This window comes from Bartonella sp. AD13SXNS, from assembly GCF_042196465.1.
Lineage (GTDB): Bacteria > Pseudomonadota > Alphaproteobacteria > Rhizobiales > Rhizobiaceae > Bartonella.
Window position 1 is genome coordinate 1 of sequence record NZ_JBHIQI010000002.1, and the last position, 57,671, is coordinate 57,671.

At 37.9% G+C, this 57,671-nt stretch carries 52 protein-coding genes and 2 pseudogenes (1 of these 54 running past the window's edge); 22 read left to right on the forward strand and 32 right to left on the reverse strand.

Features of this window, described 5'->3' with window-relative positions:
- Positions 1-4,503, reverse strand: a 4,503-nt coding sequence (locus ACFIMQ_RS02060) for a pertactin-like passenger domain-containing protein (protein WP_375703294.1), incomplete at its 3' end; no start/stop codon positions are given.
- 559 nt (positions 4,504-5,062) lie between these two features.
- Here ACFIMQ_RS02060 and ACFIMQ_RS02065 point away from each other — a divergent pair.
- Complete coding sequence (locus ACFIMQ_RS02065; protein ID WP_375616143.1) at positions 5,063-6,352, forward strand: MFS transporter; 1,290 nt, start codon at positions 5,063-5,065, stop codon at positions 6,350-6,352.
- Here ACFIMQ_RS02065 and ACFIMQ_RS02070 read toward each other — a convergent pair.
- Genes ACFIMQ_RS02070 through ACFIMQ_RS02080 form a run of 3 tightly spaced genes read right to left on the reverse strand, consistent with a single transcriptional unit; the run spans position 6,349 to position 7,224 of the window.
- Positions 6,349-6,612, reverse strand: a complete 264-nt coding sequence (locus ACFIMQ_RS02070) for a hypothetical protein (protein WP_375703381.1) — start codon at positions 6,610-6,612, stop codon at positions 6,349-6,351. The genes ACFIMQ_RS02065 and ACFIMQ_RS02070 overlap by 4 nt on opposite strands.
- Complete coding sequence (locus ACFIMQ_RS02075; RefSeq protein ID WP_375703295.1) at positions 6,602-6,778, reverse strand: hypothetical protein; 177 nt, start codon at positions 6,776-6,778, stop codon at positions 6,602-6,604. Before ACFIMQ_RS02075 ends, ACFIMQ_RS02070 begins: the two co-directional genes overlap by 11 nt.
- Positions 6,778-7,224: a DNA polymerase III subunit chi gene (locus tag ACFIMQ_RS02080; RefSeq protein ID WP_375703296.1), complete on the reverse strand. Its 447-nt coding sequence runs from the start codon at positions 7,222-7,224 to the stop codon at positions 6,778-6,780. Before ACFIMQ_RS02080 ends, ACFIMQ_RS02075 begins: the two co-directional genes overlap by 1 nt.
- 390 nt (positions 7,225-7,614) lie before the next feature.
- On the opposite strand from ACFIMQ_RS02080, the gene lptF reads away from it, so the two are divergent.
- The 6 genes from lptF to rsmA all read left to right on the forward strand — a co-directional run bounded on the left by lptF (position 7,615) and on the right by rsmA (position 15,156).
- Positions 7,615-8,805 (forward strand): LPS export ABC transporter permease LptF, encoded by a 1,191-nt coding sequence (gene lptF, locus ACFIMQ_RS02085; RefSeq protein WP_375703297.1) that lies wholly within the window; start codon positions 7,615-7,617, stop codon positions 8,803-8,805.
- Positions 8,802-9,893 (forward strand): LPS export ABC transporter permease LptG, encoded by a 1,092-nt coding sequence (gene lptG, locus ACFIMQ_RS02090; RefSeq protein ID WP_375616140.1) that lies wholly within the window; start codon positions 8,802-8,804, stop codon positions 9,891-9,893. The genes lptF and lptG overlap by 4 nt, the downstream gene beginning before the upstream one ends.
- Positions 9,894-12,263: an LPS-assembly protein LptD gene (locus tag ACFIMQ_RS02095; RefSeq protein ID WP_375703298.1), complete on the forward strand. Its 2,370-nt coding sequence runs from the start codon at positions 9,894-9,896 to the stop codon at positions 12,261-12,263. It abuts the gene before it with no gap.
- 102 nt (positions 12,264-12,365) lie between these two features.
- Positions 12,366-13,322 carry a SurA N-terminal domain-containing protein gene (locus ACFIMQ_RS02100; protein ID WP_375616138.1) on the forward strand — a complete coding sequence of 319 codons (957 nt, stop codon included), beginning with the start codon at positions 12,366-12,368 and terminating at the stop codon, positions 13,320-13,322.
- Positions 13,322-14,335, forward strand: coding sequence for a 4-hydroxythreonine-4-phosphate dehydrogenase PdxA (pdxA, locus tag ACFIMQ_RS02105; protein ID WP_375616137.1), 1,014 nt, complete (start codon positions 13,322-13,324; stop codon positions 14,333-14,335). Before ACFIMQ_RS02100 ends, pdxA begins: the two co-directional genes overlap by 1 nt.
- On the forward strand, positions 14,326-15,156 hold the full coding sequence (rsmA, locus tag ACFIMQ_RS02110; protein ID WP_375703299.1) for a 16S rRNA (adenine(1518)-N(6)/adenine(1519)-N(6))-dimethyltransferase RsmA: 831 nt from the start codon (positions 14,326-14,328) through the stop codon (positions 15,154-15,156). Before pdxA ends, rsmA begins: the two co-directional genes overlap by 10 nt.
- A 29-nt stretch (positions 15,157-15,185) precedes the next feature.
- On the opposite strand, the gene gmk is transcribed toward rsmA, so the two are convergent.
- The 7 genes from gmk to ACFIMQ_RS02145 form a co-directional block, all read right to left on the reverse strand.
- Positions 15,186-15,863 carry a guanylate kinase gene (gene gmk / locus ACFIMQ_RS02115; protein ID WP_375616135.1) on the reverse strand — a complete coding sequence of 226 codons (678 nt, stop codon included), beginning with the start codon at positions 15,861-15,863 and terminating at the stop codon, positions 15,186-15,188.
- Between the two features lie 291 nt (positions 15,864-16,154).
- Positions 16,155-17,264: an endolytic transglycosylase MltG gene (mltG, locus tag ACFIMQ_RS02120; protein ID WP_375703300.1), complete on the reverse strand. Its 1,110-nt coding sequence runs from the start codon at positions 17,262-17,264 to the stop codon at positions 16,155-16,157.
- Positions 17,265-17,360: 96 nt separating this feature from the next.
- Complete coding sequence (fabF, locus tag ACFIMQ_RS02125; RefSeq protein WP_375616133.1) at positions 17,361-18,623, reverse strand: beta-ketoacyl-ACP synthase II; 1,263 nt, start codon at positions 18,621-18,623, stop codon at positions 17,361-17,363.
- 101 nt (positions 18,624-18,724) lie between these two features.
- Positions 18,725-18,961 carry an acyl carrier protein gene (locus ACFIMQ_RS02130; RefSeq protein WP_183193698.1) on the reverse strand — a complete coding sequence of 79 codons (237 nt, stop codon included), beginning with the start codon at positions 18,959-18,961 and terminating at the stop codon, positions 18,725-18,727.
- A gap of 262 nt (positions 18,962-19,223) precedes the next feature.
- The gene (fabG, locus tag ACFIMQ_RS02135) at positions 19,224-19,961 is read right to left on the reverse strand and encodes a 3-oxoacyl-[acyl-carrier-protein] reductase (RefSeq protein WP_375616132.1); all 738 of its coding nucleotides are present in this window, start codon (positions 19,959-19,961) and stop codon (positions 19,224-19,226) included.
- A gap of 16 nt (positions 19,962-19,977) precedes the next feature.
- Positions 19,978-20,922, reverse strand: a complete 945-nt coding sequence (fabD, locus tag ACFIMQ_RS02140) for an ACP S-malonyltransferase (RefSeq protein ID WP_375616131.1) — start codon at positions 20,920-20,922, stop codon at positions 19,978-19,980.
- Positions 20,923-20,998: 76 nt separating this feature from the next.
- Positions 20,999-21,586: an undecaprenyl-diphosphatase gene (locus ACFIMQ_RS02145; RefSeq protein ID WP_375616130.1), complete on the reverse strand. Its 588-nt coding sequence runs from the start codon at positions 21,584-21,586 to the stop codon at positions 20,999-21,001.
- Between the two features lie 346 nt (positions 21,587-21,932).
- On the opposite strand from ACFIMQ_RS02145, the gene rpsF reads away from it, so the two are divergent.
- The 9 genes from rpsF (at position 21,933) to ACFIMQ_RS02190 (ending at position 30,850) form a co-directional block, all read left to right on the forward strand.
- The gene (gene rpsF / locus ACFIMQ_RS02150) at positions 21,933-22,340 is read left to right on the forward strand and encodes a 30S ribosomal protein S6 (protein WP_375606290.1); all 408 of its coding nucleotides are present in this window, start codon (positions 21,933-21,935) and stop codon (positions 22,338-22,340) included.
- Positions 22,340-22,588 carry a 30S ribosomal protein S18 gene (gene rpsR, locus ACFIMQ_RS02155; RefSeq protein ID WP_375607832.1) on the forward strand — a complete coding sequence of 83 codons (249 nt, stop codon included), beginning with the start codon at positions 22,340-22,342 and terminating at the stop codon, positions 22,586-22,588. Before rpsF ends, rpsR begins: the two co-directional genes overlap by 1 nt.
- Before the next feature lie 152 nt (positions 22,589-22,740).
- Positions 22,741-23,721 carry a hypothetical protein gene (locus ACFIMQ_RS02160; protein ID WP_375616129.1) on the forward strand — a complete coding sequence of 327 codons (981 nt, stop codon included), beginning with the start codon at positions 22,741-22,743 and terminating at the stop codon, positions 23,719-23,721.
- Between the two features lie 25 nt (positions 23,722-23,746).
- The gene (rplI, locus tag ACFIMQ_RS02165; RefSeq protein ID WP_375616128.1) at positions 23,747-24,343 is read left to right on the forward strand and encodes a 50S ribosomal protein L9; all 597 of its coding nucleotides are present in this window, start codon (positions 23,747-23,749) and stop codon (positions 24,341-24,343) included.
- 589 nt (positions 24,344-24,932) lie between these two features.
- Positions 24,933-26,423, forward strand: coding sequence for a replicative DNA helicase (locus tag ACFIMQ_RS02170; protein ID WP_375616127.1), 1,491 nt, complete (start codon positions 24,933-24,935; stop codon positions 26,421-26,423).
- 6 nt (positions 26,424-26,429) lie between these two features.
- Positions 26,430-27,845 (forward strand): DNA repair protein RadA, encoded by a 1,416-nt coding sequence (gene radA, locus ACFIMQ_RS02175; RefSeq protein WP_375703301.1) that lies wholly within the window; start codon positions 26,430-26,432, stop codon positions 27,843-27,845.
- A gap of 102 nt (positions 27,846-27,947) precedes the next feature.
- A complete protein-coding gene (locus ACFIMQ_RS02180; protein ID WP_375703302.1) occupies positions 27,948-28,529 on the forward strand; it encodes a CvpA family protein in 582 nt (193 codons plus the stop codon).
- 78 nt (positions 28,530-28,607) lie between these two features.
- Entirely contained in the window at positions 28,608-30,098 is a 1,491-nt protein-coding gene (purF, locus tag ACFIMQ_RS02185; RefSeq protein ID WP_375703382.1) for an amidophosphoribosyltransferase, read from the forward strand.
- Between the two features lie 2 nt (positions 30,099-30,100).
- A complete protein-coding gene (locus tag ACFIMQ_RS02190) occupies positions 30,101-30,850 on the forward strand; it encodes an SDR family NAD(P)-dependent oxidoreductase (RefSeq protein WP_375616168.1) in 750 nt (249 codons plus the stop codon).
- 65 nt (positions 30,851-30,915) lie between these two features.
- On the opposite strand, the gene pssA is transcribed toward ACFIMQ_RS02190, so the two are convergent.
- The 5 genes from pssA to cysS form a co-directional block, all read right to left on the reverse strand.
- The gene (gene pssA / locus ACFIMQ_RS02195) at positions 30,916-31,755 is read right to left on the reverse strand and encodes a CDP-diacylglycerol--serine O-phosphatidyltransferase (protein ID WP_375616124.1); all 840 of its coding nucleotides are present in this window, start codon (positions 31,753-31,755) and stop codon (positions 30,916-30,918) included.
- An 8-nt stretch (positions 31,756-31,763) separates the two neighbouring features.
- Positions 31,764-32,462 (reverse strand): phosphatidylserine decarboxylase, encoded by a 699-nt coding sequence (locus tag ACFIMQ_RS02200; RefSeq protein ID WP_375616123.1) that lies wholly within the window; start codon positions 32,460-32,462, stop codon positions 31,764-31,766.
- Positions 32,463-32,579: 117 nt separating this feature from the next.
- Positions 32,580-34,463 (reverse strand): ABCB family ABC transporter ATP-binding protein/permease, encoded by a 1,884-nt coding sequence (locus tag ACFIMQ_RS02205; RefSeq protein WP_375616122.1) that lies wholly within the window; start codon positions 34,461-34,463, stop codon positions 32,580-32,582.
- A 116-nt stretch (positions 34,464-34,579) separates the two neighbouring features.
- Positions 34,580-35,251 (reverse strand): DUF421 domain-containing protein, encoded by a 672-nt coding sequence (locus ACFIMQ_RS02210; protein WP_375606471.1) that lies wholly within the window; start codon positions 35,249-35,251, stop codon positions 34,580-34,582.
- A 40-nt stretch (positions 35,252-35,291) separates the two neighbouring features.
- A complete protein-coding gene (gene cysS, locus ACFIMQ_RS02215) occupies positions 35,292-36,800 on the reverse strand; it encodes a cysteine--tRNA ligase (protein WP_375703303.1) in 1,509 nt (502 codons plus the stop codon).
- Between the two features lie 495 nt (positions 36,801-37,295).
- On the opposite strand from cysS, the gene ACFIMQ_RS02220 reads away from it, so the two are divergent.
- Positions 37,296-37,664 (forward strand): TIGR02301 family protein, encoded by a 369-nt coding sequence (locus ACFIMQ_RS02220; RefSeq protein WP_375703304.1) that lies wholly within the window; start codon positions 37,296-37,298, stop codon positions 37,662-37,664.
- 407 nt (positions 37,665-38,071) lie between these two features.
- Here the strand turns inward: ACFIMQ_RS02220 and ACFIMQ_RS02225 are convergent, their stop codons facing one another.
- Complete coding sequence (locus tag ACFIMQ_RS02225; protein WP_375703305.1) at positions 38,072-39,400, reverse strand: dihydroorotase; 1,329 nt, start codon at positions 39,398-39,400, stop codon at positions 38,072-38,074.
- A 64-nt stretch (positions 39,401-39,464) separates the two neighbouring features.
- Here ACFIMQ_RS02225 and ACFIMQ_RS02230 point away from each other — a divergent pair, with 64 nt between their 5' ends.
- From ACFIMQ_RS02230 to ACFIMQ_RS02240, 3 genes and pseudogenes are all read left to right on the forward strand, one after another.
- The gene (locus ACFIMQ_RS02230; protein ID WP_375616118.1) at positions 39,465-40,337 is read left to right on the forward strand and encodes a YgfZ/GcvT domain-containing protein; all 873 of its coding nucleotides are present in this window, start codon (positions 39,465-39,467) and stop codon (positions 40,335-40,337) included.
- Positions 40,330-40,947: a YfbR-like 5'-deoxynucleotidase gene (locus tag ACFIMQ_RS02235; RefSeq protein ID WP_375616117.1), complete on the forward strand. Its 618-nt coding sequence runs from the start codon at positions 40,330-40,332 to the stop codon at positions 40,945-40,947. Before ACFIMQ_RS02230 ends, ACFIMQ_RS02235 begins: the two co-directional genes overlap by 8 nt.
- A 144-nt stretch (positions 40,948-41,091) precedes the next feature.
- Positions 41,092-41,425 (forward strand): annotated as a pseudogene (locus ACFIMQ_RS02240) (Arm DNA-binding domain-containing protein); the annotation flags it as partial.
- Positions 41,426-41,473: 48 nt separating this feature from the next.
- On the opposite strand, the gene panB reads toward ACFIMQ_RS02240, so the two are convergent.
- The 11 genes from panB to rpoZ form a co-directional block, all read right to left on the reverse strand.
- A complete protein-coding gene (gene panB / locus ACFIMQ_RS02245) occupies positions 41,474-42,289 on the reverse strand; it encodes a 3-methyl-2-oxobutanoate hydroxymethyltransferase (RefSeq protein ID WP_375616116.1) in 816 nt (271 codons plus the stop codon).
- The gene (gene panC / locus ACFIMQ_RS02250; protein WP_375616115.1) at positions 42,286-43,146 is read right to left on the reverse strand and encodes a pantoate--beta-alanine ligase; all 861 of its coding nucleotides are present in this window, start codon (positions 43,144-43,146) and stop codon (positions 42,286-42,288) included. Before panC ends, panB begins: the two co-directional genes overlap by 4 nt.
- Positions 43,147-43,189: 43 nt before the next feature.
- A complete protein-coding gene (gene recO / locus ACFIMQ_RS02255; RefSeq protein WP_375616114.1) occupies positions 43,190-43,921 on the reverse strand; it encodes a DNA repair protein RecO in 732 nt (243 codons plus the stop codon).
- A 25-nt stretch (positions 43,922-43,946) separates the two neighbouring features.
- Positions 43,947-44,852 (reverse strand): GTPase Era, encoded by a 906-nt coding sequence (gene era / locus ACFIMQ_RS02260; RefSeq protein ID WP_375703306.1) that lies wholly within the window; start codon positions 44,850-44,852, stop codon positions 43,947-43,949.
- Positions 44,845-45,552 carry a ribonuclease III gene (gene rnc / locus ACFIMQ_RS02265; RefSeq protein WP_375616112.1) on the reverse strand — a complete coding sequence of 236 codons (708 nt, stop codon included), beginning with the start codon at positions 45,550-45,552 and terminating at the stop codon, positions 44,845-44,847. Before rnc ends, era begins: the two co-directional genes overlap by 8 nt.
- Positions 45,533-46,345, reverse strand: a complete 813-nt coding sequence (gene lepB / locus ACFIMQ_RS02270) for a signal peptidase I (protein ID WP_375616111.1) — start codon at positions 46,343-46,345, stop codon at positions 45,533-45,535. Before lepB ends, rnc begins: the two co-directional genes overlap by 20 nt.
- Positions 46,346-46,424: 79 nt before the next feature.
- Complete coding sequence (acpS, locus tag ACFIMQ_RS02275) at positions 46,425-46,826, reverse strand: holo-ACP synthase (protein WP_375616110.1); 402 nt, start codon at positions 46,824-46,826, stop codon at positions 46,425-46,427.
- Between the two features lie 37 nt (positions 46,827-46,863).
- On the reverse strand, positions 46,864-47,439 hold the full coding sequence (locus ACFIMQ_RS02280; protein WP_375703307.1) for a DUF2062 domain-containing protein: 576 nt from the start codon (positions 47,437-47,439) through the stop codon (positions 46,864-46,866).
- A 93-nt stretch (positions 47,440-47,532) separates the two neighbouring features.
- Complete coding sequence (pyrE, locus tag ACFIMQ_RS02285; RefSeq protein ID WP_375616167.1) at positions 47,533-48,111, reverse strand: orotate phosphoribosyltransferase; 579 nt, start codon at positions 48,109-48,111, stop codon at positions 47,533-47,535.
- 16 nt (positions 48,112-48,127) lie between these two features.
- Positions 48,128-50,353 (reverse strand): RelA/SpoT family protein, encoded by a 2,226-nt coding sequence (locus ACFIMQ_RS02290; protein ID WP_375616108.1) that lies wholly within the window; start codon positions 50,351-50,353, stop codon positions 48,128-48,130.
- 130 nt (positions 50,354-50,483) lie between these two features.
- A complete protein-coding gene (gene rpoZ, locus ACFIMQ_RS02295) occupies positions 50,484-50,882 on the reverse strand; it encodes a DNA-directed RNA polymerase subunit omega (RefSeq protein WP_375607725.1) in 399 nt (132 codons plus the stop codon).
- A 572-nt stretch (positions 50,883-51,454) separates the two neighbouring features.
- On the opposite strand from rpoZ, the gene ACFIMQ_RS02300 reads away from it, so the two are divergent.
- The gene (locus ACFIMQ_RS02300; RefSeq protein ID WP_375703383.1) at positions 51,455-52,123 is read left to right on the forward strand and encodes a uracil-DNA glycosylase; all 669 of its coding nucleotides are present in this window, start codon (positions 51,455-51,457) and stop codon (positions 52,121-52,123) included.
- 48 nt (positions 52,124-52,171) lie between these two features.
- On the opposite strand, the gene smpB is transcribed toward ACFIMQ_RS02300, so the two are convergent.
- On the reverse strand, positions 52,172-52,648 hold the full coding sequence (smpB, locus tag ACFIMQ_RS02305; protein WP_375703308.1) for an SsrA-binding protein SmpB: 477 nt from the start codon (positions 52,646-52,648) through the stop codon (positions 52,172-52,174).
- A gap of 18 nt (positions 52,649-52,666) precedes the next feature.
- Positions 52,667-53,551: a 4-hydroxy-tetrahydrodipicolinate synthase gene (gene dapA, locus ACFIMQ_RS02310; protein WP_375703309.1), complete on the reverse strand. Its 885-nt coding sequence runs from the start codon at positions 53,549-53,551 to the stop codon at positions 52,667-52,669.
- Positions 53,552-53,802: 251 nt separating this feature from the next.
- On the opposite strand from dapA, the gene ACFIMQ_RS02315 reads away from it, so the two are divergent.
- Entirely contained in the window at positions 53,803-55,896 is a 2,094-nt protein-coding gene (locus ACFIMQ_RS02315; RefSeq protein ID WP_375703310.1) for a lytic transglycosylase domain-containing protein, read from the forward strand.
- A gap of 722 nt (positions 55,897-56,618) precedes the next feature.
- On the opposite strand, the pseudogene ACFIMQ_RS02320 reads toward ACFIMQ_RS02315, so the two are convergent.
- Positions 56,619-56,843 (reverse strand): annotated as a pseudogene (locus ACFIMQ_RS02320) (Arm DNA-binding domain-containing protein); the annotation flags it as partial.
- A gap of 524 nt (positions 56,844-57,367) precedes the next feature.
- Positions 57,368-57,671: the final stretch of an energy transducer TonB gene (locus ACFIMQ_RS02325; RefSeq protein ID WP_375616104.1), read on the reverse strand. The gene runs 482 nt beyond the window's last position; 304 of the gene's 786 nt are visible here — the last part of the coding sequence; the start codon falls outside the window, past its right edge — the gene reads right to left on this strand; its stop codon occupies positions 57,368-57,370.

Consider the following 57,671-nt stretch of genomic DNA (forward strand, 5'->3'; position numbering starts at 1 on the left):
CTGATCAGCTAAAGATGGTGAAGATGTTGAAACAGCAGCTTGTTGCTTTTCATCAGAAAGAGGATGAGGAACTGATGGAGGAGCACCTTCAATCATTTGACTTCCCAGAGGTGAAACAATTGGAGAAACAGAAGCTGAAGATTTTTGACTCAAGTTTCTGTGGTTTTCTCTTGGACGTGGCAATCTAATAGCATGCGCTTGTGGTGTTATAATCGTTGAAAGAGAAGAAACCTGTTGTTTTTGACTTAAATGCTGCGGAATTCTGCTTCTGCGTGGCGCATTATCCATGTAAACTGCAGTCAAATACCAAATTTTTCCCTCTTCATTCTCAATATTTTTGTGTTTTAAGCCATAAGTATAAGTTCCCCCATCAACCATTATAGTTTTTGCACCAGAAAAACTTTGTAGAGTAAAAGATGCGCCGCCACTTTGATCAAAAATTAAATCAAGTCTTGCTGAAGAAGGATCAACAATTTCAATACCAGAATCTACGACACTTATTGTGTGAAAACCACTCCCATTCTCAATAAAGAGGTAATCACCTTTTTCTTCTGCAAGACTAACATTAAAGTCAAAATGTAGACTCCCTGCTAGATTATCAATATAAAGCTGAGAGTAATATAAATCATCTTCAAAAGAGGTAAAAATAACTTTTCCTACACCGCTTAACTGCTGAATTCGTGTACTTTTGTCGTCAAACCCACAAGCAACAGAGTATAATTGAGCGTCTTCTCCATTTAATTCAATGTTTTCTACTATAGTTTGTTGACCATTATCTCCAGCATAAAGATGGAGTCCCCCCAAATCCTGAACTTTTATTTCTCCTCCTAATATTGCACCAGGAGAAACCCATGAATTGGCATTACCTTCAATCGTTAGATTCTTCACAACTCCACCCGCATAGATTTCTTGAACACCACCAGTGCGTAAAATGACTGTATTTGCTTCACCTCCTGCTAAAACACGCTGCATACCCTCTGAAAAGACTTCAGTATTTATGGCTAAACCGCCGGCTTTTTCTGCAAAGTTATCATCATCAGGAAACCATTTAGCAAGAGTTTGTATTCCTCCACTCATCACTTTTGTTCCCACAGCCATCCCATCATCGTATACGTTCTGCTGTCCCAGTGTGTCACCTTGACCATAAATTGTAGTATCATAAACACTGCTCCCAACAATCCCACCGTTCACGTACCCATCTCCGAAAACAAGCTGCTCCCCACCATAAATTTCAGCTCTCAATGCAGATCCTCCTCCCTCCACTTTTTGTTTTCCACCCTCGTAAATAATCGTAGATTCTGAAATCCCTTGTTCCCCTATAATCTCAGCACCACCATTTTCAATTGTCGTATTCTTACTGAAACCACCAGCTTGAACATAAAGTCTTCCTGATCCCTGAATTGTATTATTAATAGACTTCTTAAGAACACCTTGCTCTCCATCATCAGAGACATAAACTACATTATTATCACCGAGCAAAGAGCTTTGTAGAATTCCTCCTCCTTCGCCAATGCTGTAAGCAATTACATCAGAGATACTAAAATCTTTTGACAATATCATATTTTCTTCTTTTTCAGGAAGCTTATCTATAGGTGACTCCGCATGAGGAGAAGGAATTACAGGAGCAGAAGTTGTTTGTGACGCAGCCAAAGACCAAGTCTTTCCCCCATTATCATCTTTTGTCTTTAAGCCATACATGTAGGCTCCACCATCAATCGTACTCGTCTCTGCACCAGAAAAATCTGTCAGAGTAAAATGCGTATTTCCGCTTTGATCATGAATTAAATCAAGCTCCAAAACTAAATTCTGATCTTCTAGAAGAGAATTGGTAATTTCAACACCAGAATCGATAACGCTTATGGTGTGATTACCTGATCCTTTTTTGATCAGAAGATAATCACCGCGCTGTTCTGCAAAATTAGTATGCAACTTAAAATGTAAACTCCCTGAAAGATCTTTGATCTCAAGTTTAGAGTAATGTGGATTAAACACGGTAGAAGTAAAAATAACACTGCCATCACCACTCAGGTTCTCAATCAAAGAGCTTTCACCATCCATCTTGGAAGAAATCGCGTACAATTTTGTATCTCTGCCATTTAACACAATTTTTTCTACTTCAGTACGAGATTGCTCTGCACCAGCATAAAGATAAATTCGTCCAAAATCATTAACCGTTGTCTTTCCTTCCAATGTTGCGCCACCATGTAACCACGATTGTGCTTGATCCTTAATGGTTAAATCTTTTACATAACCTCCTAAATCTATTGCCTGAAAAGCAGTCCCTTCTAAAAGAACGCCAATCGCGATTCCTCCCGCTAAAACGTGTTGCTGTCCACCAGAAAAGACCTTCGTATCAAATGCAAAACTACTATAATGGTCTAAATCTTCTTCCACATAAAGATTTTGTACCCCTCCTTCCATGATCTGTGTGTTAAAAACCTCTCCATCATCATACACATTCTGATATCCTCGCACTCCATTCTCACCAGAAACGACAGTGTCATAGGCGCTACTCCTTACCATCTCCCCTTTGATATCAGACTTTCCTGAAACAAACTGCTCACCACCGTAAATTTTAGCCCCTTCAACTTTTCCCCCATCTTTAACCTTTTGTTTTCCCCCTTTCTTAACTGTACTATCCTGTGAAAGACCCTGTGTTCTAACAAGCTCAGTGCCGCCTCTTTGAATTGTTGTATACAAGCTAAAACCACCGTGATAAACGGAGATCTTTCCACCGTCTTTAACTGTATTACTAATCGAAGTTTCTCCAGTGCTTTCAACTTTCTCAACGTTACTATCAAAGCTAGGATCAGCAATCGTAACAATCATCCCCTTTTCAATTGTGCGTTCTGTGAGATCCTTCGATAATGAAGCTATAGCAAATGGTTGCAAGCTAAAATCAGAAAATAAAGAGGTATTTGTCTCATCAAGAGCATAATTCGCATCTAAATACCAAATTTTACCAGCCCCCTTATTGTTTCTATGTTTCAAACTATACCGATAGGTTCCGGCATCAATAGCTTTGATTTTTTCACCAAAAGTGTTTGCCAGAATAAAATGAGCATTTCCACTGCGATCAGAAATTAAATTAAGCCTTTTGTGGGAAGGGGGGGTGACCTCCCCCCCAGAATCAATAATACTTACTGTATGAGAACCTAAACCACTTTCTTTAATGACAAGATAATCACTAAGATGCTTGGCAAAGTTGACATTAAAATCAAAATGTAAAGAACCTGATAGATCATCAATATTAAGCTGAGAATAATGCTTATTAGTCCCTAAAAACGTAAAAATAACTCTGCCACTTCCAGTTAAATTCTGGATATTAACCTGAGATTTTTTGCCATTATCTTCAACAGCAATAATGTATAGCTTGGTATCTTCTCCATTTAAATTAAGACTTTCTACTTCCGTAACAGCTTCACCATTCCCAGTATAAAGATAGAGGTTGCTAAAATCATTAACATTTGTATCCTTATCTAATATTGCACCAGCAAAAGCCCATGACCTTGCTTGATGATTAATGGTTAGATTATCCACGTATCCAGAATCATATATATTCTGAATAGCTCTATCGTATAAAGTGACTTCACTCGCATTCCCTCCTGCAAAGATATTCTGCATACCATTTTTAAAAAGTTCGGTACTCAGTGCAAAAGCCCCTTCATTAATTGTAAAATCTTCATCTTCTGTATCGGCTGTATCAGCATCTTCTGAGAAGCTATTATGAAAATTCTCTTTACCATCAAGATTCTGGACACCACCTTTCATAATCTTTGTGTCAACAGCCATCCCCCCACTATAGACACTTTGTATTCCTAACATTCCATCTGCCGCATAAATTTCAGTGCTATAAGCACTACTTTCCTTATCTTTACGCGACAAACCATCCCCAAGGATCCCCTTACCAAAAATAATCTGCTCACCACCATAGATTTTAGCTCCCTCAGCATTTGCACCACTCTCAACAATTTGTTTACCCCCTTTTTTAACAGTGGCATATTCCGAACTGCTCAGATTTTGGACAAATTCAATACCACCACTCTCAATTGTCGTATCCCTGCTAACACTTGCTGCATCAATGTAGAGTTTTCCACCTTCTTGAACCGTATTATTGATGGAATATCCGGCATCTTCATAGTTAAAGCTATTTATTTCAAAACCTTCAGAGTCACGTTTAGTAATATAGACAATAGCACCATCGCTTATTATTGAATTTGTGAGAACTTCAAAGAATAGGTTTTCTAATTCCTTCCTTTCCTCTTCTGAAGACTTACTTCCTTCTACTGTCTGTTTATTCTCTATCCTTTTTGATCCCCCTTTTTTTTCTTCTACCCCCCTCACTTTTGATAACGATGTTCTTGTCTCTTCTAGATGTTCACTGATATCTACTGGTGTTAATAACTTTTCTTTTGGTGTCGCTACTCCATCTGCACTCGCAATCTTGACAAAAAAAACACTGGTCATTAATGCACAAAAACTTAATTTCAATTTGCGTTGCATTATTCACACTCCATCATTCCAAATTAAATCCCCCATTTAGAAAAAAGTGCACAGACCAAAACAACACAGTGTTGCTCACCCTCATGTCTTTTAAGATAACGAAGCATTCGATGAATTAAGCTCTGACAGATCAAATATACACCATGTGTTTTAAAATATATGCACAACCAAAAGATTTAATTCGTTTTTAGATACGCTTAAAAAGTGTTATAATTACATCTATGAAAATATTTTTGAGACAATAAACACTGATCTACCAATAAGGCTGATCCCTCAAGAGATAAAAACAGCATTAAACTTTAAAGGAAACAGCAATATGAATGAGAACAGCGTTTATGGCTACGTATTTCCATCTTCTACAGAATTTAAAGCAATGCCTTTATGCTATTCAATTTATATAATTTATAGAACACTTCATTCATGCTCATCAGTCTATACTCATTGTTCTAATATAGAGGAAACGTCATAATATTGACTCGACACTGATTTGAAATTTTTATAACTATAGTTAGTTAATTCGTCATTTGATTTGTCATACACTGAAAGGGACATTCTATTCATGTCTACAAACTTAGAAATGCAAGATAAAAACAACAGAAATTCCCCTCGTCGCATTTTGTTTGCAAGCCTTATTGGCCCAACAGTTGAATTCTTTGATTTCTATGTCTTTGGCACTGCCGCAGCTCTCATATTTCCTCATGTGTTTTTTCCAACACAAAATGATCAGGTTGCCATTTTACAATCTTTCCTGATCTTTGGAGCAGCCTTTTTTGCTCGCCCCTTTGGATCAGTTGTTTTTGGACATTTTGGAGATAAAATTGGAAGAAAAGCAACACTTATCGCTTCTCTTCTCACCATGGGACTTTCAACAGTCATTATTGGTTTTCTTCCTACTTATGAAATGGCTGGGTGGTTTGCCCCTTTCCTGTTAACCTTATGCCGTATTGGACAGGGAATGGGATTAGGAGGAGAATGGGGAGGCGCTGTTTTGCTCGCAACAGAAAATGCCCCTCCAGAAAAGCGCGGCTGGTATGCGATGTTCCCCCAATTGGGCGTTTCAATCGGTTTGTTTTTATCTATTGCTGTTTATTTGGGTCTGCTGCATTTCCTTGATCGCGCTGAACTTTTAGCTTGGGGATGGCGCATTCCTTTTATTGCTTCAGTTGTTTTTATGATTATAGGATTATGGGTTCGTCTTTCAATCAATGAAACTGTGCAATTCAAAAAAACTCTTGAAAGTAAAGAACATGTCAAAGTGCCTATCATAGATGTCTTTTTAAAATGTCCACGAATCCTATTTCTTGGAATATTTTCTGGTATGGCAACTTTTGTTTTATTTTACTTGGTCACGACATATTTGTTAAGCTATTCAACAAACCATTTGCAATTGCCATTTCATCAAGCTCTTCAAGTCGAAATTATCGGTGCTGTTTTCTGTGGAATTTTTACTGTCATCACTGGGAAACTCGCTGATCGTATTAGACGTAGAACTTTGATGATTTGGATTACAATCATCACCGGTATGTATTCTTTCGCAATTCCTTATTTCTTAAATTCTGGAGTTATGGGAGTCCTTGCAATGTCTGTCATTGGCTTATCTCTCATGGGAATGATATACAGTCCTCTTGGTGCTGTTTTGGCTTCACCATACCCAACAGCAATTCGTTATACTGGTTCTTCTATCACTTTCAATTTATCTGCTATTGTAGGAGCATCTCTTGCACCTTATATTGCAGAATATCTGGTACAACATTTCGATACGTCTTATCTCGGCTACTATTTGCTTTTTGCTTCTTTTATTTCACTGATTTGCTTCGTCGGATTTACAGAGGATGAAATATCCAACTAAAATATAATAACGAAGAATAAAATAAAAACTGGCAGCGAAAATGCTGCCAGTTTCATTTTTAAAGGCATGGGTTGAGGTATCTTCCACCACAATATTCCCGCAAACAATGCACTCAAAAAGAAAAATAAAAAATCCGCAACATTGCTTATATAAGCAACAGTAAATATTTCTGATAAGATATGCGTTGTCCCCAACCACGAAACGCAAAAAAAAGCCAACATCACACCCCATAAAACAAGCAAAATTCGATCAATCATCATCATAGCGTTTCATTTTTTTAATTATAGTCCATATATTTAGCATGCCTAAAAGAAAAACCACAATAAAAACCCAACGCCCTCCCCCTGATCCTTGCGCAATAAAAAGTGCTGGATTTACTATTCCTACCACTCCTATAAAAATCAGAACAACAGATACGAAACGCATTAAATTTGTTTTTCCCAACGATGATCTTCAGTCTGTTGCCAATACGTTAAATTATGATTTTCCATTTTATATTTTTTCCACTGTGCACGAACGAGATTCAACTGCTCCTCACTTTCACCATCAAATATCACGACAAGCCGTTGATAAGCATCAATATCCGAACAAATAGCGCCCTCTATGAGAAAACGAATCTTTGAATCATTCGGATTTTCTTGTCCTGTCGTAAGAAATACAGGCTGAAAGTTTGAATATTGATCACACTCAGTTCCATGTCCAATAAATGATTCATCTGCATAAACCCATAAATGTGTATCCATAAAATCGCGTTGTTCTTTACTCACACATTGTATTGTTACTTTTCCAAAACGAGCCAATGCACGCTCCACAAGCGTCGGCAAAATATCTTTCAGCGTTGACTGCGTCAAATGATAGAATAAAATGTCCAACCTCTTAAGCCCTCATCATTCTTTATAAAAAAGCTAACGTCTTTAAAAAACTTCTATGTCCCTAATACAAAGGAAACGGTTCAAGATATAAACCTGTTTTTCGATTAAGACGCATTATCTTTTTGCACATGTTTTTAAAAGACAAAAAATTGTTATTTACACATTAATAAGAAAGTTTTTAAGCTATCTCCTAGATTCTAGGTAGACTATAGTTGAAAATAAAATATAATATATGGAAAAATAGAGAAAACTTAATAGACGATTTTATATTATTTATTTGGTAAAAATGTGCAGTTCATGGAAGGTTTTTTTTAATTTTATTACATTTTAACCGAAAGCAGTGTAAAATATTTACTATCGAATTAAAGACTGAGGGTGTTCTCCAAGTTTATGCGTATTATTGAGTTCTACATCCTGAAACGTGTCTTTGTTTTATTTAGCTCTGTCATGATTGCAGCAGTGGGTGTTAGTTGGACAGTACAAATTCTTACACGAATAAACTTTCTTACAACAAGTAAACAAACACTCCTCACAGTCTTACAATTTTCACTCTCATTGGTTCCTTCTGTTGTTTTTCTGGTTATTCCATTTGCATTAGTAATCGCAATTACAACTATCCTTTCAGCAATGAATCAAGACTCTGAACTTGCTGTTATCAATGCCTCTGGTTTTCCTAAAAGTACTGTTTGGAAACCTATTCTTCTTCTTGCTATTGTTGCATCCTGTATCTCCTTTTCTATAGCCAATTTTGTTGTTCCTCAAGCACGTCTTCAGATGCGACAAATGCTAGCAAGTGCCCATTTTGATCTTATTAGTCTTTTCATCAGTGAAGGGAGCTTTCAAAAACTTGCTAATAACCTTTACATAGAAATTGGCGAACGGAATCCAAACGGAACCTTTGAACGTCTTTTCATTGCCGACCAGCGTGATCCTAAGACTGACCTTTTTTATTATGCAACAAAAGCATCAATTGTAAGCAATCAAAATGGTCGTTTTTTAATCCTCAATAACGGTGAAATAGAAAGAGTCAATCATCAAAATAACAGCGTTTCAATCGTTCAATTTAGCTCATATACCTTTAGCCTAGGGGAGTTTATCCCCAGTGATAAAACACCTACTCTTTATCCAAAAGATCGGTCTCTTTCTTATTTACAAAACCCTGACCCAAAAGATCCCTACTATCAACGAAAACCGCTCCAATATAGAGCTGAGTTTCACCGCAGACTAACACAATGGCTCTACCCAATCGTTTTTTCACTTATTGCATTAGCAGCGGCAGGAAATGTATGCTCACATCGACAAGCACGTCTTTACGCAAATTTCTCGGCCATTGCCCTTTCTTTGGTGGTATATTGGATAGGATATTTTTTCGCCGAAAAAGCAAAGAATGATCCTGCATACGTTCCGCTCCTTTATATTACACCCATAGGAATAAGTATATTTGTCTTTTTTATGCTTTTAACGAATCATAAAATTGGACTTCCCACAAAAGTTAATGAGATACTTCAAATCGTTTTTCAAAAAGTAATGAATAAATTTGAACATCCACAATCTCAAGATTCCTCGGATAAAATATCATGATTGGGTGGACACTTGGACGATATTTTTTTATACGTTACCTTAAAATAACTTGTTATTTCTGGGGGAGCATTTTTGTTCTTGCTCTTTTAATCGATTTTACAGAAAATTCCGGTAAGCTATCCTCCCTTCCGCATTATACAGCAAAAAATGCATTTCTTCTCTCTGTTTTACGTATCCCTTTTATCATGCAACAACTTATCCCTTTTATTGCACTCTTTTCTGCGATGGCAACGCTTATCTCGCTTAACAAAAAACTTGAACTTGTGGTAACTCGTTCAATCGGTGTTTCTGCATGGCAATTTCTTATGCCAGCTTGTTTGGGAGCTTTGCTTTTGGGATTATTTTCAATTCTTCTCATTAATCCACTTGCAGCATGGGGATTTTCTCAATCAGAAAAAATGATAACTGAATGGCGCAATAATAATATACTAACACCTCTTCATAATACACGTATTCACTGGTTAACCCAGCGTACAAATTTAGGCAGAACAACCATTGGTGCTAAATTTATCACTGATCAAGGACTTTCTCTTCTCGATGCAACCTTTGTACAATACAATGACAACGCAACTATAAAAAATTGGATTAACGCCCCAAAAGCAACATTAACCAATGGCGCTTGGCTATTAACAAATGGAACAATCTATAAAATAGGACATCCACCTGAAAAATTTACCGTATTGCAAATAAAAACCAATCTAAAACCTGAATTTTTGACGGAACGTTTAGTGAATCCTGCGACTATTTCATTTTACCAATTGCCCCAAAAAATTATGATTGCACGTTCATTTGGCTATTCTGCTCATAATTTTGATATGTATTTACAATCTTTGATCGCATTACCAGCATTGCTTGTGGCAATGACTCTCATTGCAGCAACTGTATCTTTAAATTTTACACGTTTTGGGCAATCTAGAACGTTGATTCTTGGTGGTGTCATAGCTGGGTTTATGCTTTATGTTATTTCCGTACTCATTCAGGCTTTTGGTAATGCTGGATATATTCCACCAGTTATCGCAGCTTGGACACCTGTTGTTATTGCTTTATTCTTGGGAATCTCTTTTTTACTTCATAAAGAGGATAGCTAAGTGAAAGCATTAACAGGTAAGAAAATCATTTTAACAAAATTAAGTGCTCTCGCTTTTAAAAGTGTTATGGGGATTATTTTAGGGGGAACTCTGGTTTATTATGCGCACGCTCAAAGCCTTATGTCCCCCTCTCAAAGTCGCATTCAAAATCCGGAAAGTCCTCTTTTGCTCTCTGCGGATGAACTCATCTACAATCGTGATGAAAACACTGTTTCTGCACAAGGGAACGTCCAAATCGAATATGATGGCAATAAAGTTACCGCTCAAAAAATCATTTACAATCAAAAAACAGGACGGCTTATAGCACAAGGGAATGTTGAAATTACTCAAAAAGATGGTAATAAAATTTATTCCAATCAAATTGATATGACCAAAGATCTTGGCCAGGGTTTTGTAAACGCCTTACGTATTGATACAGCCAATAATGTTCACTTTGCAGCCCAAAATGCTACACGTAAAAACAATCAAATAACAGTTTTTGAAAATGCAACTTATACAGCCTGTGAACCTTGCTCTTACAAACCAGATAGAGACGTCCTGTGGAAAATTAAAGCAAGAAAGATCATATGGAATAATAGCGTCAAAAAAATTCGGTTTGAAAATAGCAGTTTTGAAATTTTGGGCGTACCGATTATAAAATTTCCAAATTTTGAACTTTATGATCCAACGGTCAGACGTGCTAGCGGTCTGCTTACTCCTCATTTTTTTTATACCAATGATCTCGGCATGGGGATAAAGAATTCTTATTTCTGGAATCTCGCTCCTCATTACGATTTCACACTTTCTTCTACGGTTTATACCCAACAAGGGCTTTTAACCGAAGGGGAATGGCGTCAACGTTTTAAAACGGGCCGTTATAACATTCGCTTTGCTTATATATATCAAATGAAACCGCATAAATTTGATAATGATACAATTGATGCACAGTATAAAAATCGTTATATGCTGGCAACAAAAGGGGACTTTCGTATTAATTCACACTGGACTTATGGATGGGACGTTCTTGCACAATCAGATCGGCATTTTAGTCGTGCTTATAAACTTGAAAACTATAACAATCCTACACAACTTTCTCAGATCTATCTGAATGGTCTTGCAGGAAAAAACCATTTTGATATGCGTTTTTATCATTTTAAAGTTCAAGATTCGTTATTGAATGATTATCATTATGAACGTCACTCTCGGCAAGCATGGGTTCTACCACGCATCGATTATACTTTCACACCAGATGAACCCGTTTATAATGGAGAACTGACCTTCCATAGTAATATGCAATCAATTTATCGTCGTCATGCTGACTTCAATTCACCCGACCAGAACGGAAATCCTCTCAACATAGTAAGACTTTCTGGTATGGCTGGAAATAGTTTGCGTTTCACAAACGAGCTTCAGTGGAAAAAGCGCTTCAACACACACAATGGACTCATCTTAACCCCTCTTCTCTCTCTACGGGCTGATATCATTACAACCAATGTACGTGAAAATCATGATTCTTCTATAAAAAACACTGTGTTATCCGAAGTTCGTGGTTCAGCAATTCGTGGCATGGCAACAGCAGGGTTAGAACTACGCTATCCTTTCCTCATTACAGCTGATCATTCTAAACATATTATAGAACCAACCGCACAAATTTTTATACGCAATAATGAACAATATATCGGACAAATTCCTAACGAAGATGCTCAAAGCTTTGTATTTGATGCAACCACTCTCTTTCAACGGGATAAATTTTCTGGTTATGATCGTGTAGAAGGTGGCACAAGAGCCAATATAGGTCTAAGATACTCTGGAAGCTTTAATGACAATTGGTCTCTTTATGGTCTCATTGGACAATCCTTTCATCTGGCAGGAAAGAATTCTTTTGCAGAAAAAGACTTTGTTAATGTAGGCACTCATTCTAGCTTAGAGGCAAAACGTTCAGACTATGTTGCAATGTTTGGTGCGACTCATAAAAGTGGTTTTTCCTTAGAAACGCGTGGGCGCTTTGACAAAAAAACAGGAAAAATCCGCCGTAGTGAAATCGAAGCATCACAAAAATGGCAAAATTTTTGGACTTCTATAGAATATGCTTATATCGCAAGCCAACCATCTTATGAATATCCAAAAGAGCGCCAAGAAATTTCTTTTCAAACAGGACTTAAATTGGCAGATTATTGGTCCATTAATAGCAACGCCGGTTATGATTTAGTATCTGGTACATTTATAAAGCGAGGAATTAGCTTGAGTTATATGGATGAATGTTTCGGGCTAACATTTGGTTATCAACAGGTAACAGATCCAGGGAGAAAAACACCCTTGCAAAACTTCAATTTTTCTTTTTCACTGCGTACAATTGCAGATATCGGAAAAAAGATAGATTCAAATTTATAAAGAGAATGTATAAGTACTTTAACTTATCATTGTTTTTATGAAAGAAAACGTATATTTTAAGTTGTTGATGAGAATTAATAAACAATGCGAAAGCTTATTTATATGAATAAATTGAAAAAGCGTATTCTTGCTTTATTTTGTACTGCGTCTTTGAGCGCAAGCAGCCTGCTAATAAATGAATTTTTGATTCCAACGGTCTTTGCGCAGACTGCTATTGTTGTTACAGTTAATGGAAACCCCATCACAAATTATGACATACAAAGGCGCCTTGCTTTTCTGAGATTGCAACAAAAGCAAGGCAATTTGGTGGCACAAGCTAAAAAAGAGCTTATCGACGAAAAGCTGAAAGATATTGAAATAAAACGCCGCAATGTTGAAGTAAGCAATGATGAAGTTGATAAAGCTTTTGAAAATTTTGCAACACAAAATAATATGACTATTGATCAGCTCAACCAGATTCTGATCCAAAGTGATATCACTGTGCAACACTTTAAAGATTACATCCGTGGACAAATAGGATGGGGACGTCTTATTAACGCACGCTATCAATCTGAAACTGGTATGATTACTGAACAAGAAGCTGTACGCAGAATATTAAAAAATGGTGGTGTAAAACCTTCAACCAACGAATATACATTACAGAGAATTGTTTTTGTTATTCCTGCACATCGTCGTTCAGAAATCTTTGAAAGACGTCAAAGAGAAGCAAGCAATTTTCGCGCACATTTCCGTGGATGTGCAAATGCTCACAATCAAGCAAAAGGTATTTTAGACGTTACTATCCGTCACTTAGGAAAGTTTCTGGAGCCCCAACTCCCCAGTGCATGGGAACAAGCTATTCTTGCAACACCTGCTGGAAAAATGACAAAATTACAAGAAACATCCGATGGAATCGAAGCAATTGCTGTCTGCAAAATAAAGAGAGTTTCTGATGATTATGTCGCACGGCTGATCTTTGCTCTTCAAGATAGTAAAAAAAGAAGCCCGCAAAAACTTGAGGAATTAAGCGAGAAATATTTAGAAGAATTGCGGCGAGTGGCGCGTATTCAAAATTCATAATGGCTATTCTTGTTGTTAGCGGTGGTGATCCTGCCGGAATTGGTCCTGAAATAGCGCTAAAAGCATGGAATTTGCGTGTTAAGCGCCAAGTTCCGCCTTTTGTGCTTCTCGCTGATCCAGATGTGATTCGTTCGCGCGCTCGTTTTTTACAGATTGATGCTGAAATGGAATCTGTTTTAATCAGTAATCCCGTAAAAAACTTTCAAAACGCTCTTCCTATCATACCGTTAAAAAACAAACAAAGTAATCAATTAGGTATACCTTCATCGAATAATGCTGCTGGAATCATTGAAGCGATTAAACGCAGTGTTCAATTGATTCAAAGTGGCCATGCATGTGCACTGATCACTTGTCCTATTGCAAAAAAAAATCTTTATGATGCCGGTTTTCAATTTCCAGGTCATACAGAATTTTTAGCCGATTTGGCATATAAAGCTTTTCATAAATGTTATCATCCCGTTATGATGTTAGCAGGACCTCGATTAAAAACGGTACCAATTACTGTTCATATTCCATTCAAAGATGTTCCTTCACAGCTTACCCGTGATTTAATTATTCAAACGGTACTTACTACTGAATATGACTTAAAAACACGGTTTAAAATAACGTCACCCCGACTAGCTGTTGCTGGTCTTAATCCTCATGCTGGAGAAGAAGGAGCAATGGGAAAAGAAGATATTGAAGTTATCACTCCTGCTATTGAATATCTTAAAAAGAAAGGTCTCGATATTGCAGGCCCGCTGCCTGCCGACACAATGTTCCATGAATGCGCAAGAAAAGCATATGACGTTGCCATTTGTATGTATCATGATCAAGCCCTTATCCCTGTCAAAACATTAGACTTTGATACCACTGTTAATGTTACATTAGGTTTACCTTTTATTCGTACGTCTCCAGATCATGGGACTGCTTTTGACATTGCTGATAAAGGGATAGCCTCTCCCGAAAGCTTTATTGCTGCTCTTAAACTTGCAAATCAACTTGCAAAAAATAGTTTGAACCCATGCCAATAGATAATCTTCCTCCTCTGCGTGAGGTTATTGATATATATGGATTACAAGCACATAAATCTTTGGGGCAAAATTTCCTTTTTGATCTTAATTTAACCTCTAAAATTGCTCATCAAGCAGGAAATATAGAAGGAAAACCTGTTATTGAAATTGGGCCTGGTCCTGGAGGTCTCACACGTGCCTTGCTGGCAAAGGGTGCCATTGTAATAGCAATAGAACGTGATGAACGTTGTATACCGGCTCTCATAGAAATAGAAAAACACTATCCTCAAAAATTAAAACTTATTTGTAATGATGCACTGAAGCAAGATTTCTCAAAACTCTTTGAAACAAGCCTAGAAAAACCACGCATTATTGCAAACCTTCCCTATAATATTGGGACACAACTCTTATTAAATTGGCTTTTGTCTGAACCATGGCCTCCTTTTTATGAGTCAATGACATTGATGTTCCAACGTGAAGTTGCCAAACGGATTACGGCTCAACCTCAATCTGCTCACTATGGACGCCTTAGTGTCTTAGCTGGTTGGCGTACCGTTGCTAAAATTGCTTTTGATGTTCCTCCTCAAGCCTTTATACCAGCGCCCAAAGTAACCTCTTCCGTTGTTCATATTATTCCGCGCCCCCGACCTCTTGCCTGCTCTGCACAAAAACTAAGCCTCGTTACAAAAACTGCTTTTGGACAAAGACGAAAAATGCTTCGTCAAAATCTCAAAACACTTGGAGGTGAAGAGCTGTTAGAAAAAGCTGGAATTGATGGAAGACGCCGTGCTGAAACACTCTCTGTTTCTGAATTTGTAACTTTAGCGCATCTAGTGCTCTAAAAAATGCACTTTTTGTTTTGCATTCTTTTTTAAGAAAGGCATTTATCGATCTTTTCAGCAATAAGCCCATCAACAAAAGAGGCAAGATAAGAACAGCGCTCGCGTTTTGTGGTTTCAGCTAAATAAATCGACTTAATAAAAGATAAAGATTGATCTAAATCTTCGTTAATCACAACATAATCATAAGAATGCCAATGCTTCAATTCCGTTCGTGCATTTTCCAATCGTAAATTGATGATATCTTGACTATCTTCGGCTCGACGATGTAAACGCGAAACAAGCTCTTTCATTGATGGTGGAAGAATAAAAACAGATACAGTGTCTCCTAGCATTTTTTTTTGCAGCTGCTTGGTACCCTGATAATCAATATCAAATAGCATATCACGGCCGGTATTCAATGCTTTTTCAACAGTTTCACGTAAAGTGCCATAATAATTCCCGTGAACTTCTGCCCATTCAATCAATTCATCTCTATCACGCTTATATTCAAACTCTTCCTTTGAAATAAAGTGATAATGGAGTCCATCCACTTCACTGGGACGCCTCTTCCTTGTAGTTACACTTACGGAAAGCTCTAATTGTCCATCTTTTAGAAGTAATCGAGAAATTGTTGATTTACCAGCGCCTGAAGGTGAAGAGAGAATAAATAAAAAACCGCGGCGTTGATTTGTTTTTATGGCACTGAATTTACTTTCAAAGGCTGTCATCACACCACTCTACTTTGTTCATAAATTTTTCTTCAAAATTCAAATAATACATTACCTCAATGTTTCTCCCAACCAATGGTATTTGCTTTAGCAGATAGACCTCAATCTTATCCTGTTCTTCCATTAAAATAATTTATTAGCAGTATATTTACTTCTTTCTTAAATATTTTTATCCATATGCTAACCTCTCTTGTAGCATACAAGAAAATGATTTTTATAATTCTTATAAAAAATTTTACTATACTTTGGATTTTCATTTTACGATGCAAACAGATACATTATCATTATAAATTAATTTCTCGCCTTAAATTCTCGCCACTTACGAACATTCATATTATGTTCCTCTAAGGTTCGAGAAAAAACATGCCCACCTGAACCATCAGCAACAAAATAAAGTGCATCACTGCTTGGTGGATGTGCCACCGCTTTCAAAGAATCTCGACCTGGATTTGCAATAGCTGTTGGAGGCAAACCATTAATTTTATAAGTATTATAGGGTGTTTCCTTCTCAAGATCTGAACGATAAATTGCACGACCGGATGGTTTTCCTTTTCCTCCAAAGAGACCATAAATTACTGTTGGATCAGATTGAAGACGCATATGCTTTGTAAGGCGATTATAAAATACTGCAGCAACCATTGGTCTTTCTGCTGCAATTCCCGTTTCTTTCTCAACAATTGAGGCTAATATAACAAATTCATCAATCGATTTAATGGGTAAATCAGGTGAACGCGTAGCCCATATAGCATGAATTAATTTTGTCTGTCCTTCACGCAATCTGTTTACAATCTCTTTACGCGTTGTCCCCCGAATAAAGCGAACAGTATCCGTCATTAAATAGCCCTCTGGAGGCAAATTTTTTGGAAGGTCTCCAATCAAAATTTCATTCGCAGCTAATCGATCGAAAACTTGCTGAACCGTTAAACCTTCTGGTACGGTAAATGCATACTCAATGGATTTTCCTTTCACAAGAATATCCATAATATCCTGCATCGAAGCATGTGCCGGAATTAAATATTCTCCAGCCTTCAGGTGCGTTGTTTTTTGGTGATAACCGACCCCATAAACAAAAATATCCGATGATCGAATGAAACCACGTTTTTCTAACATTGAAGCAATTTCACGAATTCCTGTGCCCGGATGGATAAGAATGACTTGTTCTTCCTCAATTTTTCCCTTTTCTTCAAAAATACTTTTTCCAATATAAAGAGGAATACTTATGCCAAAAAGTATAACCACAATCAGCATGAGAAAAAAATGGCCGAGAACAACCAATGGATTACGTACGATAGATGATTTCTTTCGCTTTTTATGTGCTAACATGTCATGACTATCTGCTAAATGATTCGAAAAGGAATCACTTATGTCCTTTAGTGATTTTTCATTTTTCACGTCGGACATAAACCCTCAATAGCGATTAAATACAATATTATTACTTCTCATTCACCTTATAATAAAGTAAAAAACTCAGAATAAGAAATTAAATGAAAATACTTATTACCCTCTAAAACGTCGCATTACCAAAGATGCATTTGTTCCACCGAATCCAAAAGAATTGGAAAGAACCGTGTCAATCTTTCGTTCACGCGGTTTGTATGGGACAAGATCAATTTTCGTTTCAATCGATGGATTGTCAAGATTAAGTGTCGCTGGAGCTATATTATCTCGGATGGCTAAAACACAAAAAATAGCTTCAGCAGCACCGGCAGCACCAAGTAAATGCCCGATAGATGACTTCGTTGATGACATAGAAATTTGTGATGCATAATTCCCTAAAACACGTTCAACAGCTGCTAGCTCTATGGAATCTGCCATCGTTGATGTACCATGAGCATTAATATAATCAAGTTCATTCACATTCACTTGTGCACGCTTAAGAGCAGCCATCATACTACGCTGCGCACCTTCACCACTTTCTGAAGGCGCTGTAATGTGGTAAGCATCACCGGATAAACCATAGCCAATAACCTCAGCATAAATACGTGCCCCTCGTTTTTTTGCATGTTCTAGCTCCTCTAAAACAACAACCGCCGCACCTTCCCCCATCACAAAACCATCACGATCTGCATCATAAGGACGTGACGCTCGTTCAGGATCATCATTGCGACAAGTAGAAAGAGCTCTACAAGCAGAAAAACCTGCAAGGGATATCCGATTTATCGGAGATTCTGCTCCCCCTGCGACCATGACATCCGCATCACCGAACATAATCAAACGTGCTGCATCACCAATCGCATGGGCTCCTGTCGAACAAGCCGTTACAACCGAATGATTAGGACCACGTAAACCATATTGAATAGACACATAACCAGAAGCAAGATTAATCAAACGACCCGGAATAAAAAAAGGAGAAAGACGACGGGGACCTTTATCACGAAGCGTATAACCAGCTTCAACAATGCCCTCAATTCCCCCTATCCCCGAACCAATTAATACACCTGTACAAATCTGATCTTCATCACTCTTAGGAAACCATTCGGCATCCGTAAGCGCTTGGTTAGCAGCAGCCATTGCATAAACAATAAATGCATCAACCTTACGTTGCTCTTTAGGTTCCATATACAAATCAGCATTATAGGACCCCTCTTTTCCATCCCCTAAGGGGATACGCGCCGCAATCTGGCATGGCAAATCTGACACATCAAATTCAGTGATACGTCGAACACCACTTCTTCCTTCAAGAAGCCGTTTCCAACTATATTCAACATTACCGGCTAATGGAGATACCAATCCTAAACCAGTAACAACAACACGTCTCATAACTTCTAACCTTGCACTAAACTTCACCTCTTAAAGCTCTTTTTTCAAAAGAGCTTCGAAGAACACAGGCAAAAGCAATTTACGCCTTTGCCCTTTAGTCATCATGCAGAAGCTTTATCAATGAACTTGACTGCATCACCAACAGTGAAAATCGTTTCCGCAACTTCATCTGGGATTTCTACACCAAACTCTTCTTCAAAAGCCATAACGAGTTCAACCGTATCAAGGCTATCAGCCCCTAAATCATCGATAAAGCTTGCATTTTCTACGACTTTATCAGCATTAACCCCAAGATGTTCCACAATAATTTTCTTAACGCGCTCTACTGTATCACTCATGTTGAAATCCTCGAATTTATATTTTCCTATAATTTGGTTAACTATATCGGCTCATCTAATCAAGCAATAGATGCATTACTTTAAAAGATTTTAGCAATAATTTAAAACATCCTGTGGATATCCCCTACAAAATGAACCAATCTGACATTCCGACATCAATTGATCAACGACCATTTTAAAGAAATAGATATATCTTTCCATTTCAATCGCTACTATCTAAAATAATATAGCTTATAAATCAATGTGGAATACAAGAAAATACTTAAATCATTGCCATTCCACCATTGATATGGAGTGTTTGACCTGTCATATAGGCCGCTTCATCGCTCGCTAAATAAATAGCTGCAGCGGCTATTTCTTGTCCACTCCCCATACGCTTCATTGGAATCGCAGCCATGATATGTTCTTTTTGCTTTTCGTTAAGCTTATCTGTCATTGCAGATTTAATAAATCCTGGAGCAATACAATTGACAGTGATGTTTCGTGAAGCAATTTCTTGTGCTAATGCTTTAGTAAAACCTATCAAGCCTGCTTTTGCAGCACAATAATTTGTTTGTCCAGGATTTCCCACAACACCAACAATAGATGTGATGTTAATAATCCTGCCATAACGGCGACGCATCATAGAATGTGTTAATTCACGCGTCAAAAGAGAAGCAGCTGTTAGGTTAACTTCTAAAACATTATCCCAGTCTTTATCTTGCATACGCACAAAAAGACCATCTCTGGTGATTCCCGCATTGTTAACCAAAATATCGACACCATTCATTTCTCTTTCTGCAACTTCAGCCAACTGTTTAATCGATTGGCGTTCAGAAAGATTAGCGGGAAAGACAAAAACATTCTGTCCTAATTCTGCCGCCACTTCTCTAAGCTTCTCTTCACGTGTTCCATGAAGTCCAACAATGGCTCCTTGTGCATGGAAGCAACGTGCTATGGCCTCACCAATTCCTCCTGATGCCCCCGTTACAAGAGCCTTACGTCCTGTTAATTTAAACATTTTTAACTCCTACAGATTAAACGCCAAGCATTCCTAGCGCTGATTCTATTTCATCAACTGTTCCAATTGTTACCCCCTTTATATTTCTGTTAATACGACGCGTTAAACCTGTTAATACTTTTCCAGAACCAACTTCAAAAAGCGTATCAATCCCATTAGCAGCAATCCATTCTATTGTTTCACGCCATCGCACCCTCCCAGTCACTTGTTCAACAAGAAGAGTAGCAATACGTTCTGGATCACTTTCTGGGGCAACAGAAACATTGGCAATCAAGGGAACAATAGGGGGCATTTTGTTAACAGTCAAAAGCGCTTTCTTCATGGCATCAGCCGCAGGCTGCATTAAAGACGAATGAAAAGGTGCAGAAACCGGAAGAAGAAGTGCACGTTTTGCACCTTTTGTTGATGCAATCTTTACCGCTGTCTCAATTGCTTTTGCTTGACCTGAAATAACAATTTGCCCACCACCATTATCATTGGCAATCTGGCATAGCCCTTCTCCAGAAACATTCTGGCAAATTTCTTCCACAACTTGCTCTTCCAAACCGATAAGTGCTGCCATAGAACCTTCACCAACCGCAACAGCAGCCTGCATGGCATTGCCACGAATACGCAAAAGCCTTGCCGTATCTGTGAGACTAAACGTACCAACAGCACAAAGCGCTGAATATTCGCCTAAAGAATGACCGGCAACAAACTTTACTTTTTTTTCTATATGAAGCCCTAATTGTTCCATTACACGAATGACAGCTATGGATACAGCCATTAATGCTGGTTGTGCATTTGCTGTTAAGGTTAAAACATCTGCTGGTCCTTCAAAAATGATCTCTGATAATTTCTCACCCAGCGCATCATCAACTTCCTCGAAAACCATCCGCGCCGCAACAAATTGCTCTGTAAGCGCTTTCCCCATACCAACGATTTGGCTCCCCTGCCCTGGAAAAATAAAAGCTGCACCCATTAATCAACTCCTAAATTGTGCAATTAAATTATTTTCTTTTGACCTTATTCATCTGCACAAATCAAGACAAAGTCCTTTATTTAGAACGAATATCTCTCTTAAAATTATATTTTAAGGGCGGAATTTGATATAAAAACTTAGGAAAATAGGGTGCTATAAACTGAATAACACTCAAACTTATAAGACTTCCTAAAACTATACCTGCTAAAATATCAAAAGGATAATGTACACCCACAAAGATGCGCGCCCAACAGATTAAGAATAAAAACACCACAGCAAATCTAAAAGCCACTTTGTATCGGTAAAAATAAAAGTTAGCTGTATAAGATGCAATGGTCAAGGCATGATTACTAGGAAAAGAAGCTGTTGCACGATGTTGAATCAAGGGTGTTGTCAGCCCTACAACGAATGGGCGTGGATGAAAGTAAAAAAGAGAAATAAGATAGCCTATGAAAAGAGAAGTACAAATGCTCATGCAAATGCTTAGCACGACACATCGTTCCCTTTCTCTACCACAAAACCACAACGCAAAAAGATGAATAGGAATGATGTAAATTAAAAACTTTGCACAAAAAATACTAAACAAAACTAAAATCGACCAAGATTGATGATTGCCAACAAACATTTCAAAGAGTGAAACATCAATCTGGTTTAAAAAGTCCATTTTTCTCTCCTTATTTTTATAGTGTTACAGAACTATCTCTTTGTAGAAGAGGGAAATATATTGAAAATATATCAAGATTTAATAAATCAATTTTTTTATGTGCGTAAACTTGCTATTTTTAAAGATAACCTGTAGATATGGAGTGTTCGTTGCCGGACCTTTAGCTGGAGGTTGAACGGAGGGCTGTGAAATCAGTAGGAAATACAATGTTTCCGACCTCCCGTGTCTCTGCTCTGAGATGTCTCGAATTGTAAACGCGTCCTTTCTTCTTTGGATTTCCAAAAAAGACAAGTCGCAGAGGCTTTGCGCTAAAACCGGTGAAATTTAATTGAAGAAAGGCAAAACAATGGCTCTTTATGAACATATGTTCCTTGCCCGACAAGACATTGCACCGCAACAAGTTGATGAACTTTTGAGTCTCTACAAAGGTGTCATTGAAGCGCAGGGTGGAAAAGTTGGGCGTGTAGAAAATTGGGGACTTCGTCCTCTTGCTTACCGTATTCGAAAAAACCGTAAGGCTTATTATGTATTGGTTAATATTGATGCACCAGCTACAGCAATTGCTGAAATGGAGCGTCAGATGCGCATCAATGAGGATGTTTTGCGTTACATGACCATTCGTGTAGAAAAACATGAAAAAGAAAAATCTGCTATGCTCTCACATCTTGATCGCAATAGCCACATTGGTCATGATGAGGAGCGTTCTCGTTCCCCGCGTCGTCAACGTGAAAATGCTATAGAAGGGGTAGAATGATGACTGATACTAATCAAAACTCTGCACGTCGCCCCTTTCATCGCCGTCGCAAAACATGTCCTTTTTCAGGAATTAATGCACCAAAAATTGATTATAAAGATATCAAATTGTTACAACGTTATATCTCTGAACGTGGAAAAATTGTTCCTTCACGGATTACAGCTGTTAGTCAAAAAAGACAGCGTGAATTAGCTAACGCTATCAAACGCGCTCGTTTTTTGGGCTTGCTTCCATATGTTATAAAGTAAACTATCAATACATTCTAGCAACTGGAGAATCTCTCCGGTTGCTCTTCTTGTATGATTTAGAAAAATGGCTTATTGTGTATTAGATTGAGCTGTAAAATATCAAAGTTGGGGTATTGATATACCTCTAACTGCAGAAAGCAGGACAGCAATAAATGAAAAAAAATCGTACTTATAAGATATTAACCGGCGTTTTGGCGGGATTATTTGCTGTTGTTGTAGGAATGTCCATCATCAGCGTTGCAAATATCGCGCCCTCTTTTTCTCTTTTTCTTGGCTGCTTTCTCTCATTGCCAATTTTTATTGTTGCGTTCGGTCAAGGAACATTTGCCAGCTTTGTTGCCTTAATAAGTGCTACTGTTGTTCTTGTCGTAACCGCTGATATCTATATTGCTCTTGGTCTTATGTTGTTATCTTTTCTTCCTGCTGTTTATGCCTCTTGGCTTCTTGGACTTGCACGACCAGCGCAAAAAGAAAACACACTGATATGGTACCCATTATCATCCGTTATTTTTCATTTAACCAACTTTATTGCTCTGATAGTAACCTTCATTGGACTCTATGTAAAATCCCGTCCAGACACCCCTCTCATTGCAAAAACAATCACTGAAAATATCGTACAAACCCTACAACAATCGCAGTCATTAAAAGAAGTTAATATCCTTACTGTTAGTGATTTTTTAATGGCGCATGCTGCAACCTTAGCAGCTATCGCTCTGACAGTTTATAGTTTGATTTTTCTCATTGGTAATCTTTATTTTTCAATGATAATAGCCCAATATATGAAGTGGCTGAAAAGACCTCGCGATGATTGGAGCAAAATGCTTCGCCTTCCAATTTCTGGAATTGTCATTTTCATTGTTGTTTCCATCGCGTCAATGGTTGAATTAAGCACTTCTCTTAATTTGGGTACACGTGTCTTTAGCTCTGCTTATACTGTCATTATATCAATTAGCGGTCTAGCATATCTTCACAATATTACAAAAGGGGTAAACGGTCGTATTATTATACTTTCTCTTGTTTATATTGCTATTTTAACTGTTGTTTTTTCTCCACCTATTTCTTTCATGATGCTTTTGATGGGTATTTGGGCTGCTATTCAATACAACATTCAATCACGTAAAAAACTTCATTAAATTTATTTGTTCGAAAGGAAAAACTATGGATATTATTCTACTTGAGCGCATTCCTCGTCTTGGTCAGATGGGTGATATTGTCTCAGTGAAAGATGGTTATGCACGTAATTTTCTCTTGCCTCAAGGGAAAGCTTTACGCGCAAATGAAGCCAATAAAAAACATTTTGAGATACAACGTGCACAACTTGAAGCACGTAATCTTGAACGCAAAAGCGAAGCGCAAAAAATTGCTGAAAAACTTGATGGACAATCATTCATTGTTGTTCGTTCTGCTGGTGAAACAGGACAACTTTATGGTTCTGTGTCAACACGTGATATTGCTGAAATCATAACAGATGAAGGCTTTTCTATTGGAAGAAATCAAATAGAACTTAATCATCCAATAAAAATGATCGGTCTTCACACTATCACTCTTAGCTTACATCCAGAGGTTCAAATTTCTGTGATTATTAACGTTGCGCGTTCCACCAGTGAAGCACAACGCCAAGCAGAAGGTGAAACTCTCACTTCGGCTAAAGAAATATATAATATTCAAGAAGAATTATTAGAAGAAAGTCAGGAAGAATTATTGGCAGAGGAAATTAATGACAACGATATAAATAATCCTCATCAAGAAGCTTAATTACTATTTTTGCTCTCTGTTTTGTGTTTTTATTCCATTTAATATTGATCATAAAATACTCACTTCTTAAAACTGAGTATTTTATGACTGTTATACATAAAGAATCTAATTTTTATGAAAAAATTATAGGCATGTTATATAAAGACATTGCATGCTAGAAATGATTATATCAATCAGAGTAAATGCTCCTTATTTTCCAATATAGAAGCAAAAATGATTTAAAGTTCTACCCTTAAGGATAAAATTTACATGAGTGGTAAGTTGATTATATCCTTACATTATCTGAAATAATTTCAATTATAGAAAAGTCATTCTACTTACACCTATATTGGAGTTTTAAGATTACGTAGCTTAAAAATACTTAAATTGAGAATATCAAAACGACCACTTAAAGAATCACATATTAAAAATTAAAACATAAGAAATAGATATTACTCATGCACTCATGATAAATGAGCCATTCAAAGGGAGTTTCAAAAATTATATGCTTTTAACTTAAAATGAAGATTTGTAGCTCTATTCTTTTACTATACGGCTTTCAATTTATCGCCTAAAGTAGCTAAACTTGGAATTTTAGTGGAAAAATATTATGGAAGAAACTAGTGTTGTTAATGTCAGCTCTTCAAAAAAAGAAGATTCCCCTTCTTTTCGACAACTTCCGCATAATATTGAAGCTGAACAAGCATTGCTTGGTGCCATCTTTATCAACAATGATTCTCTTGACCGCGTTTCAGATTTTCTAAAACCAGAACATTTTTTTGAACCATTGCATCAAAAAATTTATCATGTTTTATCTCACCTTATTAAAACAGGAAAACTTGTAGATCCAGTTACAATCAAGCCCTATATTCAAATGGAAGAAAAAATTGGAGATATTACCGTATACCAATATGTTGTTCGCTTAGCCACTGAGGCAGTCACTATTATTAACGCTGAAGATTATGGACGCGTCATTTACGATCTTTTTATCCGCCGGTCTTTGATTAACCTTGGAACTCAAGTTGTCAATACAGCCTTTGATGCTCCTGTAGAACTTACGCCTACCCAACAAATTGAAACTGTTGAAAATCAGTTATTTGAGCTAGCAGAAAAAGGGAAATATGGAGGTGGATTTGAAAATTTTAATGAGGCTATTAAAAAAGCACTCGATATGGCAAGTGCTGCAAAAAAGCGCTCTTCACAATTATCAGGGATAGCCACCCATATTAAAACACTTGATGAAAAAATGGGAGGATTACAACCATCCGACTTAATTATCCTTGCGGGCCGACCTGGTATGGGTAAAACCTCACTGGCTACCAATATTGCCTTTAATATTGCCAATGCTTATAATCATAATGGCAATATCCAAGAAAATGAAGGCGGCATTGTAGGATTCTTCTCACTTGAAATGTCCTCTGAACAGCTTGCAACACGTATTATTTCTGAACAAACAGAAGTCTCTTCTTCTGATATTCGACGTGGTAATATTTCAGATGAACAATTTTCAAAAATTATTCGTGCGGTGAACCAGCTCCAAAAGGCACCGCTTTATATCGATCAAACTGGGGGAATATCAATTACGCAATTAGCTGCCCGTGCACGGCGTCTCAAGCGGCAACATGGTTTGGATATTTTAATTATCGATTATATCCAACTCATGACAAGTAAATCAAAACGTTCATCTGAAAACCGTGTTCAAGAGATTACAGAAATTACGACAGGACTCAAAGCCTTAGCTAAAGAATTGAATATTCCTATTATTGCTCTGTCACAACTTTCACGCCAAGTCGAAAATAGAACAGATAAACGTCCACAACTTTCAGATTTACGTGAATCTGGTTCTATTGAGCAAGATGCCGATATCGTTCTGTTTGTCTATCGTGAAGAATATTATTTCAAAAATGAAGAGCCCAAATTAGGCACTTTGGAACATCAAAAATGGCAAGATGAAATGGATAAAATTATGGGAAAAGCTGATGTTATTGTTGCAAAACAACGTCATGGACCAACAGGAATCGTGTCTCTTGCCTTTCAATCTGACTTCACACGCTTTAGTGATTTGGCTGATAGCAATTATCTTCCAGAGCAAATTGGCTAAACCACCATGGCACGCAACCGTATTCAATTTATCTGTCAAAATTGCGGAACCATCCATTCTCGTTGGGCAGGGAAATGTAGCGCCTGTGGGGAATGGAATTCTCTTGTTGAAGAAAATATAAATGGCGGCATAGGAAGTGGTCCTAAGCAGAATACGCGTAAAGGACGCATCGTTTCCCTTACATCTCTTTCTGGAGATATCCAAGATGCTCCACGTATTCATTCTGGTATTGCAGAACTTGATCGTGTTACCGGTGGGGGCTTTGTCCGTGGATCAGCACTCCTTGTTGGTGGTGATCCAGGTATTGGAAAATCAACATTACTAACACAAACAGCTGCTGCTTTATCCCGCAAAGGACATCATGTCATCTATGTCTCAGGTGAAGAGGCTATTGCGCAAATTTGTCTGCGTGCACAGAGGCTTGGAGCGAACAATACAGAAGTAAAACTTGCCGCTGAAACCAATGTAGAAGATATTCTGGCAACCTTAAGCGAACATAAAAACCTTGATATGGTGATTATCGATTCGATTCAAACTCTATGGTCAGATACAGCAGATTCAGCACCTGGCACTGTCACACAAGTGCGTATTGGCGCTCAAGCAATGATCCGCTTTGCCAAGAAAACAGGAGCTGCTGTTGTTCTTGTTGGTCATGTTACAAAAGATGGGCAAATTGCTGGTCCTCGAGTCGTTGAACATATGGTTGATGGCGTTCTCTATTTTGAGGGTGAAGGTGGACATCATTATCGCATTCTTAGAACTGTAAAAAATCGCTTCGGGCCAACAGATGAAATTGGTGTCTTTGAAATGTCTGATAAAGGATTACGCGAAGTGATAAATCCATCCGAATTGTTCTTAGGAGAACGTAATGAAAAAGCACCAGGCGCTGCTGTTTTCGCCGGCATGGAAGGAACACGCCCGATACTCGTAGAAATTCAAGCGCTTGTTGCTCCTTCTTCCCTTGGGACACCAAGACGTGCAGTTGTCGGATGGGATGGAAATCGTCTTTCTATGATTCTTGCCGTTTTAGAAGCCCATTGTGGCATTCGTTTTGGACAGCATGATGTCTATCTGAACGTGGCAGGTGGATATCGCATATCAGAACCCGCTGCTGATTTAGCTGTAGCCGCCGCTTTGGTATCCTCTCTTGCCAATATTCCTTTGCCAACAAATTATGTATATTTCGGTGAAGTCAGTCTTTCAGGAGCTACCCGCGCTGTTGCACATTTAGCACAACGCATCAATGAAGCAAAAAAACTTGGCTTTCAGGGAGCATTTCATCCCACAACAACAACCGAAATGATGAAGTCGCTCAATTTTCAACAAAAAACTTTCTCCGACCTGCCCGAACTTGTTGCCGCCCTTACCGCAAGTAAAAACGGTCTGAACCACAGGCAAAGTAATATAGAAAAAAATATATAAAATACAAAATATCCTTGCTATAAGAACAAAAAATTGCATAACAAAAAATATATTTGCATACTGACTTAAAAGAACACAACTTTATTTATAAGGAACAAACAAATGATCATAACAATCCTTGATGGAATTGTCGTAATAATCATCCTGTTGTCCGCTTTTCTTGCTATGCTTCGAGGATTTTCACGTGAAGTGTTATCGTTGATTTCTTGGGCAGTTGCAGCTGTTACGACACTTTTTTTATACAAGCCTGTCTTACCTTTCTTTGAACAATATCTCTCTAATAAAATGATTGCATTGGTCACAACATTGATCACAATTTTTATTATTGTTCTTATTATTACGTCAATTATTACAATGAAAATCTCCGATTTTATTATTGATAGTCGAATTGGTATCCTTGACCGTGCTATTGGTTTTATTTTTGGAGCACTTCGTGGTTTACTTATCATGGTTATCGGTATGTTGCTGATTAATGCACTGATTAAACCCGAGCACCAAGCGAACTGGTTAAAAAATGCGAAAACAAGACCTATTTTAGATTCACTAGGACAAAAAGTTTGGGAAATACTCCCAAAAGATATTGGATCTATTCTCGAAAAGGCAGAAAATTTATTTAAAGACAGGGATAAATATATGCATGAGAAACAATCTCATGAAAAGATGATTTTTAAAAATAAAGAATAGCTTTTCATGAAGAAAGAAAACTAAATGATGTAAAATGTGATATTAATGATTCCTCTATATCACAGCTGAAAGAATATGATGATAAAAAGCGATATTTCCTGTCAGGAATTTTCATTAGACGATGATACTCTTCATGAAGAATGTGGGGTTTTTGGTATTCTTGGGCATGAAGATGCCGCAACATTAACAGCTCTTGGACTCCACGCACTTCAGCATCGTGGGCAAGAAGCAGCTGGGATTGTTTCTTACCATAATAAAATGTTTCATCAAGAAAAGCATTTAGGTCTTATTGGTGATCACTATACAAACCCTGCAACACTTGCACGTTTACCAGGAAATCGCGCTATTGGACATACCCGTTATTCAACAACTGGAGAAGTAGCATTACGCAATGTTCAACCGCTTTTTGCTGAATTAAAAGCGGGAGGTATTGCTATTGCTCATAATGGTAACCTTACCAATGGTCTTACATTGCGCCGTGAACTCATCGCTTCTGGTGCCATCTGTCAATCAACATCAGATTCAGAAGTTTTTCTCCATCTTATTGCCCGCTCACGTTATGAATCATCCTCTGATCGTTTTGTTGATGCGATTCGGCAAGTAGAAGGTGGCTATGCTATGTTAGCGCTCACACGTACAAAGCTTATCGCTGCACGCGATCCAACAGGAATTAGACCCCTCGTGATGGGGGAACTTGATGGTAAGCCTATCTTTTGTTCTGAAACTTGTGCACTGGATATTATTGGAGCAAAATATGTCCGTGATGTTAAAAATGGTGAAATTATCATATGTGAAATACAAAAAAATGGCGAAATTACTAAAAAAATTATAAAACCAGAAAATACAAAACCAGAAAAACTTTGCTTGTTTGAATATGTTTATTTTGCCCGTCCTGACTCAATCGTTGGAGGGCGTAGTGTTTACACAACACGCAAAAATATGGGGATTCGTTTAGCACAGGAAGCTCCTTGTAAGGGTGATGTTGTGGTCCCTGTTCCTGATGGAGGAACACCCGCTGCAATCGGCTATGCACAAGAAATTGGAATTCCCTTTGAGCTTGGTATTATTCGTAATCATTATGTTGGCCGTACTTTTATCGAACCAACACAACAAATTCGCGCTTTTGGCGTCAAGTTAAAGCATTCTGCAAACCGTCCTGTTATTGAGGGAAAACGCGTTATTTTGGTTGATGACTCTATTGTCCGTGGAACAACGTCCCTCAAAATTGTGCGAATGCTCCGCGATGCCGGAGCAAAAGAAGTGCATATGCGCGTTTCTAGTCCTATGATTTTCTATCCGGATTTTTATGGCATTGATACACCTAAAGTTGAAAGTCTTTTAGCAAATCAATATCCAGATTTAAAATCTATGTGTGATTTTATTGGAGCAGATTCATTAGAATTTCTTTCAACGGATGGATTGTATCTTGCTGTAGCAGGGGAAAAACGAAATAACACTGATCCACAATTTACTGATCATTATTTTACTGGATATTACCCTACTCATCTGGTTGATCAAGAAAACCTCTCCAAAATTCATCAATCATCTGTTCTTAAAACAAAAGATTAATGATAGCAAAATATGACTTTAGTCTCCATGGGCGTGTTGCACTTGTTACGGGTGCCTCAAGAGGGATTGGCTATTATTTGGCACTTGAGCTTGCTGCACGCGGCGCTCATATTATTGCTCTTGCACGAACAGTCAGTGGACTTACTGAATTGGATAATCAAATCCGAGAAAAAGGTGCCCATGCAACCCTTGTTCCACTTGACTTGCATCATATGGAAAACATCGATGCTCTTGCTATCTCAATTGCCAAACGCTGGAAAAAACTCGATATTATCGTTGCTAATGCAGGAATCCTTGGAACACTTTCACCAATAGCGCATATAGAAAATACGGTATTTGAAGATGTTTTTCAAATAAACCTTATCAGCCAATGGCGCTTAATGAAAGCCGTTGAGCCTTTATTACGTGAATCTGATGCTGGACGAGCCATCCTATTATCCTCAAGCGTTGCACACGTTGCACGCCCTTTCTGGGGAGCTTATGCCGCTTCTAAAGCTGCTTTAGAGATGATTGCCCGCTGTTGGGCAGAAGAACTTAAACAAACTCCTATTAAGATTAATTGTGTCAACCCTGGTGCCACACGAACTGCCATGCGCGCTGAAGCTATGCCTGGTGAAGATCCACAAACCCTTCCTTCACCACAAGAGGTTGCAAAAAAAATAATCCATTTGCTGTCGCCTGATTTAAAGGAAACTGGAAAACTCTTTAATGTCCGTAAAAATCGGTTTGTAGATTATCATATACCTGATTGATCACATCTGAGAGGTAAATAGTTTGGATCTCTCTTTTCTTTGCTACTCAAAAAAAATGTAACATTTTATGATTCTTGGATAGCTTTAGCGTCAGCCTCTTTCTCTTCTAAAGCCGCGCGTTTATTATAAGCAACAAAACTACAGGGGAGAAAGATCATATAGCTAATAGCCGTAATCAATAAAGTTTTCCACGTGTAAGTTGCAAGAAAACCGACATAAATAACAATGACCAACATGCACGGTATAACGATATCACGCCTTAAATTTTGATCAATTGTTTTTGCATTCCATACCGGTAAACGACTAATCAAAAGAAAAGCAATAATTACAGTATAAAGACTAAAAAATAATGCCCACCCCCAATTAGGTACCAAACCAAGAGCACCTAAATACGTAGGCAATAAAAGTAATAACGCTCCTGCTGGTGCTGGAACACCAACAAAATAACTTTTCTGCCACTTAGGTATATTGGGATTATCTAACATCACATTAAAACGTGCTAATCGCAAACAACAAGCAACACAATAAACAAGGGCTGCAACCCAACCAATGTGATACGCTTGATTTAAGATAAAGGAATAAACAATAAGGGCAGGAGTAACACCAAAATTTATAACATCAGCAAGGGAATCCATCTGTGCCCCAAAAGATGAACTACCATCTATTAAACGCGCAATGCGACCATCAGCACCATCTAAAATTGCAGCCAAAAGCACCATTAAAATAGCAGCCTCATAGCGATGCTCAAAAGCCAAACGAATACTGTTCATCCCTGCGCAAATTGCTAAAATAGTAATAATATTGGGAATAACATACCGCATTGGGATAGGTGAACGCCGACGATTTGCAACATCATCATGTTGCCCCTCAGGATTGAATGAAGAAAACGGCGAAAAATTTTTCATTGTGTGTCCTAATCATATCTGAAATCCGTTGTGGCATTCTTATCATCAAAAGAACCCAAAACCGTCTCTCCAGCAATTGCTGTCTGTCCAACTGCAACACGCAATTTCATTTCAGTTGGTATATAAATATCAAGGCGAGAACCAAAACGAATTAATCCAAATCGCTCACCCGTGATAACGGAAGCGTTTTCTTTTGACCAACAAACAATCCGACGAGCAACCATCCCCGCTATTTGTACGATACCAATTTTACCATGTTTACTATCAATTACCACCCCATTACGCTCATTAAACTGACTAGCCTTATCAAACTCAGCATTGGTAAAGCGACCTGGATGATAAACGATAGACTCTACTGTACCACTTATAGGAATACGGTTGATATGACATGAAAAAACATCCATAAAAATGGAAATACGGGTCATTTCATCTTTCCCTAATCCTAATTCTTCAGGTGGAACACATGATTCCACACATGAAATACGCCCATCAGCAGGCGACATCACCCAATTTGAATTCAAAGGGATCACACGATCTGGATCACGGAAAAAGTATATACACCACACCGTGAGAATAAGACCACACCAAAAAAACGGACTCCATATCCAACCAAGAATGAGCGAAATAATAAAAAACGCTACAATAAAAGGATAACCTTCTTTATGAATCGGTACAAAGCTATTATGGACAGATTGTAGAATACTCATATAATTTCCTATTCATTGTAAACTTAAACAAGCAATAAATCTTTTTGTTCCTCTTGTGTCTTTTTATCTATTTAATCAATCACCCCATATAAAGATATAGATTACATTTTTCCCACCTTATTTTTTACGATTAACAATACTCATCTCATCTTCTTCACGCATCTTACGTAATTTTTCTTCAGCTTGCGATGCTTCAAGCTGCTTATTCCACATTGAAGCATAGAGACCTTTCTTGCGTAAAAGCTCTGTATGTGTCCCATTTTCAATAATACGACCACTTTTAAGAACCAAAATTTCATCCGCATTGATAACCGTAGAAAGACGGTGAGCAATAATCAATGTCGTACGTCCACGGCTTACAATATCCAATGCTTGTTGAATTTCCTGTTCTGTCGCCGTATCAAGAGCCGCTGTTGCTTCATCTAGAATAAGAAGTGGGGGGGCTTTTAAGAGTGTCCGTGCAATAGCCACACGTTGTTTTTCACCACCTGATAATTTGAGACCACGCTCTCCTACCATAGATTGAAAACCTTCTGGTAATATCTCAATAAATTTTGATATCTGTGCCATTTCAGCAGCTTTGCGCATCTCTTCATCTGTAGCACTTGGACGCCCATAGCAAATATTATAGGCAATTGTATCATTAAATAATACCGTATCTTGTGGTACCATGCCTATTGCTTCGCGCAAACTTTTTTGTGTTACATCACGAATATCCTGCCCGTCAATTGTGATAGAGCCCGAATCAACATCATAAAACCGAAAAAGCAACCGAGAAATAGTTGATTTCCCTGCACCCGATGGACCGACAATGGCGACTGTTTTTCCTCCAGAGACTTCAAAATCAATATCTCGAAGAATCTGACGCGTTGAATCATAGGAAAACTTTACCTGATGAAAACGAATGGTCCCATCGCTTATCTCTAACGGTTTGGCGTCCGATTTATCAACAATCTCCTGCTGAACATCTAAAAGATCAAACATCGCTTCAATATCCGTTAAACCTTGTCGAACATCACGATAAATTGAACCAATAAAATTCAGTGGAATGGAAAGTTGCATTAAAAGTGCATTAATAAAAACAAAGTCTCCTAAAGTTTGTGTCTTATAATAAACTTCATAAGCTGACATCAGCATTATGATCGTCATTCCAATACCAAAGATAAGAGCCTGACCAAAATTAAGCCAGCTTAATGATGTCCAAATCTTTGTTGCAGCTTTTTCATAACATACCATAGAAGCATTGAAACGATCAGCTTCTAGAGTTTCATTGCTAAAATATTTGACCGTTTCAAAATTCAAGAGAGAATCAACAGCGCGCGTATTCGCCTCAGTATCCGCTGTATTCATTTGTTGCCGAATACGAATGCGCCAATCACTCGCCTTAATGGTAAACAAGGTATATAACCCAACCGTTACAACAACGATGAGAAGATAATACCACCCATAACTTATGTAAAATACAAGTGCTGTTAATATAAATTCTAAAACTGTCGGTATTGTATTGAGAATTGAAAATCTTACGATAGCTTCAATTCCTTTTGTACCACGCTCAATCACGCGAGAAAGCCCACCAGTTCGGCGTTCCAAATGAAATCGCAAAGATAATTCATGAATATGTACAAAGGTTTTATAAGCTAATTGACGAACAGCATATTGACCAACAGTGGCAAAAAGAGAATCGCGTAATTGATTTAATCCAGCCTGCATAATACGTGCAACATTGTACGCCAAAACGAGCATGATGGGAATAATCCAATTGGATGGAAACCATTCAGGTAACTGAAAGCTGGCATCAAGCACATTCGTAGAATATTTAAAGAAATACGGTACAGATATGAGAACGAACTTGGCTAAAACAAGATAAAATATTGCCCATAGCACACGCATTTTTAGATCACGCCGATCTACTGGCCACATATAAGGCCATAAATTGTAAAGTGTACGCAGAGTTTTCCCCGTATCCGATGATACAGTTTTTGTTATTTCATTACGTTTCATAAAGCCCTTACTTCTCTATCATCCACACGAAAAAGGCAAAACACCCCCCTGTGGTTGTTTATAGGTTCATCTCTTCATTATGCTTCCAATAAGCTATACCTACTCGTTGTTTGAAGTTAGACTGTTTTTGAAAGAGGAACAAGAAATAATCCACTATATAATTTATTATTTGGGTCTGTATTCTCATACCACTCTGCTGCAAATAAATTTTCAACTTTTACATGCTTTTTTTTCAGTTCTGCATGAAGCCACTTTTTTGTTTTACCAATCTCTTTCAGCCCCTTATCAAGAATTTCGCCATTTTGTATTAAAATGATAGACTTCTTTCCTTCTTCCTTTTTAATAACGGAACAATCGCCATTGGTTTCTAAACGAACGAAAGCAGCTTCGTGTAAACTACAGCCTTTAATACGCAACATTGTAATCAGATCATTCACACTGATACCTAAGTTTTTAATCTTATCCACTTGAAATACTCCGTCTAAAACCAATGCAATATGTCGTCCTGCAATGAGACGACGAAAAAAAACTGAATAGCGCATCAGAAAATTAAGAGTGGTAACTAACGTCTGCCAAATAAATAAGACGATCAACAATTGAATACTGCTAACATCCGGACTATAAATAACGCCTCCAATGATACTTCCCATCACAAAATTACTTACCAAATCAACTGGCGTCATTTGACTAAGACTACCACGACCTGTGGTTCTTAAAATCAAGAGGAAAGCGATAAGGCCTACAACTAATTTTAGTGCGACATACCCATAATGATATAAAAATTCCATCATATTCTCCTTTTTTATGAGAGCTGCTGGAATAGAGACATTAGTGTCGCTTTATTTCCCACACGGTTATGCGCTTACCACTTTGCGGATCCTTACTATCTTTTAAAAGAACCCCCTCAGCTGCAAGCTCATCACGAATTATATCCGCAGCTTCCCACTCTTTATTATGGATAAGCTGTAGTCTTTCGGCAATGCGCTGATCAATAAATTTTGAATCAAGAAAAGTTTTTCTTGTAAATAATGGGCAGTCTATTTCTTTAATCCATTCTTTTCGTAACAGTCCTAATAAATTCATCCCATTAACAAGAGCCAAAGCATCTCCTTCTTTATAAAATTTTCGCAAAAGAGTCAGTGCTTTTGGAGTATTAAGATCATCACTAAGTGCATCTATCAAAGTATCATCAACTACTTCATTGTTTTTCATCTCACTCTTTTTGCTGCGAAGCAATTCATACCAACGATACAGTTCGCTGCTCGATTGTATTAAACGCTGCGCTGTCCAATTTAATGGTTCACGATAATGCGTTTGCAACATCGAAAAACGCGCAGACAAACCAGCCCAATTTTGCTTCATTTCATCGGATAAAATACCATTAAACTCCAAAAAATTATTCTCTAAAACAGAACGAATAGTTATGAAATTACCAAAGCTTTTCGACATCTTTTTACCTTCAACTTGTAAAAAGCCGTTATGCATCCAAAAATTAGCCATTCGCTCCGTCCCAAAAGCTGAACAACTTTGTGCAATCTCATTTTCATGATGAGGAAAAATTAAGTCAAGTCCACCACCATGGATATCAAAAATATTGGCGGTCGGATCATCACAAGTTAAACCACCACCATAGGGCGCTAATAACTTTGCCATTGACATTGCAGAACATTCAATATGCCAACCTGGACGACCTAAAACAGGAATTCCGCCCGGTGATTTCCAACCTGGTTCTCCTTCCTCAGAAGGCTTCCATAAAACAAAATCCATCTCCTCCCTTTTATAAGCAGCAACATCAATACGTGCCCCCGCCCTCATTTCATCTAAAGAACGATTTGCAAATGCCCCATAATGGGGAGGATTTTTTATACTACTTACAGAAAATAATATATGATTTTCCGCTTTATAAGCGTGCCCCTTTTCAAGCAACCTTTCAATTAAAGAGCGCATCTCCTCTAAATGCTCGGTTGCGCGCGGCTGACTGGTTGGCAATAGACAACCAAGTGCTATGGTATCTTGTTGAAACTGGAAATATGTACGTTCTGTTAATTGACGAATAGCATCATTCAATGACAAGTTTGGATATTCGCAAGCTGCTCGTGCATTAATTTTATCATCAACATCTGTAATATTACGTGCATATAGAACATGCTCATTACCATAAACATGACGCAATAAACGAAATAAAATATCAAAAACAATGACAGGGCGTGCATTTCCTATATGTGCATAATCATAAACTGTCGGTCCACAAACATAAAGACGTACTCTTGTCGCATCTATTGGCGTAAAATTTTCTTTTTTACGTGTCAGCGTATTATAAAATCGCAACTCTTTCATTATTGACTCCATGGACGATATTATGCACCGCTCCTTTTAGATGTATCTTATCTCAAATTATCGTATTATGCGGTTTAGGCTAAAAACTTTTATCTTATAGTAAATTCTTCTTACCATTTTCCCATTGTATTCACGGCTGTATCCATCATTTATCATAAAAACAATCTATTTTATTTGATGGATAAAAGCATTCTGTAGATAGAGATTTTTCCCTCCTTGAAGAAAACGAACTTTTAAAAAATCTATAGGCAATACAATATAAATCTATGTGAAAAATAGATAGCTTGCAGGAAGAAAATCTTAAATTTTTAACCACACAAAGCTTCGTCAGTATTTTCAATATTCCATTATGGTTTCCTTACTGCCTCTTACGCCCTATATTTTATAAGCAATAATTGAGAATAATGTAATAATTATCCCTATTTTTTGACATCGTCTTCATGACACAATTATTTTATTTGTACAGAGTTTTATTCAAGGAAAACAATAACAATAATGCGTAATAGATTGATAAACATCCTTATTTTAATATTCATTGTAAGTTCAATGCCAACCTTTGCGCAACAATCTCCACCTTATGAGAAAAAATTACTCCGACTAGCGGAAATTTTGGGATCACTGCATTTTCTTCAAAATCTTTGCGAGACTCCAACAAACCAATGGTATGACTACATGAACGCATTGATTGAAGCAGAAAACCCTATCCCACAAAGACGCGCTTATTTTTATGAAGCGTTTAATGAAGCATACCGTGCTTTCTCAGAAAATTATCATCATTGTACACAAGCAGCAATTGAAGCCAATCAAAGATACATTGAGGAAGGAAGAACTTTATCCGAAAAACTCCTCATGCATTATAAATAATTAATCTATACAAAAAATATCTTCTTCAATTTCAGCAATATCAACCATGTTCTCTCACAAATGAGGGGAGCTGTAAACCTACTCTGAAAATAGAGAAATTTTTGAAAAATAATTCCTCGACACGTTTTTATTCTTGTGAGCGTCTTTCCCCTGAACAAAATCGCTCTTTGGCTTCCTGCCTACCCTCAGAGCTTGTTTATCAATAGGTTGGGTTCTTGTTGAACAGATTCTTCTTGGCTTCTCACCCATGTTATTACTTAAACTAAAAGTACTAAAGGCTTGACAAACAAGCCTAAGAATATTCACCGCGCATTAAAAAAAATACTTATGTGCCAAGAGAGCTAGCATGCCTTATATCACGGCTCTAAAAGATGGTATTTTACGGCATGCTTATAATTTTAATTTGTTTACACTAAAGTTTCTATAAATTTAACAGGCTCTCCTTGTGAAGAAGTAACAATTTCACCTTCCCACATCACACGCATACCACGGATAATGGTCCCAACAGGCCAACCTTTAACCTTTTTACCATCATAAGGTGTCCAACCGGCGCGCGAACCAATTAAGCCATTCGTAATAATTTCTTCTCGCTTAAGATCTACAATGGTTAAATCAGCATCGTATCCGACAGCAAGGCGTCCTTTACAGCTTATACCAAAAATACGACTAGGGCCATGTGACGTGAGATCAACAAAACGCTCAAGAGATATCTTTCCTGCATTCACATGTGTCAACATAATTGCTGCTGTTGTTTGCACGCCTGTCATTCCTGAAGGTGAAGAAGGATAAGGTTGAAGCTTTTCTTCCCAAGTATGAGGCGCATGATCTGAGCCTAAAACATCAATAATCCCCTGTTGAACACCGTACCAAAGAGCTTCACGGTGGCGCGACTCACGAATAGGCGGATTCATCTGAATTAATGTACCAAACTTCTTATAATCATCAGCCGTGAGCGTCAAATGGTGTTGTGTCACTTCAATTGTTGCAACATCCTTATGTTTTTTTAGAAAATCAATTTCTTCTTCTGTCGAAAGATGTAACACATGAATCCGAGCCTTCGTCTCATGCGCAATTTTTACCAAACGCTGCGTACATTTTAATGCCGCAACTTCATCACGCCAAATCGGATGTGATGATGCATCCCCTTCAATACGCAATACTTTACGCTCTTTGAGCCTCGCTTCATCTTCAGAATGAAAAGCCGCACGACGGCGTGTATTTTTCAAAATAAGGCGTACACTTTCATCATCATCAACCAAAAGATCACCGGTAGAGGATCCCATAAAGACTTTAATTCCAGCCGCACCAGGAAGTCTTTCTAATTCAGATAGTTCATGAGCATTTTCACGCGTTCCTCCAACCCAAAATGCAAAATCACAATGCATTCGATGAAATGCGCGTTGAACCTTATCGCTTAATGTTTCTTCTGATGTTGTCAATGGATCGGTATTAGGCATTTCAAAAACTGCCGTAACCCCCCCTAACACAGCAGAATACGAGCCACTTTCCAAATCCTCCTTATATTCATTTCCTGGCTCACGAAAATGCACTTGGCTATCAATAATTCCTGGTAAAATATGAAGCCCCGTACAATCAATCACCTCACCTGCCGATGCACATGTAAGGTCGCCAATTTCAGCAATACGGCCATTTGTAACACCAATATCACGCTTGCTTCTTCCATCATGATTTACAAGTGTTGCACCTTTAAAAATTGTATCAAATGTTTTAAACATAGTCACGCTCCTTACATATTCCTCTCTTATCGATTATGTAACTTTGAGCAGAAAGGCAAGAACCATGATTGAAAAACAAAATGCCATTTGCTTAAAAAATCGCGCAATTATTCAAATTACAGGCGAAGAAGCAACAGATTTTCTGCAATCCCTGATCACGACAGATGTAAAAAAAATCAGCCCGCAAGAAATTTTCCCTGGAGCTCTCTTATCCCCTCAAGGAAAGGTTCTTGCTGATTTTCTTATTGGCAAAAAAGAAGATGGTTATCTGATTGATATTATCATGCCTTTAGCTGATATATTCCACAAGCGTCTGTTGCTTTATAAACTGCGTAAAAAAATAGAAATTACACAACCATTCCAAGAACTTGTTACAGTTTCTTGGAAAAATGAATCAGATACTTTAAATTTTGATTCAGGTTTTGTTGATAAACGATTCCCAGAAAAAGAAAAAATAATACGAATCTATGGCAAAACATCTTTTTTGGCTTCAGAATATCATAACCTGTGGAATCAATTGCGTATCCGTTATGCAATTGCGGAAAGTGGTCAAGATTATGAAGTTGGTAAAGTCTTTCCTCATGATATTAATTACGATCAAATCAATGGACTTGCATTCAACAAAGGGTGTTATATTGGACAAGAAGTTGTTTCACGAATGCACCACCGCCGAGCAGCACGTCGCCGTATTTTTATTGTAAAAGGCCAGTGTAAATTAACCCCTCAATCTAGTATTGAAGCAGGAACAAAAGTGCTTGGCTACTTGGGAACATGTGTAGAAAATGAGGCTCTTGCTTTAATGCGTATTGACCACGTCAAAGATGCTGTGGATCATAACATCCCCTTTACTGTAAAAAACATTCCTGTCACTATAAGCATTGCTGAAAATATGAATTTTACCTTTCCTGAAAATACTATAGAAAACACTCATGGCTAAAGCTGAATTATTAAAAAATGGAGAAGCACGTGCTTGGCAAAGAATGCTCTCTGGAAGGCGACTTGATCTTCTCAACCCTTCTCCTTTTGATGTTGAAATTGAAGATATTGCCCATGGACTTGCTCGCGTAGCACGTTGGAACGGTCAAACACGAGGAGAACATGCTTATTCTGTTGCACAACATTCAATTTTGGTTGAACAAATATTTCAAAAACTTTTCCCACAATCGCAGAGCAACGAATGTCTTTATGCTCTTCTTCATGATGCACCGGAATATGTCATCGGTGATATGATTTCCCCTTTTAAAGCTGTCATAGGAAAACAATATGAACGCGTTGAAAAGCGCATCCAAGATGCTATCCACATGCGTTTTTCTCTTCCCGTTGATCTTTCTCAAAAACTTTTAAAAAAAATTAAACAAGCCGATCGTATCGCTGCATATTATGAAGCGATTACGCTTGCCGGATTTAATACAGAAGAAGCCCTTCGCTATTTTGGCTCTCCCAATAATATTTTACCCGATGATCTTAATTTATCCCCCTATTCTACCCAACACATTGAAAACGCATTTTTAACGCGCTTTAATGACTTGGATGTCCAAAGATTATAGCCCCTTCGCATTGTTGATTCCTTGTCATTACAGACTCATCACACTGACTTATAATAATAATTCATTGTTTTTTCATTTTGAATGAGAACTCCTAATATCGTAAGCTTCACTCATTTCAAATCTGTTTATAAAGAAAAAATTAAAATGCCTCTTATGAACCATCTCAAGTGCTAAGCGCTGTCGCAACATTGAAAATTGGCAAAGTGTGTGATGATACCGGCTTGCTCTCTTATGAAGCGTAAAGACGGGAGTCTCTATAAATTTTATACACTTCATAGGGGACTTACCGTTATAGCATTCACGAACGCCGTCGCAAAATGGGATTGGGTGCCTTAAGAAAGCTTTCTTTAAAAAAGCACGTGAATTAGCGACCCAATGGCGTTCTATTTTGCACGAGAGGCGTGACTCCATTAAAGAAATGGAAAAAATCACAGCTCAAATTGCATATAAAATACGTGAAATAATGCACATTCATTATCAAAACAACAAATGTTCTCTTTTCAAACTGCTGATCTTAAACTGAAATTTATTTTAGTTTATAAACCTCATTATCCGCTGGAAAAGCACGGGAGGTAACATCCTCTGCATAATTCTTGATTGCAATTTCCATGGCTTGTTCAAGATTTCCATAACGACGAACAAATTTTGGCACATGGGCACCATAACCTAACATATCTTCCATAACTAATACTTGCCCATCACATTGATTGGACGCCCCTATACCGATCGTAGGGATAGAAAGCTTATCTGTCAGTTTCACCGCTAAAGGTTCAACCATTGCTTCTAAAACAACAGCAAAAGCACCTGCCTCTTCAATCGCTGCTCCATCTGCTTCAATACTTTGCCAATCATTCTCCTTGCGTCCTTGTGTTTTAAAACCACCAAAACGATTCATTGCTTGGGGTGTAAGACCGATATGCCCCATCACTGGAATGCCACGTTTACACAAAAAATCTATTGTTTCGGCTATATAAACGCCACCTTCAAGCTTAACTGCACCACACCCCGTTTGTGCAAGAATGCGCGATGCATTTAAAAAAGCTTGCTCTGGACTTTCCTCATAAGATCCAAAAGGCATATCAATAACAACAAGAGCTTTTTGAGACCCACGCACCACGGCTTTCCCGTGTGCAATCATCATATCTAAATTAACAGGAAGCGTTGTCTCAAACCCATATACAACCATGCCAACACTATCACCAACCAAAAGGATATCGCAATATGGATCAGCAATCCGTGCAGTATAAGCTTGATAAGCTGTTAAAGAAACAATCGGCTGTTGTCCCTTTCTTGAGCGTATTTCGGAAGACGTTATACGCTTGACAGTTTTATGTACACTCATTTTTCACCCTTCTCTTGCAATATATATTGATCAATAAGTCTTACCTCACCAAAGCGGACAGTAAGGAGTAAAACCGCCGGTTTATTCAATGTTCCTTTGATCACACGTAAAGTTTCCATATCCCGTAAATCTATTGCTTCAATGATTGCACGCGTTTCTTGTTGTAAAATATCACGAACGGTTTTGCATAACTTATCAACTGACCGTTCACCTTCATGGTAAAGCTTTTCAGCTGCTTTCCCACTTTCAGGAATAATTTTGGCAGCTTTACGATCTTCTAATGTTAAAAACTGATTGCGTGAAGAGTGCGCAACACCATCTGCTTCACGTAAAATAGGAACTCCAACAATCTCAACAGGAAAAGCCAAATCTTCAACCATACGCCGAATAATTAAAATTTGTTGGAAATCCTTTTCTCCAAAAAAAGCCTTATCGGGCTGAACAATATTAAAAAGCTTAGCAACAACACTCGTTACACCACAAAAGTGCCCTGGACGTAATTTTCCTATCAAAATACGTGATAATTTTTCCACCTTCACAATTGTCTCATTTCCCAGTGGCCACATTTCTTCTACAGAAGGAGCAAAAACACATTCAACACCTACCGTTTTTAATAAAGCACAATCGCTCCTCAAGTCTCTTGGATATTGCACAAAATCTTCATGCGGTCCAAATTGCTTTGGATTAACAAAAATAGACACCAATACGCAGTCACACTTTGCCCTTGCACACTGTACTAATGCAAGATGCCCCTCATGGAGTGCCCCCATTGTTGGAACAAAACCAATCGAAAGACCTAAACGCCGCTTCTCTGAAGTATATCGGCGAACCTCAGCAATTGTCTTTAAAATTTTCATTTTCCCATTCTATTCAATTATTATCAGATCAACAAATTAACGCTTACATACCAAATCGGCGCTTAAACAATTGTATCAAATTCATGCGTACTGATGGCTGCTTTATATCTCGTGGCTCCCAAACATGACGCATAAGAAAAAATCCAGTTAGTATAAAACCATTGATTATGTCACTAAAATCAGCAGGACGGGTTGCTCTTTGCACAAGAAACTGTGGGAGAATGAGGAGCTTTTTTTTCCAAGGTTCCCCTGCTTCTTCACAAACAGCCCGTCCAGACTTTGGCGATACATAATAAAGCCTTTCCTGACGACCTGTTGCAGCACAACAAGATAAATCAAGACCAAAACCAAGTTCTTCAAGAAGCCGCATTTCAAAACGTACCAGCAATTCCGCATTGATAAATGGTTCATCAAAGTTCTGCATAAAAATGTGTAAAATATCATATAAAATGGGATGGGGATCACGCTCGGGAAGAAGCCGTAAATGAAAAGCTATCAATTGCAAAGCATAAAGCGCTTCTGGTAAACAAATTAATCGAGCTGCATGCAAATCAAGAGCTTCAAGCCGAAAAATCCCCAAATGTTCTTCTAAACGCGCCCACCATTCAGCCTCAACAAAATTTCCAGGTTGAAGAAGAGCGGCCATACGACGCGAACGTCCCCCTTTTACCACTCCCATATAACGACCACGTTCACGTGTCATAATTTCAAGAATAACACTTGTCTCACCATATTGGCGTGTACCAAGAATAACGCCTTGCTCTTTCCACTTCATTTTAATTAAATTATTTTTAAAAATCTTATTTTAAAAAATCCAATCCCATTTCGTGATAACGCTCTGGATCGGCGTCCCAATTATCACGCACTTTCACAAAAAGAAAAAGATGAACTTTTTGATCCATAATTTCCATGAGTTCCTTACGAGCGGCTTGACCAATCGCTTTAATTGTATCGCCTTTTGCTCCTAAAACAATTTTTTTCTGACTCTCACGCTCGATATAAATAACTTGATTAATTTTAACAGAACCATCTGAACGCTCTTCCCAGCTTTCTGTTTCAACAGTTGAAGAATAAGGAAGTTCATCATGAAGACGAAGAAAAAGTTTTTCACGCGTAATTTCAGCAGCAAGATGACGCATGGGCATATCTGAAACCTGATCTTCCGGATAATACCATGGCCCCTCCTGCATCATGTTACTCAACGCATGAAGTAAATCCTTGCAGCCAGAACCGTTTAGAGCAGAAATCATAAATGTTTGTGCAAACTTCACACGTTCATTTATTTTAGCGGTTAACGCTAAAAGAGACGATTTAACAACTGTATCAATCTTATTAAGAACAAGAATTTTTTCCTGTTTCATATTTTTTACAATATCTAACATCCTATAAACTTCATCCGAAATGCCACTTTGAGCATCAATTAAAACGAGCAGGACATCGGCGCTTTTAGCGCCTCCCCAAGCAGCAGATACCATAGCCCGCTCTAACCGCTTATTGGGACGAAAAACGCCTGGTGTATCGACCAATACAATTTGCACATCGTCATGAAGGATAATACCGCGGATCAAAGTGCGTGTTGTTTGGACCTTATGCGTTACAATTGAAACCTTTGTTCCAACCAATTGATTAACCAATGTCGATTTACCGGCATTAGGCATCCCAATAAGTACAACAAATCCAGAACGCATTTTCATAACGTCACTCATGATCATTTTTTCCTACTGTTTTCCAGACACCCTCTCGTCGCAAAATTTTTTCAGCTGCCATTCTTTCGGCATATCTTTTGGAACTTCCCTGCCCAATCTCTGAAGCAAACCCAGAAATACTTACCTCTACCATAAAAACAGGATCGTGATCTGGACCTGAACGTTTTATAACCTGATAATGTGGTTGTGCATTACCTTGGATATGCGCCCATTCCTGTAATTCTGTCTTGGCATCACGTCGACCAGCATCCATTTTTTTTGCCCGACTTTGCCAATATCTTTGAATAAAAGGACGAACGCTTTCTAATCCTCCATCGAGATATATCACAGCAATTAAAGCTTCCACGACATCTGCATGCATATTGATGAGACGACGCCCTTCGAAATTTCTCATCTCAAAACCAACGTGGATCATATCAGGAAGCTTCATTTCGCGCGCAATATCAGCACATGTCTGTGCATTGACCAAATGATTCAAACGGACTGATAATTCACCTTCACTTGCCTGAGGAAAAAGTTGATACAGCATTTCTGCAATCAAAAGCCCTAAAACCCGATCCCCTAGGAATTCTAGCCGTTCATAATTCCCCTGTTCCGAATCTTGTACACTCGAGTGTGTTAATGCCCTTTTTAATCTCTCTTCATCTTTAAAACGATGTCCCGTCAGCTTGACAAGCTGATCAATCATTAGACGTTTCATCGTTGTTTCCTTGCTTGATAAGCGGCAAATCATGAACCGTATTTATGAAAGAAAACAAACGCTTCCAACGCACATCAAATGGCCAACGCCAAATCTGCCAACCACTTGAACCATTACTGATAGAAAAGAAAATCACGCTCGCGCGACCAATAAGATTTTCTTCTGGAACATAGCCTACATCCAAACGACTATCATCTGAATTGTCGCGGTTATCTCCCATCATAAAATAATGTCCTTGAGGAACTTCAAAGACTTCTGTATCGTCAACTTTGGGGATGAAAGCTAAATCAAGTGTATCATAGCTAACACCGTTAGGCATTGTCTCGCGATAAACCTTAACAGGATAGTTCACTTCTGTTATATCAGAATTATCAATCTCTCCCATAAAGTGACGCGAAACAGCCTCATCATTAATATAAAGAACACTTTGACGAACTTGTATACGATCACCTGGTAGTCCAACAACGCGCTTTATATAATCAATCTTCGGATTACTTGGTAAGCGAAAAACGACGACATCTCCACGTTGAGGTTGAGATGCCCAAATACGTCCGGAAAAAATAGGAGGAGAAAAGGGGAGGGAAAAACGAGAATACCCATATGCATACTTAGAAACAAACAGATAATCCCCCACAAGCAAAGTAGGACGCATTGAACCGGAAGGAATACTAAAAGGCTGAAAAAAAATTGCTCTAATAAACGCGGCTAAAAGCAAAGCCTGTATTAAAACAGAGATAAATTCAAGAATTCCACCTTTTTTTTCTTTTTTATGCACTTTATCTTTTTGGATCATCACCAACTGCCTTCTCATCTCAGATATAACTTTTTTTATCATAATATTCAAATAACAAAAGCACAATCTCTCACGCTATCTATCCACGTGGAAGTGCTTCGATAATAACAAATGCCTGCGCCCAAGGAAAATCATCTGTTATGCTGAGATGAATAACTGCATCATGATGAGGAGGTAATAACTTTTGAAGTTGCACTTGCGCACAACTTGTTAATTGCATTGTTGGTTTTCCAGACGGCAAATTAACTACCCCCATGTCTTTCCAATTGATACCATAAGCGATTCCCGTTCCTAAGGCTTTAGCACATGCTTCTTTCGCAGCAAATCTTTTTGCATAAGAAGAAGACCTTTTTTTAAGATTTTCGGATCTAGTCCTTTCAATATCCGTAAAAATACGTTGGATAAAACGCTCACCATAACGAACCAACATCCTCTCAATACGTCGTATATCAACAAGATCATTTCCAAGACCAATAATCATAAGATATTACCCGATCTGTCCTACGATGAACGCTTCTTTAAACGCCTTTTTTTTTTATAATCTTCTGATATCGTTTTTGTTTAAAACGAACCGTTGCTCTGTAAACACCTATATAAGATAAACCACCAAAAACAATACCTAAAAGAGTTCCCCCTAAAATCATAGGACTCATAATTGTGTCCCATGCGCCTTTAAAAAGGAGAGAGAGATTTGATAATGTCAAACCATTAAACAGAGCACGTATTTGAGAAAGAGAAATCTCTTTGACATCGCTAAAAAACGATAAACAAAAATAGCCTACTTTATAATCAGCCATGACAATTAATAAAAATGTAAGTGGATTAGAAAAAATCGTCCCAATGATTGCGGCAGCAAAGTTTGCACGCAAAATCCAAGAAAAAAATATTGCCAAAATAATATGCAGCCCAAAGAAAGGGGAACACGCTAAAAAAATGCCAACAGCAACCCCTAATGCAACTTCATGCGGTGTTGCTGATATACGCAAAATACGTTTATGTATGTAGCATAACGAGCGAGAAAATGAACGACGCGGCCATAACCAAAGTCGAATACGCGTTACAAAATCTATTGGTTCTCGACGACGAAAAAGCATATGACTCTCAATATACATCTTTTGATGATAAAATAATTTATATCATCCAAATTAATCTTTTTAATCTTTTGCACAAAAAAAATAGCACGACAATTAAATATTTCGACTGCCTGGTTTAATTGCTGGAAGAACAGAAAGGGCTGCAGGAAGTTCATCACTAGCATAAGAGGCTATCTCGTATTTAGCAAGCGCAATCAATGGAACTCCAACATTGACCTTCCCGACAGAACGATCAAGAATACATGCACTTGCCAGTACCTCTGCTCCTGCTGTAACGAGCGCTTCAACAGTCTCACGAATGGAAAGACCCGTTGTCACAATATCTTCGACAATAACAACCCGTGCGCCCTTCTTGATTTCAAAACGACGCAATTCAAAGACGCCATTTACACGCTCTACCCAAAGAGAAGGAACCCCAAGGTGACGTGAAGTCTCATACGAAGGAATAAGGCCGCCAATTGCAGGACCAACCACATAATCAATTTTTCCCTCGATAGAATTTTTGATTTTTTCAGCCAATCCACGACATAACTTTTCCGTCAAATTAGCATGCATAAATACTTTCGCCTTTTGCATATAAGTCGCACTATGGCGCCCCGATGTTAAAATAAAATGCCCCTCTAGAATAGCATCTGCTTGTTTAAAAATATCAATGACATCTTGTGTATTCATTGTAAAATCTTTCTTTTTATCCATGAACCCGCCGTACTGTACTTACTGAACCTGCCTTTTTTAACTGAGAAAAAATACGATTCAAATGTTTTAAATCCCAAACTTCCAAATCAATCATAATTTCCGTAAAATCTGGTGCTGTACGGATACAAGATAAATTCTGGATATTGGCATCGTTAGCAGAAATTATTTGCGTAATTTCAGCCAAAGAACCAGGACTATTTACAACCAAAATATTCATCCGTGCAGGAAAACGTTCATTCATTTGGGCATCAATATCCCAGCGGACATCAATCCACCGTTCTGGCTGATCATCATATGCCATCAAAGCCGAAGACTGTATCGGATAAATAATGATCCCAGCCCCTGGCTGCATAATACCAACAATCCGATCTCCAGGCACTGCTCCTTCAGGTGAAAAGCGTACGGGTATATCTCCACGGGTTCCTCGAATAGGTAATGCTTTAGATTGATGATTCTCAATCATTTCATCCTTTTCATTTTCTGGGACTTTAAAAATCATCCCTTGAGCATTTTCAATATTAAACCACCCCTCTTCCCCAGGCTTAAAAGAGGGCTTTTGTACTACACGGTGATCTTGATAATCAGGATAAACCGCTTTAATCACATCAGCAGAAAACAGCTCTCCACGCCCAACAGCAGCCAATACATCCTCGACATCTTTACGTGCTAAACGTGGCAAAACTTTCTTCAAAAGGTCTTTTGAAAATTGCTTTCCCATATATTCAAATGAACGCTCAAGAATACGATATCCTAGACCCGAATATTGCTTACGTACCGCTGCACGACTTGCTCGTCGAATAGCTGAACGCGCTTTACCTGTAACAACAAGGAATTCCCATGCAGCTGGTGGAATTTGAGCATGTGAACGGATAATATCAACCTCATCACCATTTTTTAATTTGGTCATTAAAGGCATAATACGACCATTGATTTTCACGCCCACACAAGAATCACCAATATCTGTATGGACAGCATAAGCAAAATCTATAGGCGTAGCTCCCTTAGGAAAAGCAATTAATCGACCTTTTGGCGTAAAACAAAAAACTTGATCTTGAAAAAGCTCCAGTTTTGTATGTTCTAAAAACTCTTCCGGATTATCTCCATCAGACAAAGATTGTATCGTTTGACGCAACCATGCATAGGCATTCGTTTCGCTTGATAACTTTGAAGTCGAATAATTAGAACCATGCTCTTTATATATGGAATGAGCAGCAACCCCATATTCAGCAACTTCATCCATAGCAGCCGTTCTAATTTGCAATTCAACGCGTTGTCTCGAAGGTCCTACAATTGTTGTATGAATAGAACGATAATCATTTTGTTTTGGTATAGAGATATAATCTTTAAAACGACCAGGAACCATCGGCCATGTCGTGTGAATGACACCAAGAGCACGATAACAATCATTGACTGTTTCAACAATTACACGAAATCCAAAAATATCTGATAACTGTTCAAAAGAGAGTGCTTTACTTTCCATTTTGCGAAAAACTGAATAAGATTTTTTCTGACGGCTTTTAACATCTGCTTTAATGCCATTTTCCAAAAAAAGTTTTGTCAATTCATTTTCAATTGTGGAAAGCAAATCACGATTGTGTTTCAATAACTCAGAAAGTCGATGGGTAATCGTACGATGACCTTCTGGATTTAAATAAAAGAAAGAAAGATCCTCTAATTCCTCGCGCATATCTTGCATACCCATACGACCCGCAAGTGGCGCATAAATATCCATCGTCTCTTCAGCAATTCGTCGACGCTTATCATCACGCATAACACCAAGGGTACGCATATTATGAAGACGGTCAGCAAGTTTGACTAAAAGAACACGAACATCATCAGAAATAGCAATAAGAAGTTTACGAAGATTTTCTGCCTGTACAGCTTTCTTTGATACAAGATCAAGCTTATTAAGCTTCGTAAGCCCTTCAACCAACTTCCCAATTTCAGAACCAAAAAGCTGATCAATTTCTGCTCGTGTAGCGCTTGTATCTTCAATTGTATCGTGCAAAAGAGCAACAGCAATCGTTGCCTCATCCAACCGCATATCCGTTAAAATAGCAGCAACTTCCAAAGGATGAGAAAAATAAAGATCACCCGAAGCACGCTTTTGATGTGCATGCTTTCTCATTGCATAATCATAGGCTCTGTTTAAAAGAGCTTCATCTACGTCAGACTTGTAACGTTTAACACGCCCAACAAGCTCACACTGACGCATCATACGAGCATATCCTTTATCTTTTCATACCCCGAATCCTTATTGAACATGAACATCTTATCAATAAAGACAAGAAAAATAACTACTCTTAAATGATAAGGTCTATTTACTCCTGTAATATAAATTACCGCAATTAATAATCGTCACTTTTTTCTGGAACAACCAAACCTTCAATACCCGCTAAAAGCTCTTCTTCTGACATATGATCAAATGAAGTGCCTTCTTCTTGCGATGATATATTAAAAACACTTTCGGCTTCACTTGAATGGGTAATAAATTCATTTGCCATTTCTGGTTCATCTACTTCCACATGCTTTTGCAGAGAATGAATAAGATCTTCCTTTAAATCAGCAGGCGACAACGTTTCTTCTGCTATTTCACGCAAAGCAACAACAGGATTTTTATCATTATCACGATCAACCGTAATCTGCGCCCCTTGTGAAATCTGACGCGCCCGATGACCTGCTAAAAGTACCAATTCAAAGCGGTTATCAACTTTATCAATACAATCTTCTACCGTTACGCGGGCCATTTATGCCTCTTTCTTAAAGATTAAAAAACTTCATAGTGGGTATAGAGTATATACAATAATCAAAATAAAACACAAGGAAAACAACACAGACTTTCATATTTTTTGCTTAAAGAACTTACTTTAAGTAAATTCTTGGAAATTTTATACAAAATATACAGCGTATTCATACCCGTTACCAAAGCTGCTCTAAAAAGTATTCCAATAGATTAAAACCAAACAAAAGAAGGGGTTTCTTGACAAAATACCTCTCTGGAATCCTTACCCTTTTAAAAAGAATACCAACTCTTAAAAATCCTTTGCAATAACAACAGTTTTATGCACACTTTTTATGATAATAGATTTATTAAAGACAAAATTTTTTCTTTGAACATCATATGGGTTATACTCTTGTTCATTGAATAAATTACTGAAAATATTGCCTCTTTTTACATAATAATTAGCAATAAATTTATATTAGACGTTATTATAAAACAGTTTATTTATATTCATTATAGCTTGTTTATCAAAACATGACCCGTCATATACGCTATAAAAGACTCAAAAGAATAGAAAAATGATTTATGCCTAACACCATGAATAGCCAATTAACATCGCTTTGCCCAGAACCACCAAAAAATTGTAATTTATGTCCTAGGCTCCATCAGTTTATCGCTGACTGGCGTGTGAAAGAACCAAGCTGGTATAACGCACCAGTACGCCCCTTCTTTCCCTATAAAGGAGTAGACACAACACGCCTTCTTATTGTTGGTCTTGCTCCTGGATTACGCGGCGCAAATCGAACTGGACGTCCATTTACGGGTGATTATGCTGGGCACTTACTTTATTCCACTTTAAAAAAATTTGGTTTTGCCCAAGGAACCTTTGAAGAAAGAGCAGATGATACTCTTGAACTGATTGATGCAGCAATCGTTAACTCTGTTCGTTGTGTTCCACCAGAAAACAAACCCACTGGTGCAGAAATTAATACATGCCGTTATTTCTTTTCACCTCTTTTAACAAATCTTCCCAAACTTAAAGCCGTTATTACGTTGGGTACCATTGCTCACCATTCAACGATACGCGCCCTTAATGCAAAAGTTTTAGCTCACCCTTTTGGACATGGCGAAATCAATAATATCGGTAGATTACGCATCTTTTCAAGCTATCACTGTTCTCGTTATAATACGAATACTGGCCGCTTAACAGACGCTATGTTTCACCAAATTTTTCAAGCAGCAAAAACATACTTAGATCAATGCTAAAACTGTTTTAGAAACATTCTCAATACAGGATATCCAAATCCTACCTCATCATCCATATCTTTTTAAAAGTCTTGCTTTTTCACGTCCCCAATCACGTTTTTTCTCCGTTTCGCGCTTATCATGAAGCTTTTTCCCACGTGCTAGAGCAATCTCCAACTTAACGCGCCCTCTTTCATTAAAATAAAGTTTGAGAGGAACAAGGGTCATTCCCTCACGAGACGTCGCATTAAAAAAACGTGCCATCTCACGTTTTGAAATTAATAACTTACGCAAACGTCGCGGTTCATGATTAAAGCGATTAGCCTGCGTATATTCAGGAATATAGCTGTTTACTAACCATAATTCCCCATTTTCAAAACTAGCATAACTTTCGGCAATATTAGCATGATTGGAACGTAAAGACTTCACTTCCGCTCCCTGAAGGACAAGACCTGTCTCAAGATTATCAAGAATTTCAAAATTAAAACGTGCTTTACGATTGTCAGCAATTATTTTCCGTACGGGCGCGTTCTTTTTTTTATTCATGGCTTTGTCAATATCATTTTATGCTTTTAAAAGACCAGCATGACTGAGGGCTGCATCAATAATCTTCTTTGTTCTTTCTGTTAATGGAACAATAGGAGAACGTACAGTATCACCACAAAATCCTAATTTTGCAGCAGCATATTTAATACCTGCTGGACTAGGTTCAATAAACACAGCACGATTAAGAGGCATCAAGCGATCATTTAATTCTCGTGCTGTTTTATAATCACCACGCAAACAAGCGGCTTGAAGCTCTGCACAAAGCTTTGGAGCAACATTAGAGGAAACTGAAATACACCCCATACCTCCATGTGCATTAAAACCTAAAGCTGTACAATCATCACCGGAAAGCTGTACAAAATCCTCGCCACACTTTTCACGTTGTTCACTAACGCGCTCAATTCTGCTCGTTGCATCCTTAACACCAATGATATTGTTAAAATCTTGATAAAGGTCTTTCATCGTTTCTACAGCCATATCGATAATAGAACGACCAGGAATATTATAAATTATAATCGGAATAGAAACAGCTTTGGCGATGGAAGAAAAATGCTTGTATAAACCAGACTGATTTGGTCTATTATAATAAGGAGTGACAACCAAAACTGCATCTACACCAGCTTTTTGCGCGTATTGTGCAAGCTCTACAGCCTCGCTTGTGCTATTTGATCCCGCTCCAGCAACAACAGGAACACGCTTTGCAACCTGCTCAACACACAATTCTATAATCCGCTTATGTTCTTCATGACTTAACGTTGCTGATTCACCTGTTGTCCCAACAGGGCTTACACCATTAATCCCTTGTGTGATCTGCCATTCAACAAAATCACAAAACGCCTTCTCATCAATCGCGCCCTTGTTATCAAACGGTGTGATAAGCGCAGTTATAGCTCCCTTGAGCATGATAAACTCCCTATAATGTTTGCTTTTATTTTTTTTATAATCGCCTTTTATAAATTCTAAATAGAGCATAATCTTGCTCTATCATTGAAGCAAGATGAATTTCAAAAAAAGCCCCCATAAGATGAAAATGTCCCTCCTTAAATGTTGAACATTTCTTTAAAATAAGCCGTCTATATTAACGCGTTTTTCATGCTTGTGTTCTATAAATCCTTAAGTTTTTACAAAAAGCAAGGTCTCAAGGTCTTTTCTCTATGCGTGTATTTTCCACCTCTCTTTTCGTATCAACCTTTACTGCACTTATACTGGCAATAAGAATTTTATTTTCAAGTGCATACGCGCAAACACCCCTTTTGCAAGGGAAAGTACCGATCCCTTTGGTTCGCCCTACTCCCTTTACCGCAAAAGAAGCTCAAGAATCTCTTCAACAGATACACACGACATCACACAATACTGCTACACTTCAGCAACTGAAAGCTGGGCTAGATGCACTAACAAACAACAATATTGCAAAAACAATAAATCTTCGTAATTCAATGGAAAAACATAGCCTTGATCGTCATATTTTGACATGGGCGCTGGGGGTGTCAAACCAAGTTAATATACCCAGTTCTGAAATATTTAATGCAATCAACATGCTAAAAGGATGGCCTGGTATAGAAACGATGCAACGCAATGCTGAACGTGCTTTTCTTAACGAAACCAACGTCACACGCGCAATCATCCAAAAATTTTCTCATCACCCGCCCCAAACAGCACAAGGGATGGCTCTCTTCGCTAAAGCACTTATCGCAACAGGACAAACCACTCGTGCTCAACACGTTATTGCTCCATGGTGGCATAAAACACAGCTCAGTGCAAAAGAAGAAGTATTTGTTCTTAAAAATGCAAGCGCTGCATTAAAACCTATTGATCATTTGAAACGCATGCAGTTTATGCTGTATGCACATCGTTTTGATTCAGCAGCACGCGTTGCAAAATTAGCCCATGCTCAATCTCTTTTTAATGCTTTTGTGGCCGTTGAAAAAAATGATCCTAGAGCTACACAAAAATTAAAAGCTGTAGAGAGATCATGGCAAAAAGATCCTCTTTTTCAGTTTGCTCGAATACGCCATCTTCGACGAACAGAGCAATATGATGCGGCCGCAGCACTCATGATGAAAACATCAAAAGATGCATTTCGCCTTATGAACCCTCATTCATTGTGGAAAGAACAACGCGCCCTTTCTCGTGAAATGCTCGATTTAAACAAACCAAAAATCGCTTATCAGCTCGTTACAATGCACACTGGGCACACTGGTATGCCATCTGCATTAGCAGTCGATGCTGAGTTTCATGCAGGATGGTATGCACTAAGATTTCTTCATAATCCTAAATTAGCAATGGACCATTTTTCACGTATTCCTCAACTCTCTTCTTTACCTTTTGCTGCATCACGTGGATATTACTGGATGGGACGAACAGCAGAAACGCTAGGAGAACATAAAAATGCCCAGCAGTACTTTCATCGCGCAGCTTATTTTGGTGCAACGTATTATGGTCAATTAGCCGCTGCACGCCTTAACCAAAAAAAGCTTAAAATTTCTTTTCCCAAACCAACAACTGCTGAACGACAACATTTTAGTGCACGCAAAGCCATCAAAGCAATTCAACGTCTTGAAGCAGCCGGCTATGCTGATTTTGCTAAAGTTTTTTATAGAGAACTCGGAAAAAAAATAGAAAGCCCCGGTGAATTAGCTCTTCTGGCTGTTATGGCAGAAAAAAATGGTGACTATTATACCAGCCTCAAAATCGGAAAAATGGCCGCTTTTCAGGGAAAAAATGTCGGTGCACTTTCTCATCCTCTGGGAGCTATACCAGCTTCTGCTCATATTTCTGTAGAAGAAAAATCGCTTATTTATGCCATTGCACGCCAAGAAAGCGAATTTAATCCAACAGCTATATCAAAAGCAGGCGCACAAGGTATACTCCAATTACTTCCTACAACAGCAAAAGAACTGGCAAAAAAACACTCAATCGCATGGTCTCCTAAAAAATTTAGCAGTGATGCTCATTATAATGTGACATTAGGTGCCCATTTTCTCAATGAACAATTGGAACGTTTTAATGGATCCTATATACTAACTCTTATTGGCTATAATGCAGGCCCCCGTCGTGTCAATGAATGGATAAAACGTTATGGCGATCCTCGAGGACAACCTCTCGATAAAGTCATTGATTGGATTGAACGCATCCCTTATACAGAAACACGTAATTACGTGATGCGTGTCATGGAAAATTACGGTGTCTATAAAGCAAGGCTTACTGGTAAAATAGATATAACAACCGACCTGCTTTCTGGTCGATAAAAATAATTTGCCTTAACTGCCCAAATAGTATTTGAAAGCCTTTTTAAGAGCCATTTTTATGCCTTTTTAAATAGTCCCATACGCCACCCCACCTGTAACGTACAAGCAAATAATTTGAATTCATTCAGTATCAATAGAGTTGAAATGGGAAAATCCTAAGCTATTCGAAGCTCTCATTCCAAATAAAAAATAATGAATTATCATTATAAATCATAATGTTGCATAAATAATTTAATTCTTCTCAACACATAAACGATAATATTATAGAGCTTATCAATGTAAAAAGAGTGAAACGAATAACGCATCCTTTTATTGTTGCTTATTTAATCAACATTCAAATATTTTAAAAGGGCATGTTTTGAGGGTGTTTTTTCTGCTTACAATATTTCTATACCCAATAGGGGCGCATTATTGTGTATATCTTCTGGAGCAGAAAAACAGCCTCATTGAGTTAGAAAACCTTAAAGATAAAAATAGCTTCTTGCCCCTTCTCCTTACATTCGGCTTTACGACTTTCGAACATGTCGATAACAAGATCTTTTAAAAAATGAAGATTTAAGTATTGCCTTGCGTTTTTCTCATTTTTACATATGAGCTTACATCCTTCACATAAAACAGAACATCCTAAATAGCCAAAATAGTATGTGTTTCTTATTTATGTTTTTGTTGCAATTTAAAGGTTTCTAAATCTATTTCATAACGGTGTAGCTGAAGAATCCTGTAATGGGGTCACACCCTTCACGTAAAACAGAAAGCCATTGTGTTACAGTTTCACGAGCTTGTTTTAAAGAAACATCTCTCAAGACACCCAAGCCCTTTTCACACTAGCGCCCGTAAATGATATAATGGTGAATCCATTGAGCACCACTATCTTTATGCTTATGGAGAAGCAAGCCGGCACCATTACACACTTTGCCAGCTCGTGGATGTTGCGAAACCTTTAGCACTTAAGACAATTCATAAGAGCCATTTTTAATCTTTTCTTATACAAATTTTATACCCACACTCATCCCGCTTATGATGTGCAAGCGTGATATTGATTGATCAACATACACAGATTTGAAATGAGAGAATCTGACGGTACTCAAAGTTCTAATTAAATATGCATAACACTAAATTATCTTTATAAATCAATGCATTGAACTTCAAAAGATCCTCTTACAAATGATATAAAAATCTAGTAGATAGACACATTACCTGTACTTAATAAAAGCTATAGCCCTATCATCCCCTAACTCCCAATGTTGTAACAGCTCTTTCATTTAGAGTATGCATAAGAGGTATGTTCACTGTTTTTTTAAGTTTTTTACCCCCATGCCCCTACTTGTGTCATAAGTTAAGCAAATGGTTTTAATTGCTTAAATGTCAAAAAGATTTGAAAAGAACTATTTTTGAACTTTCATTCAAGTTATAAAATGATAAACAATCATTATAAATTAATATATTATCCGAATAGCCACCCCATAAAAAATCAGCTAAATATCAAAGATACTCTGATAGTTTTATTCACTTTCGATGGTGGAGGGGGAGGAAAAGAACCAACGCGTTGAAGTGCCGCCATAGCTAATCGATCAAGTTCTGGATCTCCGGCAGAAGCGACAACACGGCTAGAAAAAATATTTCCCTGCTTATGCACCTTAAATTCTAACTTCACCGTTCCTTTTACCCAGCTGGTACGCTGTCCTACAACATAATTTTTTTGCCTTTCTAATTGTGACTGTACCTTTGCTAACCACTCCATTAACAATATATCTTCAAGTGCAGCTGTACTGCTG

What these genes read in the sequence shown, in the direction of transcription:
- ACFIMQ_RS02065 (WP_375616143.1), top strand. Translation starts at nt 5,063, where the DNA reads ATGTCTACAAACTTAGAAATGCAAGATAAAAACAACAGAAATTCCCCT.
- ACFIMQ_RS02070 (WP_375703381.1), bottom strand. Translation starts at nt 6,612, where the DNA reads ATGATGATTGATCGAATTTTGCTTGTTTTATGGGGTGTGATGTTGGCT.
- ACFIMQ_RS02075 (WP_375703295.1), bottom strand. Translation starts at nt 6,778, where the DNA reads ATGCGTTTCGTATCTGTTGTTCTGATTTTTATAGGAGTGGTAGGAATA.
- lptF (WP_375703297.1), top strand. Translation starts at nt 7,615, where the DNA reads ATGCGTATTATTGAGTTCTACATCCTGAAACGTGTCTTTGTTTTATTT.
- lptG (WP_375616140.1), top strand. Translation starts at nt 8,802, where the DNA reads ATGATTGGGTGGACACTTGGACGATATTTTTTTATACGTTACCTTAAA.
- ACFIMQ_RS02100 (WP_375616138.1), top strand. Translation starts at nt 12,366, where the DNA reads ATGAATAAATTGAAAAAGCGTATTCTTGCTTTATTTTGTACTGCGTCT.
- pdxA (WP_375616137.1), top strand. Translation starts at nt 13,322, where the DNA reads ATGGCTATTCTTGTTGTTAGCGGTGGTGATCCTGCCGGAATTGGTCCT.
- rsmA (WP_375703299.1), top strand. Translation starts at nt 14,326, where the DNA reads ATGCCAATAGATAATCTTCCTCCTCTGCGTGAGGTTATTGATATATAT.
- gmk (WP_375616135.1), bottom strand. Translation starts at nt 15,863, where the DNA reads ATGACAGCCTTTGAAAGTAAATTCAGTGCCATAAAAACAAATCAACGC.
- mltG (WP_375703300.1), bottom strand. Translation starts at nt 17,264, where the DNA reads ATGTCCGACGTGAAAAATGAAAAATCACTAAAGGACATAAGTGATTCC.
- fabF (WP_375616133.1), bottom strand. Translation starts at nt 18,623, where the DNA reads ATGAGACGTGTTGTTGTTACTGGTTTAGGATTGGTATCTCCATTAGCC.
- ACFIMQ_RS02130 (WP_183193698.1), bottom strand. Translation starts at nt 18,961, where the DNA reads ATGAGTGATACAGTAGAGCGCGTTAAGAAAATTATTGTGGAACATCTT.
- fabG (WP_375616132.1), bottom strand. Translation starts at nt 19,961, where the DNA reads ATGTTTAAATTAACAGGACGTAAGGCTCTTGTAACGGGGGCATCAGGA.
- fabD (WP_375616131.1), bottom strand. Translation starts at nt 20,922, where the DNA reads ATGGGTGCAGCTTTTATTTTTCCAGGGCAGGGGAGCCAAATCGTTGGT.
- ACFIMQ_RS02145 (WP_375616130.1), bottom strand. Translation starts at nt 21,586, where the DNA reads ATGGACTTTTTAAACCAGATTGATGTTTCACTCTTTGAAATGTTTGTT.
- rpsF (WP_375606290.1), top strand. Translation starts at nt 21,933, where the DNA reads ATGGCTCTTTATGAACATATGTTCCTTGCCCGACAAGACATTGCACCG.
- rpsR (WP_375607832.1), top strand. Translation starts at nt 22,340, where the DNA reads ATGACTGATACTAATCAAAACTCTGCACGTCGCCCCTTTCATCGCCGT.
- ACFIMQ_RS02160 (WP_375616129.1), top strand. Translation starts at nt 22,741, where the DNA reads ATGAAAAAAAATCGTACTTATAAGATATTAACCGGCGTTTTGGCGGGA.
- rplI (WP_375616128.1), top strand. Translation starts at nt 23,747, where the DNA reads ATGGATATTATTCTACTTGAGCGCATTCCTCGTCTTGGTCAGATGGGT.
- ACFIMQ_RS02170 (WP_375616127.1), top strand. Translation starts at nt 24,933, where the DNA reads ATGGAAGAAACTAGTGTTGTTAATGTCAGCTCTTCAAAAAAAGAAGAT.
- radA (WP_375703301.1), top strand. Translation starts at nt 26,430, where the DNA reads ATGGCACGCAACCGTATTCAATTTATCTGTCAAAATTGCGGAACCATC.
- ACFIMQ_RS02180 (WP_375703302.1), top strand. Translation starts at nt 27,948, where the DNA reads ATGATCATAACAATCCTTGATGGAATTGTCGTAATAATCATCCTGTTG.
- purF (WP_375703382.1), top strand. Translation starts at nt 28,608, where the DNA reads ATGATAAAAAGCGATATTTCCTGTCAGGAATTTTCATTAGACGATGAT.
- pssA (WP_375616124.1), bottom strand. Translation starts at nt 31,755, where the DNA reads ATGAAAAATTTTTCGCCGTTTTCTTCATTCAATCCTGAGGGGCAACAT.
- ACFIMQ_RS02200 (WP_375616123.1), bottom strand. Translation starts at nt 32,462, where the DNA reads ATGAGTATTCTACAATCTGTCCATAATAGCTTTGTACCGATTCATAAA.
- ACFIMQ_RS02205 (WP_375616122.1), bottom strand. Translation starts at nt 34,463, where the DNA reads ATGAAACGTAATGAAATAACAAAAACTGTATCATCGGATACGGGGAAA.
- ACFIMQ_RS02210 (WP_375606471.1), bottom strand. Translation starts at nt 35,251, where the DNA reads ATGGAATTTTTATATCATTATGGGTATGTCGCACTAAAATTAGTTGTA.
- cysS (WP_375703303.1), bottom strand. Translation starts at nt 36,800, where the DNA reads ATGAAAGAGTTGCGATTTTATAATACGCTGACACGTAAAAAAGAAAAT.
- ACFIMQ_RS02220 (WP_375703304.1), top strand. Translation starts at nt 37,296, where the DNA reads ATGCGTAATAGATTGATAAACATCCTTATTTTAATATTCATTGTAAGT.
- ACFIMQ_RS02225 (WP_375703305.1), bottom strand. Translation starts at nt 39,400, where the DNA reads ATGTTTAAAACATTTGATACAATTTTTAAAGGTGCAACACTTGTAAAT.
- ACFIMQ_RS02230 (WP_375616118.1), top strand. Translation starts at nt 39,465, where the DNA reads ATGATTGAAAAACAAAATGCCATTTGCTTAAAAAATCGCGCAATTATT.
- ACFIMQ_RS02235 (WP_375616117.1), top strand. Translation starts at nt 40,330, where the DNA reads ATGGCTAAAGCTGAATTATTAAAAAATGGAGAAGCACGTGCTTGGCAA.
- panB (WP_375616116.1), bottom strand. Translation starts at nt 42,289, where the DNA reads ATGAGTGTACATAAAACTGTCAAGCGTATAACGTCTTCCGAAATACGC.
- panC (WP_375616115.1), bottom strand. Translation starts at nt 43,146, where the DNA reads ATGAAAATTTTAAAGACAATTGCTGAGGTTCGCCGATATACTTCAGAG.
- recO (WP_375616114.1), bottom strand. Translation starts at nt 43,921, where the DNA reads ATGAAGTGGAAAGAGCAAGGCGTTATTCTTGGTACACGCCAATATGGT.
- era (WP_375703306.1), bottom strand. Translation starts at nt 44,852, where the DNA reads ATGAGTGACGTTATGAAAATGCGTTCTGGATTTGTTGTACTTATTGGG.
- rnc (WP_375616112.1), bottom strand. Translation starts at nt 45,552, where the DNA reads ATGAAACGTCTAATGATTGATCAGCTTGTCAAGCTGACGGGACATCGT.
- lepB (WP_375616111.1), bottom strand. Translation starts at nt 46,345, where the DNA reads ATGATCCAAAAAGATAAAGTGCATAAAAAAGAAAAAAAAGGTGGAATT.
- acpS (WP_375616110.1), bottom strand. Translation starts at nt 46,826, where the DNA reads ATGATTATTGGTCTTGGAAATGATCTTGTTGATATACGACGTATTGAG.
- ACFIMQ_RS02280 (WP_375703307.1), bottom strand. Translation starts at nt 47,439, where the DNA reads ATGCTTTTTCGTCGTCGAGAACCAATAGATTTTGTAACGCGTATTCGA.
- pyrE (WP_375616167.1), bottom strand. Translation starts at nt 48,111, where the DNA reads ATGAATACACAAGATGTCATTGATATTTTTAAACAAGCAGATGCTATT.
- ACFIMQ_RS02290 (WP_375616108.1), bottom strand. Translation starts at nt 50,353, where the DNA reads ATGATGCGTCAGTGTGAGCTTGTTGGGCGTGTTAAACGTTACAAGTCT.
- rpoZ (WP_375607725.1), bottom strand. Translation starts at nt 50,882, where the DNA reads ATGGCCCGCGTAACGGTAGAAGATTGTATTGATAAAGTTGATAACCGC.
- ACFIMQ_RS02300 (WP_375703383.1), top strand. Translation starts at nt 51,455, where the DNA reads ATGAATAGCCAATTAACATCGCTTTGCCCAGAACCACCAAAAAATTGT.
- smpB (WP_375703308.1), bottom strand. Translation starts at nt 52,648, where the DNA reads ATGAATAAAAAAAAGAACGCGCCCGTACGGAAAATAATTGCTGACAAT.
- dapA (WP_375703309.1), bottom strand. Translation starts at nt 53,551, where the DNA reads ATGCTCAAGGGAGCTATAACTGCGCTTATCACACCGTTTGATAACAAG.
- ACFIMQ_RS02315 (WP_375703310.1), top strand. Translation starts at nt 53,803, where the DNA reads ATGCGTGTATTTTCCACCTCTCTTTTCGTATCAACCTTTACTGCACTT.